The sequence below is a fragment of the Streptomyces sp. NPDC001348 genome (genome assembly GCF_053597535.1).
The window spans coordinates 110,790-165,910 of the sequence record NZ_JBSFIK010000009.1 but is presented as its reverse complement, the minus strand read 5'-3'; the positions used below and the strand labels follow the sequence as shown (position 1 = coordinate 165,910).

Genomic DNA, 55,121 nt, shown 5'->3' with positions numbered 1-55,121 from the left:
CACATGAGTACCCGCAGCCGCGCCATCCTGCTCAGCGCCGTGGCCGCCACGGCGGCCCTGACCCTGTCCGCATGCGGCAACGGCGGCATGTCCGGCGGAGGCGGCAACACCAACTTCGTCACCGGGAAGAACGGCATCGCCACGGTGCCGAAGGGCAAGCGGGTCGCCGCCCCCGATCTGTCCGGCAAGACCGTCGACGGCAAGTCCCTCGATGTCGCCGACTACAAGGGCAAGGTCGTCGTCATCAACGTCTGGGGCTCCTGGTGCCCGCCGTGCCGGGCGGAAGCCGGCTACTTCGCCAAGGTGTCGAAGGAGTACCAGGGCAAGGGCGTGCAGTTCGTCGGACTCAACACCCGGGACTCCACCACCACCCCCGCGGTCGCCTTCGAGAAAAGCCACGGGATCACCTACCCCAGCCTGTACGACCCGACCGGCAAGATGATGCTCCGCTTCAAGAAGGGCACGCTCAACCCGCAGCTGATCCCCTCCACCCTGATCCTCGACCGGGACGGGAAGATCGCCGCTCGGGCGTTGCAGGCCCTCAGCGAGGAGAGCCTGCTGAAGATGCTCAAGCCGGTCCTCGCGGAGAAGTGACGTGAGCGCGCTCGTGACGCTCGCCGCGGAGACGGGTCCGAACCAGACCGTCCTCAACGGCGCCCTGCTGATCGCCCTGCCCATCGCGGTGCTCGCCGGGCTCGTCTCCTTCTTCTCGCCCTGCGTCCTGCCGTTGGTCCCCGGCTACCTCTCCTATGTGACGGGAGTCACCGGAGTCGACCTGGAGGAAGCCCGGCGGGGACGGATGGTGGTGGGCGCGTCCCTGTTCGTGCTCGGCTTCACGGTGGTCTTCGTCTCCGGCGGGGCGATGTTCGGCTTCTTCGGGCAGACGCTGCAGGAGTACAAGGACGTTCTGTCCAGGGTGCTCGGCGTGCTCATGATCCTGATGGGCGTCTTCTTCATGGGACTGATGCCCTGGCTGACCCAGCGCGAGTTCCGCTTCCACAAGCGGCCGGCCACGGGCCTGGCGGGCGCGCCCCTTCTCGGCGCCCTGTTCGGGATCGGCTGGACGCCCTGCATCGGCCCCACCCTCGGCTCCGTCGTCGCCCTGTCGTCCCAGCAGGCGAGCGCCGGCCGCGGCGCCCTGCTGACCGTCGCCTACTGCCTCGGCCTCGGCGTCCCCTTCGTCCTCACCGCGGTCGCCTTCCGCAAGGCCCTCGGTGCGTTCGGCTGGGTCAAGCGCCACTATGTCTGGGTGATGCGCATCGGCGGCACGATGATGATCCTGACCGGTGTGCTCCTGCTGACCGGCGCGTGGGACCGTCTCGTGCAGGAGATGCAGACCTGGTCCAACGGCTTCACTGTGGGGATCTGATCGATGAGCAAGACCACTGCCGACAACGCCCCGGGCGGAGCCGAGGACCAGGGCCTCGGGGCGGCCGGCTCCCAGCTGTCCACCGCCCCGCGGGAGGAGCTCTCCGGTGTGCCCGGTATGGGCGTCATCGGCTGGGCCCGCTGGTTCTGGCGCCAGCTGACCTCCATGCGGGTGGCGCTGCTGCTGCTCCTGCTGCTCTCGCTCGGCGCGATCCCCGGTTCGCTGATCCCGCAGACCGGCATCGACGCCACCAAGGTCGCCGGCTTCCGCAGGTCCCACACGACGCTCGCGCCGGTCTACGACAGGCTCGGGCTCTTCCACGTCTACAGCTCGGTGTGGTTCTCCGCGATCTACATCCTGCTGTTCGTCTCCCTCGTCGGCTGCATCGTCCCGCGCACCTGGCAGTTCGTCGGCCAGCTGCGCGGCCGTCCGCCGGTCGCGCCCAGGCGGCTGACCCGGTTGCCCGCCTACACCACCTGGCGCACGACGGCCGACCCCGAGCAGGTCCGCGAGGCGGCGCTCGCCCTGCTGAAGAGGCGCCGCTTCCGCGCCGACCTCACCGGTGACGCCGTCGCCGCGGAGAAGGGCTACGTCCGCGAGCTCGGCAACCTGGTCTTCCACATCGCGCTGATCGTGCTGCTGATCGCCTTCGCCTCCGGCCAGCTGTACAAGTCGGACGGCACCAAGCTGATGGTGGAGGGCGACCCGGGCTTCTCCAACGTGCTGCCGATGTACGACGACTTCAAGTCCGGCAGCATGTTCACCCCCGACGACCTGGTGCCCTTCAGTTTCGACCTCAAGGACTTCAAGGCGACGTACGAGACCAGCGGCCCCACCAAGGGCACCCCGCGCACCTTCCAGGCGAAGATCGACTACAGCAAGGGCGCGGACGGCAGGGCCAAGTCGACCACCATCAAGGTCAACGAGCCGCTGAAGATCGACGACGCCAAGGTCTACCTCGTCAGCCACGGCTACGCGCCCGTCATCACCGTCCGCGACGGCAAGGGCGACGTCGTCTCCAAGGACGCCGTACCGCTGCTGCCGCTCGACGGCAACGTCACCTCGCAGGGCGTCGTCAAGGTCATGGACGGCTACAAGAACGCCCAGGGTGTCAGCGAGCAGCTCGGTGTCCAGGCCTTCTTCCTGCCGACCTACGGCGGTGGCTCCTCGGTCCTGTCGAGCTTCCCGGCGCTGAACAACCCGGTGCTGAACCTGACGCCGTACTACGGCGACCTCGGCGTCGACGCGGGCATCCCGCAGAGCGTGTACCAGCTCGACAAGACCCATATGAAGGGCTTCAAGGACGCCAAGGGCAAGCAGCTCAGGGGCAACCTGAGGCCCGGGCAGACCATGAAGCTGCCGAACGGCGCCGGCTCGATCACCTTCGAGAAGGGCGTCAAGGAATGGGCGGGCTTCGAGATCGTCCAGGAGCCCGGCAGCGGCTGGGCCCTCGGCGGTGCGCTCGCCGCGATCTTCGGTCTCGCCGCGTCCCTGTTCATCCAGCGCCGCCGCGTCTGGGTGCGGGCCGCGCGCGGCGCCGACGGCGTCACGGTCGTCGAGATGGCCGGCCTCGGCCGCAGCGAGTCCGCCAAGGTGCCGGAGGAACTGGGCGACCTCGCCGGAATCCTCTACGACCAGGCGCCGGGGGCACCCGACGACTCGGAGGCGGAGTCGGACGGTGTGTCCGACTCCGACGCCGCAGTTACTGCCGAAGGGGCTGAGCATTGAATCCTCTCCCTCACAGATCCAGGGAGATTCCTGGCTCACGCCGCCCAGCGGACCAGCGGTCCGCCAGGTCTTCCACGATCAACGCCAGCCGGGTTGAAACCAGCCCGGTAACACGACCGCAAGCTTCCCCGCAGACCTCACCGCCCGACGGCAAATCGCCGGGATATCACCCGAAGGAGTGCTGAGGTGACTCTCGCCGCCGCCACCAATGAACACCTCGCGAGCATGAGCAACACGCTCATCTACTCGTCGATGGCCGTCTACACCCTGGCCTTCTTCGCCTACATCGCCGAATGGCTCTTCGGCAGCCGCAGCAGGGTGGCCCGCACGGCCGCCGCGCTCACGCAGGACGCCGACGCCGCGAAGGGGGGTCCCGCCGTCACGGTGAAGCAGGCCGGCGGGACCGCCGTACTGGAGCGGCCCAAGGTCGTCGTGCGCTCCGCGTCCGGGGCCCGGGACGTGCCGGACGGCCCCGGTGCCCACGGCGGTGACGAGCAGGGCGACCTCTACGGCCGGATCGCGGTCTCCCTCACCGTGCTCGCCTTCTTCGTGGAGCTGGCCGGCGTCGTCTGCCGCGCGGCCTCCGTGGAGCGGGCGCCGTGGGGCAACATGTACGAGTTCAACATCACCTTCTCCACGGTCGCCGTCGCCGTCTACCTCGCGCTGCTGGCCCTGAAGAAGAACGTCCGCTGGATGGGCCTGTTCCTGATCACCACGGTCCTCCTCGACCTGGGCCTCGCGGTCACCGTCCTCTACACCGCGAGCGACCAGCTGGTCCCGGCGCTGCACTCGTACTGGCTGTACATCCACGTCTCCACCGCGATCTTCTGCGGCGCGGTGTTCTACGTCGGCGCGGTCGCCACGATCCTGTACCTCTTCAAGGACTCGTACGAGAACAAGTTGCAGACCGGCGGCAAGCCCGGAGCCTTCGCGACCTCGGTGCTGGAGCGCCTGCCCGCCTCCTCCTCGCTCGACAAGTTCGCCTACCGCGTCAACGCGGCCGTCTTCCCGCTGTGGACGTTCACGATCATCGCGGGCGCGATCTGGGCGGGCGACGCCTGGGGCCGCTACTGGAACTGGGACCCCAAGGAGACCTGGTCCTTCATCACCTGGATCGGCTACGCCTGCTACCTGCACGCCCGTGCCACGGCCGGCTGGAAGGGCCGCAAGGCCGCCTACCTGGCGATGATCGCGTTCGGCTGCTGGCTGTTCAACTACTACGGCGTCAACATCTTCGTGACCGGAAAGCACTCCTACGCGGGCGTCTGAGCCCCAGGGGCCGGCCCGAGGGCCGGCCTGAGGCGTCCGTTCCCGGTCATGTCCACGCTTCGATCAGCACCGGACACCCCTTAGGACGGCGGCAGGCACTCCTTCCCCGGCGGCTTCCCCTCCGGCCAGGCGGTCTTCACGAAGCGGGAGCCGCCCTGCGGAACGAGTTCCACGATCGCCACGGCCTTGTCGTACGGGTTGCCGTGCGCGTCCAGGCAGATCCAGCCGCCGGCACCGCCCAGCCGGAGCGCGCCCTGCACCTGGGGCCACTCGTGGCCCACCGTGTCCAGCGCCGGAGTCGCCGAGCCGCGGTGCGTGGCCATACGGATGCCGCGCACGGCGAGCCGTACGGCGTCGTAGCCGATGATCAGCTGGCCGTCGTCCAGGCCCACCTTGCCGATCGGGCCGACCGGCCCGCGCCCGCCTTCCGCCACCAGCTGCTGGAGGTCCCGCGCGTCCTTGGCCGAGCCGCCGGTGGCCGACGCGGGGGCCGCCTTCCAGGCGTCCGGGTGGGCGAGGGAGGTGTAGCGCACCGAGAGGTTGTGCTCCAGGGCGCCGCGTTCCAGCTTCCTGTCACCGGTCAGGTACGAACCCTCGTCACCGGTGAGGACGGTGAACCTCCGGTCCGCGCAGCCGCGTCCGCCCAGCGCGTTGATGAACTGCCGCAGCTGGGTGTGCCGGCCCGCGAACAGGATCGTGTCGGTCGTCCCGGGCGTGGAGCACAGGATCTGCGTGATCTCCCAGAACGTGTTGGCGGTCGTGCCCTCCTCGCTGCGGTCGGCGGGCGGGTAGAACGGCCGCGGCTCGTACCGCGAGCCCTTCAGCAGCGCCGTGAACGCGCTCTGCAGCGTCCGCGTGTACGGGTCGCCGGGCTTGTCGTACACCAGCAGCGCCCGGCCCGCGCTCACCTTCGCGAAGGAGGCCAGCGCACGGGCCTCGTCGGTGTTGGTCGGTGAGACCCGTGCCAGCCCCGGGAACGGGTCCTTGCCGCCCTGGCCGTTGGCCAGGTCGTCGGCGGTGATGGAGGAGCCGACCACCGGGATCCCGCGCCGGGTCAGCTCCTTCACCGCCTTCTTGTTGTTGTCCGTGCTCTGCCCGATCCCGGCGACCGCCCGCAGCCGGTCCGAGGTCCTCGTCATCCCGTCCAGCTCGTCCACCGTCAGCTGCCAGTGGTCGCCGGCGGCCCCGGGGTTGGCGAGCACCAGCCGGATCGCCGGCGCCTCGCCGTTGGACCGGTGGTTGGCCTGGTACTGGGCCAGGTAGGCGCCCTGGAGCTGGTGCTGGATGTCGGCCAGGTTGGCGGGGGCGGTCGAGGTGAACGGCAGCATCAGGGCCACCGTGACGTACCTGCCGGGCTTCAGCCGCTGGTTCTCCCGCTCGATCGCCCGCACCGCGTCCCGGAACTGCGGCCGTCCGAAGTCGTACGCGCCCGTCGCCACGCCCACGCACTCGTCGCTGCCCTCGGGCCGCACCACCCCGGCCGCACAGGACCGGTCGTCGTGCGCGAGCGTGCGCACCGCGAAGACCAGGCCGACCAGCAGGGCCACCGTGACCAGCAGCGCCAGATAGCGGCGCAACGGGATCTCCCACACGCCCTCGCGCACCCACGTGCCCACGCCCCTGCGCGCCATCACGCCTCCCCGTCCGGTCCGCCGGTGCCGTCGCCGTCTTCCTCGTCGTCCCACGCGTCCAGCGGGCGCCCGGCGAGCACGCTCGCGGGCCAGTCCCGGGAGGCCCGCCACAGCAGCGCGTTGCCCGCGGGCCGCAGATTGGACAGCTGCTCCAGCTCGAAGCGCAGCCGGTCGCACACCTTCGGATCCGGCAGCACCAGCGGGTCGGTCAGCTGCCACACCGCGTGCAGCAACCGCCGCACCCGCAGGTGCAGTACGGCGTCCACGCCCGGCGGCGGTTCCTGCACGGCGTCCGTGCGGCCCAGCGCCACGTCGGCCCGCCGGTCGCCCCGGCCGCCGAAGTCACGGCCGTCGGCGTCGTGCGCGTGGAAGTAGGGCGCGGCGGCGACGAAGCGGAGGGTGCGCAGCCAGCTGCGGGTGTCGGCGGTGGCGAAGGTGTCCCGCAGATGCGCGACCGCGGAGTCCGGGGACCCCAGGGCGAGTTCGTGGTACAGCCGGTAGCCGGCCCGGCCGGGTTCCTCGCCGGCGTCCGGCGCGTAGTGCGCGATCAGTGTCTCGTGCGCCGTCCGCCAGCCGCTGTGGTCGGCGTCGCGCAGATGCAGCCGGAGCAGCAGCAGGGTCCGCACGAAGGGGTCGCCGACGAAGTGCCCGGGCGTGCCCGGCAGTCCCTCCTGGGCGAGCCGGGTCTGCAGGGCCCGTACGTCCGACGGGCCGAAGTCGTCCGGGAGGAGCGCGGTCGCCAGGGCGCAGGCGGAGTCGTGGTCGTGGGCGGCGGCCAGCACGGTGAGTTCGTCCAGCCGGTCGGCGGGCACCAGACGGTCGAGCAGCTCGCGGTAGGCCGGGGCGCCGTCATGGTCCTCGTGCAGCCGCACCTCGGCGGTGAGCAGCTCACCGAGGGAGGTGGCTCCGGGCAGGTGCTGCGCGGCCGACTCGGCGAGCAGGGCTATGCCCAGCGGATTGCCGCCGGTCAGCCGGTGTGTGGCGTGCGGGAGTCGGGGCGGCACCGGGGTGTCGTCGCAGACCGCGCCGACGATGTGCAGGGTGTCGTCGGGGCTGAGCGCGGGCAGCGACACCAGCAGCGCCCGGGAGGACGGCACGGCCGCGTCCGGGGTCCATTCGCTGCGCCGGGCCACCTCGGGCAGGCTGCGGCGGACGGCGTTGCGCAGCGCCTCCCGGCCCTCACCGCGCCGGGCGCCGACGAACACCACCCGGTCGGCGATACCCTCGGCCCGGTCCCGCAGCACGGCGTCGACGAGTCCGGGCCCGGGCGGGGCCTGCGCGTTGTCGATCAGCACCAGCGGCCGGCCCAGCCGCTGCATGCGGGGCAGCACACCCGTGTACGCCTCGGTCAGGTCGGTGAGCAGGGCCCGTACGAGATACCGCTCGGCGTGCTCCCGTGAGGTGCCGCCCGCCCGGAAGTGCCCCGCCAGCAGCATCAGCCCGCGCTGGGCGTGCCCGCCGGCGTTGGGATACGTGCGGTACCACACGGAGGCCTTCTGGTGCCGCCGGTGCGAGAACCCTTCCGCGACGGACTCCAGGGTGGCCTCGATGGCCCCCGACAGCAGTGGACCGGTGCCGGTCGCGGCGGCGACGACCTTCGCCGCGACCTTCCCCGCCCACCGTCCGGCGAAGCCACTGATCCACGACCCGCTCTCGCCCAGCAGCAGGATCCGCTCGACCTCCCGCCGGATCCGCTCGGAGTCGGCGTCGCCCCAGCCGCTCGCGGCCACCGCGACCAGGCCCGACATCAGCCGCGGGAACTGGATCCGCCCGGCACCGGTCACCGGCTCGGCGAGCTGCTCGGCGACCACCAGCAGCGCCTGGGCCACCGGCGACCAGGACTCGGCGGGCCGGTCCGCGGGCGGCCGGGCGAACTGCTCGTCGGCGCAGTCGATCAACGCGACCGGTGTGTGTCCCCGGTACGCCTCCCGTAATTCGCCGAGCACCGCGCTCTTGCCCAGCCCCCGGGCCCCCGTGAACAGGACGAAGGGCAGCTCCTTCGGATGCTCGACCGGATGCGCACGATGCTGGTACGGGCGCAACCCCACCAGCCGCGGAGCGAGCCCGGCCGGATCCGTGTCGAACAGGGCCCCCCGCCCGTGCAGACGTCTGTGCACCGCATCCCCCCTTGACTCAAGTGTAGGAAGAGGTAGCTGCTTCCGACTAGATCGCGTGATGTCCGTTGGGTTACGAAATTGGGCGGAGTGTCGGCATGGAGCGCCGGAGTGCCGGCATGGAGCGCCGGATCGTCGTTGCGGAGTGCCAGAGTGGAGGCATGGATCAGGCACAGGCACGCACCTGGCTCGCCACCGCCGTCGCCGAGGCCCGCGCCGGGCTCGCCGAGGGCGGCATCCCGATCGGCGCCGCGCTCTACGGCCCCGACGGCACCCTCCTCGGCCGCGGCCACAACCGCCGGGTCCAGGACGAGGATCCCTCGGCGCACGCGGAGACCGCGGCGTTCCGCGCGGCGGGACGGCAGCGGACGTACCGCGGGACGACCATGGTGACCACCCTCTCCCCGTGCTGGTACTGCAGCGGGCTGGTCCGGCAGTTCGGCATCCCGCGGGTGGTGGTCGGCGAGGCGGTCACCTTCCACGGCGGGCACGACTGGCTCGCGGAGAACGGCGTCGAGGTGGTCCTCCTCGACGATCCCGAGTGCACGGCACTGATGCGCGGCTTCGTCGCGGAGAACCCGGCGCTGTGGCACGAGGACATTGGTGAGAGCACCGGAGAGGACACCGCGGATGACTGAGCCCTCATCCCCACCGTCGATCTGCGGCCGTGGCGGGACGGCGACCGGGACACCCGTGCCCGCATCGCCCGCACCGTGGACGAGGCCCTGCAGGCCGGCCGGGTTCCTGCTGGTCACCGGGCTGCCCGAGTTGCGGCCCCTGTGCGAGGAGTACCTCGCCCAGGCGGCCGCGCTGGAGAAGGAACTGCTGTCCCTACTCGGGTGATGTCGCTCGTGTACTTCGGGGAGTGCACCCCGGGGACGAGGGTGGAGTCCGTGCCCGCGCCGGTGGGGCGGGTGGCGTACCCGCCCGTCGACTCCCATGCGTATCTGCGGGAGAAGCTGGACTCGATCACCCTCGGGTGAGCGCCGGCGCGGGGCCCGGTGCCGGGCTACGAGCTCAGCAGCCCCAGGATCTTGTTGACGGCCTCGACGACCGGCTGGCCCACCGCCCCGACCGTCGCCGCGATGCCCGCGACCGCCATCAGCGCCCGGTGCCTCTCCTGCGGTGCCGCGTCCGGGTCGGCGGTGATGTCCGGCAGGGAGTCGTCGATGGCCTGGGCGCTGGCGGACGGGACCTGCGCCCGCAACTGCCCCACCAGCACGATCAGTTCTCCGATCGCGGCCTGCAGTTCGGGGGAGGCGGCGGGCGCGGCGGGCGCCGTCTGGTTCTTGACGATGCCCGTGTTGCCCCGCCCGCCGTGCATGGTCACGCTGTCGCCGAAGTAGTAGTTGTCGCCGCTCACGCGTGTGACACCCCCACGTTGCCCGTACCGCCGTACATGTTGACGTTGTCCCCGAAGTAGTAGTTCCGGGGGTTGACCATGAGCCGCTCCACCCGGACCTGGAACTCGGTCTCCGGGTTCTCGATCGCCTGCACGATCGATCCGACCAGGGCGTCGAGCTGGTGCGGGTCGCGGCTCGTCACCATGGCGATGGACGGGCCCGACGTCTCCACGGCCAGCACGTACTGCACCGGCGACGTCAGCACGGTGTACAGCTCGACCAGGCTGAACACCAGCGCGGCCACCGCGCCCAGCCACACGAACGTGACGATCCCGCCGGCCGCGCTCTGGCTCGCGATGCTCGTGATGCCGCCGAGGATCGTCAGGGCGAACGCCACCGACAGGATGATCCCCAGGCGCCTCAGGAAGAGCATCGTGGCTTCCTTGCGCTTCGGCTTCAGCAGGTAGGTGTACACCCGCGTCACGTTCTCCAGCGGGTACGCGCCCCCGCCGACCCAGAGCAGCCGCTTGCCGACCCGCAGATCGATGGCGGTCGCCGACAGCGGCGGAACGGCGGGCGGTGGCGGGATGTCGTAGTGCCCCGGTGGTTCGGGTCTGGCGACCGGCGGCTCGGTGCTGCTCATACGTCCCCCTGAGGTATGGGTGATGACACGACCCATCACTGACTGCTGCTCATTAACCACGCAAGGTGGCCCTGGGTGCAAGTCGTAATCAGCGGGCAACTGTGAGGCGGTTTTGACATCCTCCCCCTCTTAAGAGAGGGGGATTCCAACCCGGGTGGGTTGAGGTTCGCGGGCGCTCGAACGGCTGGCGGCCGCTGTCACCCCTCCGGCACCGGCTGTGTGCCGGGGGCGGGGGATTCCGCCCTGTCCTGCCGCGACGTTGATACTTGCGTTCTCATCGGCGTTGCAGCTGAACCCACAGGACACGCAGACGAAGTCGGCTTGGCTCTTGCGCGACTTCTTCTCGATCCATCCGCAGGCACTGCACCGAAGGGACGTAAAGGGTGCGGGAACGTCCTCCACCCGGCCCGGAGCCTTCTGCTCGGTGCGCCGCCTCAGCATGCCCCAGCCCTGAGCGAGGATGCCCCGGTTCAGCCCGGCTTTCTGCCGGCCGTTCCTGCCAGGCTGCTCGGCTGTTCCCTTCGCCGAGCGCGTCATGTTCTTGATGTCCAGCTTCTCGAACCGCACCAGCCGGTAGGACCTGGCGAGCATCGTGCTGGTCTTCTCGCACCAGTCCTTGCGCCGGTTCGCCTCCCGTGCCTTGAGCTTGGCGGCCTTCGCGTACTCGGCCGTCTTGCGGTCGCTGCCCTTGGGGGCGCGGGCGGCACGCCGCTGGTGCTTGCGGATCTGGGCGCGTTCCTTGACCGTGAGCTGCGGGCAGTTCAGCTTCCGTCCGTCGGACAGGGCGGCCGTGATGGTGACACCCCGGTCGATACCGATGACCTCGCCCGTCGTCGGAGCGTCGACCGGCTCGGGGATCACCGCGAACGCAATGTGCCACTGCCCGTTTCCGAAGGTGACCCGGAACGTCTTCGCGGCGGGCAGTCCGGCATGGGTGAGGCGGAAGCGGACCCAGCCACAGCCGGGCACCTTCACCTGCGCCCACCGCCGGTTCAGCCTCTGCACCACCACTGACCGGCCCATGACCTGCTTGCCCTTGGCATTCAGCTTCGGGCTGCCGTCTGGCTCGAACTCCGGAATTCGGTCGGTGCCGATGACGCGGAAGCCTTCGTGCACGTGCTTCCTGCGCCAGGTCGGCTCACCGAACCCGGAGGTGAAGCGGGCGTTCCTGGCTGCGGCGAAGTCCTTCAGCGCCTGCTGCTGGACGTCCGCGTTCCCCGCGCGCAGCCACTCGTTGTCATGGCGGGCCTCGGTGAGCTGGCGGCACTGCTCCGCAAAGCCGGGCGCGGACCTGCGGCCGGGCTTCCAGTGCGCGTGCTGCTCGACGGCCAGGTTCCAGACGTACCGGGCGTGCGCGCAGTGCAGCAGCATCTGCTGTGCCTGCACGGGCGTCGGGTACAGCCGGAAACGTGACATGCCACGAACCTAGCCACCCCGTTTGCCTCCCGCGCACGCCTTCGACCAACATCATCCGTGAGAGTGACCGACACCCCTGCCTTTCAGGGCGCCCCCCGACCATGGGGCCTTCAACTCGCCGTCATCACAGACTGCTTGAGGTCGTCCTCGGGTTGGTGGATGGAGACGACGAATCGCCCTGACGGCGACTCGTCCATCCCTGCCCCGCTCCGCGGGAACGCGCATTCACCCCGGCCCTGAAGGACCGGGCACCCTGCGCGAAAGACAGGGTGGAGAGTTCAGTTCTTGGGGTCGTCCTTGTCCAGGGACTTCAGGAACTCCGGGTTGTCGTCGGGCGCCACCCAGCGGCCCCCGGCCGCGCCCGGAGCGCCCGCGCGGGCACCGCGGACCTTGCCGGCGATCAGCCAGCCGAGCGGGCCGACCAGCACCTCGCCGAAGAGCAGGATGACGATCACCCAGATCACCTTCGGCATCGCGCGCACCTCCTCCTCGGGGGTGTTCAGGCAGTCCACGAAGGCGTAGATCCACACCGCCAGGACCAGCAGGAACGGCAGATACCTGAGCATGGGCGAGCGATCTCCTCGACAGGTGGCACGGCCCCGGTGACCGGGCCAGGGTAGCGGGTGGCAGATACTGGTACGCATGGCTTACGACGATCTTCGCTCCCTGCTGAGGGCACTGGAGCGCGAGGGGGACCTCAAGCGCATCAAGGCCGAGGTCGACCCGTATCTGGAGGTCGGGGAGATCGTCGACCGGGTGCAGAAGTCCGGCGGTCCCGCCCTGCTCTTCGAGAACGTGAAGGGCTCCGCGATGCCGCTGGCGATGAACGTCTTCGGCACCGACCGCCGGCTGCTGAAGGCGCTCGGCCTGAAGTCGTACGGCGACATCAGCGACAAGATCGGCGGGCTGCTGCGGCCCGAACTGCCGCACGGCTTCGTCGGTGTCCGCGAGGCCTTCGGCAAGCTCGGCGCGATGACGCACGTACCGCCGAAGAAGGTGAAGCCGGACAACGCGCCCGTGCAGGAGGTCGTCCTGCACGGCGACGAGGTGGACCTCGACCGGCTGCCCGCGCTGTTCACCTGGCCCAAGGACGGCGGCTCCTTCTTCAACCTCGGGCTCACCCACACCAAGGACCCGGAGACGGGTGTCCGCAATCTCGGGCTCTATCGCCTCCAGCGCCACGACAAGCGCACCATCGGCATGCACTGGCAGATCCACAAGGACAGCCGAAACCACTACCAGGTGGCGGCCCGGCGGGGTGAGCGGCTGCCCGTCGCCATCGCCTTCGGCTGCCCGCCCGCCGTCACCTACGCCTCCACCGCCCCCCTCCCCGGCGACATCGACGAGTACCTCTTCGCCGGGTTCATCGCGGGCAAGCGGATCGAGATGGTCGACTGCAAGACGGTCCCGCTCCAGGTCCCGGCGCACGCCGAGGTCGTGATCGAGGGCTGGCTGGAGCCCGGTGAGATGCTCCCGGAGGGCCCCTTCGGCGACCACACCGGCTTCTACACCCCGCAGGAGCCCTTCCCCGCGCTGAAGATCGACTGTGTGACGATGCGCCGCCGCCCCCTGCTGCAGTCGATCGTCGTCGGCAGGCCCCCGACGGAGGACGGCCCCCTCGGCCGCGCGACCGAGCGTTTCTTCCTCCCCCTGCTGAAGATCATCGTCCCGGACATCGTGGACTACCACCTGCCCGAGGCCGGCGGCTTCCACAACTGCGCGATCGTCTCCATCGACAAGAAGTACCCCAAGCACGCGCAGAAGGTGATGCACGCCGTCTGGGGCGCGCACATGATGTCGCTGACCAAGCTGATCGTGGTCGTCGACGCCGACTGCGACGTCCACGACCTCCACGAGGTCGCCTGGCGGGCCCTCGGCAACACCGACTACGCCCGCGACCTCACGGTCGTCGAGGGCCCCGTGGACCATCTCGACCACGCCTCCTACCAGCAGTTCTGGGGCGGCAAGGCGGGAATCGACGCGACGCGCAAGTGGCCCGAGGAGGGGTACACGCGGGACGGGGGGTGGCCGGACATGGTGGAGTCCGACCCGGAGACGGCGGCGAAGGTCGACCGCCGCTGGAAGGAGTACGGCCTGTGAGCAGCGCTTCGGCCGCGATCCCGCAGCCCGGACGCACCAAGGCGTTCCTGCGCCTGGTGATGATCGAGCACTCCGTCTTCGCCCTGCCCTTCGCGTACATCGCCTCCCTCACCGCGATGTACCAGTGGGACCGCAACATCCACTGGGGCCGGCTGCTGCTGGTCACCGTCTGCATGGTGGGCCTGCGGACCTTCGCGATGGCGGTCAACCGGATCATCGACCGCGAGATCGACGCGCGGAACCCGCGCACCGCCCACCGCGAGCTGGTGACCGGCGCGATGTCGGTGAAGCACGCCTGGACGGGCGCCCTGATCGCCCTGGTCGTCTTCCTCGGCGCGGCGGCCCTGCTGAACCCGCTGTGCCTGGCCCTGGCCCCCATCGCGGTGATCCCGATGGTGGTCTACCCCTACGGCAAACGCTTCACGAACTTCCCGCAGGCCATCCTGGGGCTCGCCCAGGCGATGGGCCCGGTCGGCGGCTGGCTGGCGATCAGCGGCGCGTGGTCCTGGGACGCGGTGATCCTCGGCCTCGCGGTCGGTGTCTGGATCGGCGGCTTCGACCTGATCTACGCCTGCCAGGACGTCGAGACCGACCGGGAGATCGGCGTCATGTCGGTCCCGGCCCGCTTCGGCATCCCCGCCGCCATCTGGGGCGCGCGGGTCTGCCACGCGATCACGACGGCCCTGTTCGTCTGGTACGCCCTCGCCACCCACGCCGGCCCCTTCTTCTGGCTCGGCCTGGTGATCGTCGCGGGCGCCTTCGGCTACGAGCACCGGATCGTCCGCCCGCACGACCTGTCCCGTCTGAACAGGGCGTTCTTCAGCGTCAACGGGTTCATCGGGATCGCTCTGTTCGTGTGCGCGCTGCTCGATCTGCTGGTGCGCGGCCTCACGGTGTAGTCCGTTCGGGTGAGAGCCGTGCCCCGCCGGGCCCGGCCGACTGTCCCGGAAGGCACCCCACCCGTCCTGAACACCACTCGCCCCGCCGGTACGCTCAAGAGGTGAACGCAGGAGAAACGCAGCGCGTGCCTTGGATCGTGGGGGTGTCCGGAGCATCCGGGACGCCGTACGCGGCAGCGGTGCTGCGGGCACTGCTGGAGGCGGGGGAGCCGGTCGACCTCGTGGTGTCGAGGGCGTCGCGGCTCACGCTGCTGGACGAGACGGGGATCTCGTTCCGGGACGCGCACTGGCGGGACGACCTGCGGGAATGGCTGGCCAGGGGGGCCGACGGCAAGCCGGACACCTTCCAGGCGGACGTCACGGGGGTGCGGTACTGGAGCGCGGGGGACCTGGCCGCCGGACCGTCCTCGGGGTCGTACCCGGTGCGGGGGATGCTCATCGTGCCCGCCTCCACCGCCTGCGTGGCCGGGGTCGCGCTGGGGCTGTCGAAGGACCTGCTGCAGCGGGCCGCGAGCGTCACGCTGAAGGAGCGCCGCAAACTGGTGGTCGCCGTACGGGAGACCCCGCTGAACGGGCAGACGCTGCGTCATCTGGTCGCCCTGGACGACGCGGGCGCGACCGTGGTGCCGACCTCACCGGCCTTCTACGCGGGCGCGACGCACATCCAGGACCTGGTGGACTTCGTCGCCGGACGCGTCCTCGACGCGGCGGGTGTGCGGCACCGGCTCTACCGCCGCTGGCAGGGAGAACTCGGCGGCGGCGAAGCAACCCGTAAGACCTGAGCGCCATCTGAGCAAGTCGCAGTACCTCTCATCTCACCAAGAACATTTCACCGGAAGGCTTCGATCGCATGGACGCGGTGGACAGGCAGCTCATCCAGGCCCTCAGGGAGAACGGCCGGGCCTCCTACGCGGAGCTGGGGCGCCTCGTCGGCCTGTCGGGGCCCAGCGTCACCGACCGCATCAACCGGCTGGAGGCGGCCGGCGTCATCACCGGCTACCGCGCCACCGTGAACTCCGCCTCCCTCGGCCTCGGCGTCACGGCCCTGATCGGCATCTCGCTGTCCGACGCCGCCGACCACGAGGACGTGGCCCGCCGGCTGAAGGACCTGCCGGAGATCGAGGACTGCTGGTTCATCGCCGGCGACGACTCCTTCATGCTCAAGGTGCGCTCCCCGGACGTCGACGAGCTGGAGAAGACCATCCGGCGCCTGAGCGGCACCAAGGGCGTCTCCCGGACCCGCACCACGATCGTGCTGTCCACGAAATGGGAGAACCGGGTCGGGCAGCTGCCCGAGGAGATGTAGGGGTTGGGCGGGGGCGTAACGTTGGGCGAGTTGTCGTAGAAAGGTGTTGGCATGGACGTCGGGCTCAAGCGCGAGCTGGAGGAGAAGGTCCGTTCCGGTGAGCGGCTGACCCGTGAGGACGGCATCGCGCTGTACGAGTCGGACGACCTGGCCTGGCTCGGCGGGCTCGCCCACGAGGTGCGGACGCGGAAGAACGGCGACGTCGTCCACTTCAACGTCAACCGGCACCTCAACATGACGAACGTGTGCACCGCGTCGTGCGCGTACTGCTCGTTCCAGCGCAAGCCGGGCGAGAAGGACGCGTACACGATGCGCATCGAGGAGGCGGTGAAGCTCGCCAAGGCGATGGAGGGGGAGAACCTCACCGAACTGCACATCGTCAACGGCTTGCACCCCAACCTCCCCTGGCGGTACTACCCGCGGTCCCTGCGGGAGCTGAAGGCCGCCCTGCCGAACGTGTCCCTGAAGGCGTTCACGGCCACCGAGATCCACCACTTCGAGACCATCTCGGGCCTCGGCGCGAGCGAGATCCTCGACGAGCTCATCGACGCCGGGCTCGAGTCCCTCACCGGCGGCGGCGCGGAGATCTTCGACTGGGAGGTCCGGCAGCACATCGTCGACCACCGCACCCACTGGGAGGACTGGTCGCGGATCCACCGCCTGGCGCACGAGAAGGGGCTCAAGACCCCCTGCACCATGCTCTACGGCCACATCGAGGAGCCCCGCCACCGCGTCGACCACGTGCTGCGGCTGCGCGAGCTGCAGGACGAGACGAACGGCTTCCAGGTCTTCATCCCGCTGCGCTACCAGCACGACTTCGTGGACATGCAGGACGGCAAGATCCGCAACCGCCTCCAGGCCCGGACCCGGATGGCGACCGGCGCGGAGGCCCTGAAGACCTTCGCGGTGTCCCGCCTCCTCTTCGACAACGTCCCGCACGTCAAGGTCTTCTGGGTGATGCACGGCGTGCAGACCGCCCAGCTGGCCCTGCAGCACGGCGCCGACGACATGGACGGCTCGGTCGTCGAGTACAAGATCACCCACGACGCGGACAACTACGGCACCCCGAACAAGCTGACCCGCGAGGACCTGCTCGACCTGATCCGCGACGCGGGCTTCCGCCCGGTGGAACGCAACACGCGGTACGAGATCATCCGCGAGTACGACGGCCCGGACCCGGCCCGCCGGGAGTCGCCGCAGCCGATGCGGGTGTGACTTGATACGGGCGGGAAGGATGCCCACCTCAGGGGCGCGGGGCTGTATTGACATGCGGCTCCGCCGCGCGGGCGCGACCAGCCCCCACGCGCCCGCGGACGACATGAGGTCCGAGCTCCCACGGCGGGTACTCGGACGCCATGGTGACCACGCGAGCGCCCGAGGACGCTTACACGGCAGAACCCTTCGTACCGGAGGATCGTGCCGTCGACCTGGACGGCCTCCGCGAGGCCGCCGCAGGGTGCAGGGGCTGCCCCCTGCACCGCAACGCGACCCGAACCGTCTTCGGCGAGGGCACCGCTGACGCGCGCGTGATGCTGGTCGGCGAGCAGCCCGGCGACCAGGAGGACCGGCAGGGCAAACCCTTCGTGGGCCCCGCCGGGAAGCTGCTGGACAAGGCGCTCGCCGAGGCGGGGATCGACCCGGGCGAGGCGTACGTCACCAATGCCGTCAAGCACTTCAAGTTCACCCGGGCCGAGCCCCGCAAGCGCCGCATCCACAAGGCGCCCACCCTGCGCGAGACGACCGCGTGCGGCCCCTGGCTCGCGGCCGAGCTCGCGCTGGTGGAGCCGGAGCTGATCGTGGTGCTGGGCGCCACCGCCGGGAAGGCGCTGCTCGGGTCGTCGTTCCGGGTGACCGAGGTGCGGGGCACCGTACTGGAGCGGGAGATCCACGGGCGGCGGGAGCGGCTCGTCCCCACGGTGCACCCGTCCGCGGTGCTGCGCGCCGAGGACCGGGAGGGGGCGTACCGGGGTCTGGTGGCGGATCTGAGGGTGGCTGCACACGCGCTGTCGTAATAAGTACCATCCCTGCATGCCCCTTACCTTCACGCTCGATCCCGCCGTCACGCCCGCCCTCCGCGACGGCATCCTCGACCTGTGGGCCGACGTGTCCAACGCGGGCGGAGCCGTCGGTTTCGTGGCGCCCGTGACCCGGGAGGAGATACGTCCGGAGCTGGTCAGTCACCTGGCCGCGATGGCCGAGGGCCGCCACCGCCTCCTGGTCGGGCTCGACGAGGCGGGCGAGCCGGCGGCCACCGCCTTCTTCGCCTTCAACACCCACCGGCTGAGGACCCACTGGGTGTGGCTGTACACGGTGATGGTCCACCCCCGGCACCAGGGCAAGGGGTACGGCCGCGACCTGCTGGCGGCCGCCGAGGACGCCGCCCGCGGCTTCGACGGTGTCGACGCGATACGGCTCGGCTGCCGGGGCGGGCTCGGACTCGAGCGGTTCTACGCCTCCTGCGGCTACAAGGAGGTCGGCCGGGTGCCCGGCGCGATCAGGGTGGCGCCCGGGGACGACCGGGACGACATCACGATGCTCCTGCCCCTGGGGTGAGGCGGCCGGGGTGATTCGTCCCACCCGCTTCCAGGACGGGCGGCCGGGCGTGCTTCACTGGACGGTGCCCCTTTTCGGAATCGGAAGACTGGATTGAGATGCTCCGCTACACGCTGATGCGCCTCGGTATCTTCGCGGGCTGCCTCGTGGTCGTCTGGGGCGCCGTCTACTCCGGCATCTTCCCGCGCGGCTTCGGCGCCTCGAACTTCCTGTGGGTCCTGCTGCTCGCCATGGTGATCTCCGCGCCGATCAGCTGGGTCGTGCTGCGCAAGGAGCGGGACCGCGCCTCCGTGCAGATCGTCGAGCGGGTCGACCGTGCGAAGGCCAACCTCGACGCCAACCGCAGCCAGGAGGACCTGGCCGACGACACCGCGCGGGCCCAGGACAAGACGTCCTCTTCCTCCTCCTGAGCGCAGGCCCGGGGCCGGGAGCCACGCCCCCAACTACTCTTGCCCCATGGGTGCCGTGAAGACCAAGCGGATGCCGCGCGCGGTGCGGGAGCAGCAGATGCTCGACGCGGCCGTACGGACCTTCGGCGAGCGGGGGTACATGGCCGCGTCGATGGACGAGATCGCCGAACTGGCGGGCGTGTCCAAGCCGTTGGTGTACCTGTACCTGAACTCCAAGGAAGAGCTCTTCACCGCCTGCATCCGCCGTGAGGCGAAGGCGCTCACCGAGGCGGTGCGCGACGGTATCCGGCCGGGGCTGCCTGCCGACCGCCAGCTCTGGGACGGACTCCAGGCGTTCTTCGCGCACACCGCCGAGCATCCGGACGGCTGGTCCGTACTGCACCTGCAGGCCCGCACCCACGGCGAGCCCTTCGCCGCCGAGGTGACGGCGATGCGCGAGGAGCTCGTCGCGTTCGTCACCCGGCTGATCGCCGAGGCCGCCCGGGACGCCCACCGGAACCCGGACCTCCCCGAGCGCGAGGTCGCCGGCCTCGCCGAGGCCCTGGTCGGCGCCGCCGAGTCCCTCGCCGCCTGGGCCAACGCCACCCCGGGTGTCACGGCCCGGCAGGCGGCGGCGACCCTGATGAACTTCGCCTGGGCGGGCCTGGGCGACCTCATGGACGGGCGGCCGTGGTCGCCGCCGGAGCCGTCCGTTCAGCAGGCCGGCGGGTAGACACCCCCGGCCACGTGCACCTTCTCGCCGCCCCGCAGCTCGAACCGCCCGTCGCCGTCCGCCCCGTACACCACCGTGCCCGGCAGCAGCACCGGCGCCCTGAACTCCGCCCGGACCAGCGCGGCCCGGGGCGTGCCGTGGGCGGCGAGGCAGCGGGCGACGGTCCACATGCCGTGGGCGATGGCGCGCGGGAAGCCGAAGAGGCGAGCGGTGAGGGGATGCAGGTGGATGGGGTTGCGGTCGCCGGAGGCAGCCCCGTACCGCCGGCCGACGTCCCCGGCGAGCCGCCACTCGGCGACGGCCGGCAGTACCTCCCGCAGCGGCGGGGGAGCCTCGTCCGGCGCGGCGGTTCCGGTGCTGTGCCGCGCCAGGTAGGTGCTCGTCGACTCCCACACCAGGTCCCCGCCGCTCCCGCCGTCCCGCAGCTCGGTGACGACGGTGGCCTCGGTTCCGCGCCGGTGCGGCGACAGACCGGCGATGTACACGCTGAGCTGGTACTCGCGGTCGGCCGGCAGGGCGGTGCGCCGGGTGATCTCGATCGAGGTGTGGACGAGGCCGAGCAGCGGCAGCGGGAAGTCCCGGTCGCTCATCAGACGCATGGCGAGCGGGAAGCCGAGGACGTGCGGGTAGGTGACCGGGAGCCCGTCGTCGCCGGTGGCGAAGCCGCACACCCGCTCGTACGCGGCCAGCCGGGCCAGGTCGACGCGTACGCCGGGCAGCACCAGCCGGGTGCGCGGGTAGTCGGCGTCCGGGCCGGGCCGTTTGAACGGGGAGCGCAGGGCGCCCCGGGCGAGCAGGGGAGCGAGGGCGGGGGAGCCGGTGAGGACGACGGCGGACACGGCGCCCATCAGGCCCCCAGCAGGCTCTGGCCGCAGACCCGGACGACCTGCCCGTTGACCGCGCCGGAGGCCGGATGGGCCAGCCAGGCGATGGTCTCGGCGACGTCGACGGGCAGCCCGCCCTGGGCGAGGGAGTTCATCCGCCGCCCGGCCTCCCGGATGAACAGGGGGACCGCGGCGGTCATCTTCGTCTCGATGAAGCCGGGCGCGACCGCGTTCACGGTGACCCGGTGCTCGGCCAGCGCCCTGGGCGCCAGGGACCGCACCAGCCCGGCCACCCCCGCCTTGCTCGCCCCGTAGTTCGTCTGCCCCGCGTTCCCGGCCAGCCCCGCGATCGACGCGGTCGCCACGATCCGCCCGCCGGGGCGCAGCGCGCCGCCCGCGAGCAGCGCGTCCGTGGTGCGCAGCACACTGGCGAGGTTGACCTCCAGGACCGCACTCCACCGCTCGGCGGGCATGTTGACCAGCCGCCGGTCCCGGGTGATCCCGGCGTTGTGGATCAGTACGTCGAGCCCGTCGGGCAGTGCGTCCGCGATCCGCTCACCGGCGTCGGCGGCGGTGATGTCGAGGGTGAGGGCGGTGCCGCCGAGCCGTTCGGCGACCCGGCGGGCGTCCGCCTCCGCCGCCGGTACGTCCAGTACGACGACCCGCGCCCCGTCCCTGGCCAGCGTTTCGGCGACCGCCTCCCCGATGCCGCGCGCGGCGCCGGTGACCAGCGCGGTGCGCCCGGCCAGCGGCCGCTCCCAGCCGCCGGGGGCGGTGACCTCACCGTCACCGATGCCGTCACCGACGCCGATGACCTGGCCGCTGACGTACGCCGACTTGGGGGAGAGCAGGAAGCGGAGGGTGGATTCCGCGGCGTCCGCGTCGGTGAGCCGGACCAGGTTGACGGTCCTGCCCCGCCCGATCTCCTTGCCCAGTGACCGGGTGAAGCCCTCGAGGGCCTGCTGGGCGGCGGACTGGTGGTGGTCGGCGGGGTCCAGCGGGGCGCCCAGCACCACCACCCGGCCGCTCGCGGCGACCGACCGCACCACGGGGTGCAGGGCCGAGTGCACCTCGCCCAGCGTCCCGACGTCCCGGACGCCGGTCGCGTCGAGCACGACGGCGGCGGGCTTCTCGGCACCCGAGCGCGCGCCGGATTCCGTGCTCGCGGGGAGCCCCGTGCGGGCGAGGACCGGAGCCAGGTCCAGCTCGGACTTCCCGGCGGTGAGATGGAGCAGTGGGCCGCCCAGTGAGGTCTCCCGCTCCGACCAGCGCTGCAGCGGCGCGGGCTGCGGCAGTCCCAGCCGCCGGGTCAGGAAGCGGCCGGGGGCGGTGCCGGTGAAGCTCAGGTAGCGGTCGGCCATCTGACGACTCCCAGGGGCTCAATTGCTTACTCTGGAGTAAGGTTACCGGAGGTAAGCCTACGTCACGGTGAGGAACAGGTCGAGAATGAGTCCCCTTGAGCCCCCTCGCGCCCGCCGCGTCGCGGTGATCGGCGGCACACGCGTCCCCTTCGCCCGCGCCGACGGCCCGTACGCCACCGCCTCCAACCAGGAGATGCTCACCGCCGCCCTGAACGGCCTGGTCGAGCGGTACGGCCTCCAGGCGCCCGGCGCGGTGGGGGAGCTGGTGGCCGGAGCGGTCCTCAAGCACAGCCGCGACTTCAACCTCACCCGGGAGACGGTCCTCGGCTCGGACCTCGACCCCCGCACCCCGGCCTACGACATCCAGCAGGCCTGCGGCACCGGCCTCCAGGCGATCATCGCCGCCGCCAACAAGATCGCCCTCGGGCAGACCGAGTCGGCGATCGCCGGCGGCGTCGACACCGCGAGCGACGCGCCCCTCGGCGTCAACGACGACCTGCGCCGCATCCTGCTGGAGGCACGCCGGGCGAAGTCCCTCGGCGCCCGGGTGAAGGCCCTCGCCAAGGTCCGTCCCGCCCACCTCGTCCCCGACATCCCCCGCAACGCCGAGCCGCGCACCGGCCTGTCCATGGGTGAGCACGCCGCGGTCACCGCCGGGGTCCGGGGCGTCACGCGGCAGGCCCAGGACGAACTGGCGGCGGCCAGCCACCAGCGGCTGGCCGCGGCGTACGAACGCGGCTTCTTCCAGGACCTGGTGGTGCCCTTCCGGGGACTGGCCCGGGACCAGAACCTCCGCCCCGGCTCGACGGTGGAGAAACTGGCCACGCTGAAGCCGGTGTTCGGCCTGAAGGGCCCGGAACCCACCATGACGGCGGGCAATTCCACCCCGCTCACCGACGGCGCCGCCCTGGTCCTGCTGGCGTCCGAGGAATGGGCGGCCGAACGCGGCCTGGAACCGCTGGCCTACCTCACGGCGTACGAGACGGCGGCCGTGGACTTTCCACACGGCGATGTGGCGGACGGCGAGGGCGGCCTGCTGATGGCTCCCGCGTACGCGGTCCCGCGGATGCTGGAGCGGGCGGGCCTGACGATGGCCGACTTCGACCTGATCGAGATCCACGAGGCCTTCGCCTCCCAGGTGCTGGCCACCCTCGCGGCCTGGGAGAAGCGCGGCCTGGCCCCCGTGGACCGCAGCCGCCTGAACGTGGCGGGCTCCTCCCTCGCCACCGGCCACCCCTTCGCGGCGACCGGCGCCCGGATCGTCGCGACCCTGGCCAAACTGCTGGCCGAACGGGAGGGACCGGCACGCGGACTGATCTCCGTCTGCGCGGCCGGCGGCCAGGGAGTGACGGCCATCCTGGAGCGAACGTGAGCGACCGTCACTTAACCGCCGAGATTGCACATCCCTGGCCCCGGACCATTCCCGAACCCGCACAAGCCCATCACAGGAGCCTCGTACGATCACCTGCCTGAACCGTCGGTAACCCCTCTCCGCAGCGGGCCGTCGGTGAACGCCTCGGTGTGCGAGGCACGTACGTCATGCAGCAAGCAGTTCGCGCTGCACGCCCGAGGAGCCGCCCGTGTCCACCCCGTACCCGACCGCCCCCGTCTCACCCGTCCCCGTCTCCTCCAGCACCACCGCGCACGCCGCCGTCCACGCCACCGACTACGACGGCGTACCGATCCTCGTCGAGCCGGAGACACGCCGCCTCGACGGGGTGGTACGGGAGGCGTCGGTCCCGCCCTTCGCCCCGCCCGTCACCCATGGATCCCTGGCGGACCTGCCGTTCGAGAACGCGGAGAAGGACCCCGACGCGGTGGTCCTCAGCCGCAGGACCGCCGACGGCGACTGGCAGGACGTGACCGCCCTCCAGTTCGCCGAACAGGTACTGGCGGTGGCGAAGGGCCTGATCGCCGAGGGGTTCACCCCCGGCGACCGGATCGCCGTCATGGCCCGCACCAGGTACGAGTGGACCCTGCTGGACTTCGCCGCCTGGGCGGCCGGACTGGTCACCGTCCCCATCTACCCCACCTCCTCCGTCTTCCAGACCCGCTGGATCCTCCACGACTCCGGCGCACTCGCCCTGGTCACGGAAACCGCCGGCCAGGCAGCCGCCATCGGTCCCGAACTCGAACACCTCCCCGACCTCCGCCACGTCTGGGTGATGGACAAGGGTCACGTGGACCGCCTGGCCGAAGTGGGCGCCCAACTGCCCGACGCCGAAGCGGACATACGCCGGGGCATGCTCGTCCCGGACACCCTCGCCACCATCATCTACACCTCCGGCACCACCGGCCGCCCCAAGGGCTGCGCCCTCTCGCACGGCAACTTCTTCGCCGAGGTCGACAACGCCATCGAACTCCTCCACCCCGTCTTCAAGGGGAAGTCGGGCGACGACGTGTCGGTGTTGCTGTTCCTCCCGATGTCCCACGTCTTCGGCCGGATGGTGGCCATCGCGTGCGTCCGGGCGCGGGTACGGCTCGGCCACGCCCCCAGCCTGAAGGCCGAGCACCTGCTCCCGGACCTGGCCGCCTTCCGGCCGACCTGCCTGCTGACCATCCCCTACATGCTGGAGAAGATCTTCAACTCCGCCCGCGCCAAGGCGGAGGCGGGCGGACGCCTGTCCACCTTCGACCGCGCGGCCTCCACCGCCCAGCGCTACGGAGAGGCCGTCGAAGCCCGCCAGACCGGCACCGGCAGCGGTCCCAGCCGCTCCCTGAAAGCCGCTCGCACCTTCTACGACCCCTTGGTCTACCGCCGCATCCGCAACGCGATGGGTGGCAAGGTGCGGCACGTGATCTGCGGTGGCTCCCCCCTCGGCCGCCGCCTCGCCGCCTTCTACGCGGGTGCCGGCATCGAGATCTTCGAGGGCTACGGACTCACCGAGACCACCGGAGCCTCCACGGTCACCCCACCCCTCAAACCGCGCCTGGGCACGGTCGGCTGGCCCATGCCCGGCACCAGGGTCCGCATCGCCGCGGACGGCGAGATCCTGATCGCCGGGGACCACGTGCTGCGCGGCTACTGGGACCCCCAGGCCGGGGGAGTGGTCCCCGCGACCCAGGACGGCTGGCTGGCCACCGGCGACATCGGCGAACTGGACGACGAGGGCTACCTCACCATCACCGGCCGCAAGAAGGAACTCCTCATCACCGCCGGCGGCAAGTCGGTCGCCCCCGCCCCCCTGGAGAACTGGCTCCGCTCCCACCCCCTGATCTCCCAGTGCATGCTGGTCGGCGACGGCCGCCCCTACGTCGGCGCCCTCCTCACCCTCGACCCCGACGGCATCACCCACTGGCGCCTGATGAACGGCAAGCACCCGGTGCCCCCCGAACTCCTGATCGGCGACGAGGAGCTGACCGCCATACTGCAACGGGCCGTGGACGAGGCCAACAAACTGGTCTCCCGCCCCGAGTCCATCCGGCGGTTCGCGGTCCTGCCCGTCGACCTCACCGAGGAGACCGGCCACCTCACCCCGTCGATGAAGCTGCGCCGGGAAGTGATCATGCGGGACTTCGCGGCGCAGGTGGAGGAGCTCTACGGCTGACCGTCACCGGCATTGCGCTTAGCCCACCTGGCCCACGGCATGGGTGCGGATCCCGGGTCCGTGCCCCCTGCCGTGCTTCCATCGCGCCAGGAGGCATATGACATGACTGACGACCGGCAGCAGCACACCACCGACGACGAGCCCCGCACCTGCCCCTTCGACTTCAGCGACGCCCTGGAGTTCGACCCCGAGCTCGCCGACCTCATGGAACGCGGATCCATCAGCCGTATCCGCCTCCCCTACGGCGAGGCCGACGCCTGGCTGGCCACCGACTTCCACTCGGTCCAGCAGGTCACCGTCGACCGCCGCTTCAGCCGCGCCGGGATCATGGGCCACGACTACCCCCGTATGACCCCGGAGCCCATCGTCTCCCCCGAGTCTGTCAACGTCATGGACCCCCCGCAGAGCAGCCGCGTACGAAGCCTGGTCTCCCAGGCCTTCGCCCAGGAACGGGTCGACGGCATGCGCGAACGGATCGTCCGGCTCGCTGACTCACTGCTGGACGGCATGGCGGAGGAAGGCCCACCCGCGGACCTCGTACGCCACCTGTCGGACCCGTTCCCGCAGCACACCATCCTCGAGCTCCTCGGCATTCCCCGGGAGGACTGGGGCCGGATGCGGGACCTGGTCCTGAAGCTGCTCGTCACCGGCCGGGACAACAAGGAGGCCGCGGCCCAGGTCAAGACCGACCTGACCGACTACTTCCGCAAGCTCGTCGAGCAGCGCCGCCACACCCCCGGCAACGACATCATCAGCGGGATGATCGCCGCCCGCGACGGCCAGGACCAGCTCGACGACCAGGAAATGGCCGTCATGACCCTCACCCTGGTCCTCAGTGGCCAGGACACGGCGACGTGCCAGATCAGCAACATCGTGTACCTGCTGCTGACCCGGCCGGAGCTGATGGACCGGGTCCGGCGGAACCCGGAGTCGCTGCCGGCCTTCATCCACGAACTCTTGCGCTACATCCCCTTCCGCAAGGGCGTCGGCATCCCCCGGGTGGCCCTGGAGGACGTCGAGCTGGACGGCGTGAAGATCCGGGCGGGCGAGTTCGTCCACGTTTCATATTTGACCGCGAACCGAGACCCCGCTCGCTACCCGGACCCCCACACCATCGACCCCGACCGCCCCCACGCCCCCCACATGACCTTCGGCTGGGGCGGCCACCGGTGCATCGGCGTGCCCTTGGCTCTGGCGGAGCTGGAGGTTGCGGTGGGGCGGCTGCTGGAGCGCTTCCCGGGGCTGCGGTTGGCGGTGCCGCCGGGGGAATTGCGGTGGGACGCGAAGACTATTCGGCGGTTCCCTGTGGAGTTGCCGGTGACCTGGTAGGGCTGAGGTGGGGGAGGCTTGGGAGGAAGGCCAGCCAGGTGGTGGGGGAGAGGGTCAGGTGAGGGGCGGTGGGGGTTTTGGAGTCGCGGATGTGGATGGAGTAGGGGTGGAGGGCGACTTCTAGGCACTGGCCGCCCTCACCGCTGCTGTAGCTCGACTTGAACCAGCTCATCTGCTCTATGGTCATCGTCCGTCCAGCATCTTCTCGATCAGGTCCAGGGACTCGTACGGGTTGAGCGCCTGCGCCCGGATGATCCCATAGCGCGCGGCGAGAACGCGTACCTCTTCGCGGTCGGTGATCAACCGTGGGTATCCCTGGCTCTCCATGTACGCGACCTGCTCCTTCCCTTTCGGGGTCAGCAAGGTGAACGAGTTATCCAAGCAGGGGTGTTCATGACGTGCCGTCGGCATCACCTGGAGTTGGACGTTCCTCATACGCCCGATCCTCAGCAACTGCCGAAGCTGCTCGGCGTGCACCCGGGGACCGCCGATCGGCCGCTGCAGCACCGCTTCTTCCATCACGAAGCTGAACTCGGGCGGCGGCCACTGCTCGAAGATCTGCTGCCGTGAAAGGCGGTCCGCCACTCGCCTCTCGATGGTCTCCTCATCCAGGGGCGGGTGCCGTTGCGTGAAGACCGCCCGCGCGTACTCCTCGGTCTGCAGCAGTCCCAGGACGCCCATCGTGCTGTAGTCGTACAACGACACGGCCTGCGCCTCCAGCGCCGCATAGCCCCGGTACCACTCGGGGTGTCGCGTACGGGCCTTCTTGATGGCCTCCTTCACGTCGGGAATGGCAGCCCGCAGGATGCCCCCGGCGTCGAGCAGCTCATCCACCTTCTCCAACAGCTCGGGCTGAGTGACCCGCACCCCCCGCTCCATGGCGGAGATGGCATCCGGCCCGTAGGCGACGAGCTGGCCCAACTCCTTCTGCGTGAGCCCCTTCCGCTCACGAAGCACCTTGAGCTGCTTGCCCAGGGTCGTGAACAACCCGGTCGTCCCGTCGGCCTCCGAAGGCGTCTCCGGCCTTCGCTCGCCGCCCTCTTCCGTCACCTCACGCACCCCGTCTCTCAGGTCACGCCCGACACCCCGTACGTCCAACCCACCGCACCCGTACGGCTACGCACAGTCGCCAGGTCACTCCTGGTCAGGGTAGGAAGAAACCACCACCCTCTGTCACGTGAACTCACAAATCTCCACCCCCACCACTCTCCCCACGACCATCACCGAACTGGCCGTCCGTCTGAGCTCGACCCCGAGAGGCGCACGCCTGGCCCGGCACCTGACGGCGAACCAGTTGGCGAGCTGGGGCCATCCCCACGGCGGAGACGTGAACGACGCCGCCCAACACCTGGTCGCGGAACTCGCCGCGAACGCGGTCACGCACGGGCGCGTACCCGGAAGGGACTTCGAACTGCGCCTGCTGCTCCGCCCCGAGGGCACCCTCCGCATCGAGGTGACAGACACAAGGGGGGAGAAGAAGCTCAGGTTCGCCACGGTGGACGCCGAGGACGACGAGGGCGGCCGAGGCCTGATCCTCGTATCGCTGCTGTCGCAGGCCTGGGGAGTCACGGAGCGCGCCGTGGGCAAGACGGTGTGGGTGGAAATGCCCCTCAGCGGCCCCGCACCCGGCACTCCACGACCGTGTCGGCGAAGGCCCGGGCCGGCGGGCTGAGCGCGTCCCAGCGGCGCACGGCCCACCCGACGGGAAGGGGTCGCAGGCCGGGGACGGGCACGAGCCGGAGGTCTCCCTCCCCGGGAACGGGAAGTCCCGGCACGGCAGGCACGACGGCCCGCCCGACCCCCAGTTCGGCGAGCAGCAGGGCGGTGTCCCAGTCGGCGACACTCGGCTCGTAGGCGAAGCGCACGCCCAGGTCCTCGCAGGCGGTGTCGAGATGGGCGGCGGAGGCGGAGTTGGGCGGCAGCCGGATCAGCCGTACGTCGCGCAGATCGCCGGCGTCGAGGTGGGTCCGCCGGGCGAGCGGGTCGTCGGCCCGTACGGCAAGCACCCAGGGGAGTTCGACCACGGCCCGCTGCTCGATCCCGCGCACGGGAGGGCCGAGGGTGATCCAGGCGAGGTCGAGCGTGCCGTCGGTGAGCGCGTCGAAGCTGCCGCGTCCCGAACTGACGGTCCTGAACTCGAGGTTGACGTGCGGATACCGCCGCCGGAACCGGACGACGGCGTCGGACATGAAGTGCCGCACGGTGGTGGCCCCGGTGGCGACCCGAACGTACCCGCTGCGCCCGTCGACGAGGTCCCGCAACTCCCGCACGGCGAGATCGAGTCCCGCGATCCCTTCCGCGGCGGCGGCCTCCAGCACCCGCCCCGCCTGCGTGGGCACGACCCCGCGAGGCTGTCGCTCCAGCAGCGCCACCCCCGTCTCCCGCTCCAGCCGCTTGACGTGCTGGCTCACGGCCGACTGCGTGCACCCCAGCTCCCGAGCCACCGCACTGAGACTCCCGCCCCGGCACACGGCCACGAACACACGTAGATCATCGAGTGTCACGACCCCCAAGCTAACACTTGGTGATGCGGCCAAATCCCCAGGATTGACTGGGCGGTTGACCCGTACGACGATCTATCCGGGCCCAGGCGGCAACCCGCTCCCAGGGCCCGGGAGCGGGTGCCGACCACAAGCACCGAAGGGACAGTGACGGCGGTGGAGGCCGACTGACGGCACGCCCCTTGAGAGGTGACCGTAGGGGCCGCTCGCTTCTTCGTGAGTGTCGTGCTTCCGCGACCCGAGTAAAGGGCGCTGCGCGTCGCCTTCGGCGATCGGCCTGCGGCCGACCCTTGACTCGGGTCGCTCCAGCACGGGGAAGAAGCGAGCGAGCGGCCCGGAAAGCCGGTGGCCGGGGCGTGCGGCCCCTTCGCCGGACTGGCCTGCCGGCCGGGGTTCGGGGTGCGCGGTCGCGCCCCGCCTGCACGCCGGGTGGGTTCGGCGGCGATCGGTGCGTGGGGGTGGGGGCGGGGGCGGGGGGCGCGCGTGGGGTGGCCGGCGAGCCACATCGGTCTCACCGGTCGCGGCCGCTCGAGGATTGGCAGGAATGGGCCGGGGGGGGAGGGGGAAAGTCCCGGTCGGGCAGGAAGGGCGTGGCCCGTTCCTGCCAATCACTGCCTTGGCGCGTGAGGTTGCTACCGGGATCGGCTCTCGATGAGGTGGGTGAGGCCGTCCAGGATGCGCTGCAGTCCGAAGTCGAAGGCGTGGTCAGGGTCGTACGTGCTCCGATGGGTCTCGCCCGCGGCGCTTCCGACGCGGGCGGCGAGGGGGAACCGGGCCGGGTCGAAGACTCTGGCCAGAAGCGGCGCGTTGACGGCCCACCACTGCTCGTCGGACATGGCGCTGTCGCGGGCGGCGGCTTGGGTGTCGAAGTCGGCGCGGGCGACGGACTGGACGAAGCCGAGCAGGAAGGTGAGGGCCGCGTCCATCTCGACGTCGTCGAGCCCGAGGCCGTCGAAGGCGGTCAGTTCGTGTTCGTACTTGGCCATGAGTCCGGGCCCGAGCGGCGGGCGCGTGGTGGGCAGGGTCGCCACCCAGGGATGGCGCCGGTAGAGGTCGCGGTTCTCGCGTGCGACGGCCTCCACCCTCGTACGCCACGGGGCGGCCGTCTGGTCGGTACGCGGCATCTGCAGATAGACGGCGTCCAGCATGAGGTCGAGCAACTCCGCCTTGCCCGGGACGTACGTGTAGAGCGTCATCGGCGTGACACCCAGCCGCTGGGCGACGCTGCGCATGGTCAGGGCTTCCAGTCCGCCGACGTCGGCGAGCTCGATGGCGGCCTGGACGACGGCGTCGACCGTCAAGCCCTGCCTGGGGCCGCGCCGGGGGCCGCCATGTCCGGGCTCGCGCCACAGCAGTTCCAGGGTGCGGGCCGGGTCGCCCGCTCCGCTTCGTTCCTTGGCCATGCGCCCCATCTTCTCCACAAGGAGCGATGGCTCCACACCCGCATACGCTGTACGCTGTATAAAGTACAACGTACAGAGTTGATGCCAGGTCTCCAGGAGGAACCATGAACATCGCTTCCACGGCCGTCTCCCTGACCGTCGACGACGTCCCCGCCTCCGCCGCATTCCTGACCCGGCACTTCGGCTTCCAGGAGGCCATGGCCGCCGAGGGCTTCGCCTCCCTGGCCCGGGAGGGCGCCCCTGACGTGATCTTTCTGCGGCGCGGCACCGAGGTCCTGCCTGAGGGGTTCAGGGATCAGCACGCCGCCGGCGTGATCATCGCGTTCACGGTGACCGACCTGGACGCCGAATACGAGCGACTGCGGAGCGAAGGCGCCCCCATCACCATGCCGCTGCGTGAAGAGCCGTGGGGCGAGCGCCTCTTCCAGGTCACCGACCCGAACGGGGTAACCCTCCAGCTCGTCGCCTGGACCACGCCCGACAGCCACCAGTGACAACCGGCGTCCACGTCGCCCGTGCTCACCCGCGTGAGGCCTCGGCCCCGTCGCCCGTGGCGCCGCCGTCGACCGCCGCGAAGCCTTCGCGGCGTACCCGCTCTGTCCCCCAGGCGCCGAGCGGCCGAAGCGCTCGATTCAGCGTGCGCCCGTGCTCGGTCAGGGAGTACTCCACCCGTGGCGGCACCTCGGCATGGACCTCTCGGTGCACGAGACCGTCCTCCTCCATCTCGCGGAGGTGCTGCGTCAGCATCTTCTCGCTCACGCCCGGCAGGCCTCGACGGAGCTCGGCGAAGCGGCGTACGCGATGGGTGTCCAGCTCCCAGAGGATCAGCCCCTTCCACTTGCCGCTCACCACGTCGAGCGCAGCGTCGATGCCGCAGATGTAAGGCCCGCGTCTCGGCGCCTTGGCCATCCCTGACCCCCCTTGGCCATCACTGATCCGCTTACAAATTAGTAAGTAGCGCAGAAAATAGTAGGTACTTCCGAGAGGGGAGGCACTCTCCGAGCATGGAGGGGTGAACGAACAACGGAGCCACACCACCAGGCAAGACAGCCCTGTGACCGTGATCGGACTGGGCCCGATGGGCCGGGCGATGACCCGTACCCTTCTCGCCGCCGGCCACCCGGTCACCGTCTGGAACCGCACCGCGAGTCGTGCCGACGGTGTCGTCGCCGCCGGAGCAACGCTCGCGGCGACACCCGGCGCAGCGGTCGAGGCGAGTGACCTCGTGATCCTCAGCCTCACCGACTACCAGGCGATGTACGACATCCTCGACGGCGCCACCGCATCGCTCGCCGGGCGGACGCTGGTCAATCTGAGCTCTGACACTCCCGACCGCTCACGCGAGGCGGCAACCTGGGCAGCGGGTCACGACGCCACCTTCCTCACCGGAGGCGTCATGGTGCCCGCGCCGATGGTCGGCACGGAGGCAGCCCACGTCTACTACAGCGGCCGTGACCCCGTGCTGGAGCGCCACATGGCGGCGTTGGCACTGCTGGGCACACCGAAGCATCTGGGCGAAGACCCGGGCCTCGCACAGCTGATGTACCAAGCCCAACTCGCGGTGTTCCTCACCACTCTGTCCGGGCTGATGCACGCCACCGCCATGCTGGGTACGGCAGGGATGAAGGCCGGGGAAGCGCTGCCGGAGCTGCTCTCCTCCGCTGACACGATCGGTGACATCCTCAGGGCCGGGGAAGAGCACCCCGGTGCCGCGCTCGACGCCGGAGAGCATCCCGGCGACCTCAGCACGGTCACCATGATGGGCGCGACGTCCGACCACATCGTCGAGACCAGCACGTCACTCGGCCTCGACCTCGCGCTCCCCCTGGCCGTGCAGGCCCACTACCGGCGCGCGATCGAAAACGGACACGGCAGCGACAACTGGACCCGCATCATCGACAGCATCCGAGGACCGCGCTGACCGACTGGGAGACCGGTGAACACAAGGCGGACGCCCGCCGACCGCATACCAGCCGGCGTCCGCGTCACTCGACCCCCGCCGCCCGCAACACCCCCGTCACCACAGCCGCCCCCAGCACCACCACCACGAACGGCGCCCTCCGCCACGCGAGTACGCCCGCCGTCAGTACCCCGGCCGGTCGTGCCCAGCCCGCGAAGCCGCCGCTCTCCGTCAGCGCGCCCGTCGCCAGCAGGGCGACCAGCAGGACGACCGCCCCCGCCGACGCCAGTTCCTGCACCCGGGCCGGTATCTCCACGCGCCCGTGCAGTACCGGGCCCACCAGCCGGAAGGCGTACGTGCCCACGGCCAGAGCCAGGATCACCGTGGCCGTCGCGTTCACCGGGCCGTCACCTCCCCGCGCGCCGGGCGGTGCAGCACCAACCCGCACAACGCCACCAGCACCGGCACCCCCGCCGGGACCGCCGGTGTCACCGCCAGGGCCAGGGCGGCGCCCAGCAGGGCGGAACGGCGTACCGCGCGGTCCGTGCGCAGGGCGGGCAGGACCAGGGCCACGAGGACGGCGGGGAAGGCGGCGTCCAGGCCGTAGCGGGTGGTGTCGCCGAGGGCGCTCCCGGCGAACGCGCCGGCCAGGACCCCGGCGTTCCATGCGACGAAGAGGCCGAGCCCGGAGATCCAGAACGCCGCCCGGCGGCGGTCGGGGTCCCGCTGGGCCAGGGCGAAGGCCACGGTCTCGTCGGTCACGAGGTGGGCGCCGACCAGGCGGGCCAGGCGTCCCCGGCCGAGGATGTCGGCGACCGCGAGACTGAAGGCGGCCGTACGGGTGTTGAGGAGCAGGCCGGTGGCCGCCGCGGCCAGCGGACCGCCCCCGGCGAGCAGCACGCCGACCGCGCTGAACTGGGCCGACCCGGCGTACACCACCACCGACATCAGCACCGGCACCCACAGTGGCAGACCGCCGGCGACGGACACCGCGCCGAAGGAGACGCCGACGATGCCGCTGGCCAGCCAGACGAGAGAGCTGTCACGGACCAGGGTGGGCACGGCAAGAGAGGCTCCGTGTGTTCGTTGTGGCGAACGCATGTTTTCTACAATGAACAGCAGCGCCCGTGTTCGTCAAGGCGAACGATCGTACCGATGGAGCGAACGCCCATGCCTGACACCGTCCCTTCCCGCCTCCCCCTCGACTGGATCGCCGCCGCCCTCCGCCGTGAACGCACCCGCGCCGGCCTGTCCCTGTCCGAGCTGGCCAAGCGGGCCGGGGTCGCGAAGTCCACGCTGTCGCAGCTGGAGGGGGCGGGCGGCAATCCGAGCATGGAGACGATCTGGGCGCTCGCGGTGGCGCTCGGGGTGCCGTTCAGCGTGCTGGTGGAGCCGCCCGCGCCCGCCGTTCAGGTGATCCGGGCGGGGGAGGGGCCCACCGTGCACTCGGAGCAGTCCAGCTATCTCGCCACGCTGCTTTCCGCGAGCCCGCCGGGCGCTCGGCGGGATATTTACTACGTGTGGCTGGAACCCGGCACCGTCAGGGATTCCGAGCCGCACATTCCCGGGACCGTCGAGCACATCGTGGTCGGGGAGGGCGGCGTGAAGGCGGGTCCCCGCGGGGAGGCGGTCGAGCTCGGTGCGGGCGACTACATGTCGTACCGGGGGGACGTGCCGCACACGTACGAGGCACTCGCGGCCGGAACGAAATTCGTACTGATCATGCAGCACGTGTGAACGGGAAATGAACGCACGCCGCCGCTGACGGAAGGCGACGGGAAGCCGACGGAAAAGGCAGGAGCCCCGTCGCCGGATGGCGTGGGGCTCCTTGGGTACTGCGAATCAGACTGCGATCAGGCAGTGTCGATCAGACAGCGCTGATCGGAACCCTCCGACTGGAATCGGAAGGTCCCGACGGGCACCTGTGATCAGACGGGGGTGACGTTCTCCGCCTGCGGACCCTTCGGTCCCTGCGTGACGTCGAAGCTCACCTGCTGGTTCTCCTCGAGGGAGCGGAAGCCGGAGGCGTTGATCGCGGAGTAGTGAACGAAGACGTCGGGGCCGCCGCCTTCCTGGGCGATGAAGCCAAAGCCCTTTTCGGCGTTGAACCACTTCACGGTTCCGGTAGCCATAAGCCCTCCTTGGGCCCAAAGGGTCGCCCTGCTCCAGAACCCTGCAAGCGTGAAAGCAAGTGCCGCACAACTGCATACGTCTGAAAACGACTAGAGCCCGCGGTTACATGCTCCGCAGGCTCTGTACTGCAAGGGAAACCAAACTGCAACTTGCGGCGAGCCTAGCACGTGACCAGCCGAAAGCAATAGAGGCCAAGATCACTTCACCCCAACGTTTGACAACCGTTGGGCCAGTTGACGGAGGGGTCGGGAGCGGCGCCGTATCCCGAGGGGGCTAGTCTCGCGATGTGGACAATTCTCGCACCCGGCCGCGTGTCGGCCACATCCAGTTCCTGAACTGCCTGCCCCTGTACTGGGGGCTCGCGAGAACCGGCACCCTCCTCGACTTCGAGCTGACCAAGGACACTCCCGAGAAGCTGAGCGAGCAGCTGGTGCGGGGGGACCTCGACATCGGGCCCATCACCCTGGTGGAGTTCCTGCGCAACGCCGACGACCTCGTCGCCTTCCCCGACATCGCCGTCGGCTGCGACGGCCCGGTGATGTCCTGCGTGATCGTCTCGCAGGTCCCCCTCGACCGGCTGGACGGCGCCCGGGTCGCCCTCGGTTCGACCTCCCGCACCTCCGTCCGCCTCGCCCAGCTGCTGCTCGCCGAGCGCTACGGCGTCCAGCCCGACTACTACACCTGCCCGCCCGACCTCAGCCTGATGATGCAGGAGGCCGAGGCCGCCGTACTGATCGGGGACGCGGCCCTGCGGGCCAACCTGCACGACGGCCCGCGCTACGGGCTCGACGTGCACGACCTGGGCGCGCTGTGGAAGGAGTGGACGGGGCTGCCGTTCGTCTTCGCGGTGTGGGCCGCCCGGCGGGAGTACGCCGAGCGTGAGCCCGACATCACCCGCCAGGTGCACGAGGCGTTCCTCGCCTCCCGCAACCTCTCCCTGCAGGAGGTCGGCAAGGTCGCCGAGCAGGCGGCCCGCTGGGAGTCCTTCGACGAGCGGACCCTGGAGGAGTACTTCACCACCCTCGACTTCAGCTTCGGCGGACCGCAGCTGAACGCGGTCACCGAGTTCGCGCGGCGGGTGGGACCGACGACCGGCTTCCCGGCCGACGTGAAGGTGGAACTGCTCCAGCCGTAGCGGGGCGTTCCGCACTAATCTGCTGGAGTGCCCGAACGGGGGACCACGGGGCCTACGGGGGATGGGGTGGACGCCATGCAGCCGCTCGCGGCCGACGAACCTGCCGTGATCGGGCCCTACCGGCTGCTCGGCCGGCTCGGCGCGGGCGGGATGGGACGGGTGTACCTCGGGCGCAGCGCGGGCGGCCGGACCGTCGCGGTGAAGATCGTGCACCCGCACCTGGCACTGGACGACGAGTTCCGTGCGCGATTCCGGCGCGAGATCGCGGCCGCCCGGCGGGTCGGCGGCGCCTGGACGGCCCCCGTCCTGGACGCCGACCCCGACGCCCCCGTGCCCTGGGCCGCCACGGCCTACGCGGCCGGCCCGACCGTCGCCGCCGCGGTGGACGCCGACGGCCCGCTGCCCGCGCACTCGGTACGGGCCCTGGGCGCGGGCCTCGCCGAGGCGCTGGCGGCCGTGCACGAACTCGGACTGGTGCACCGGGACGTGAAACCGTCCAACGTGCTGGTCACCCTCGACGGCCCCCTGCTGATCGACTTCGGTATCGCCCGCGCCACCGACGGCACCGCCTCCCTGACCTCCTCCGGCGTCTCCGTCGGCTCGCCCGGCTACATGTCCCCGGAACAGATTCTCGGCAAGGACGTCACCGGCGCGGCGGACGTCTTCTCCCTCGGCGCGGTCCTGGCGTACGCGGCCACCGGCGAGCCGCCCTTCCCCGGGAACTCCTCGGCGGCGCTGCTGTACAAGGTCGTCCACGAGGAGCCGGAACTCGGCGCGCTGAGCGGTGAGCTGCGGGAGGTGGCCGCGGCGTGCCTGGCGAAGGACCCCGGCCAGCGGCCCCTGCCCGGGGAGGTCGCCCGGCGGCTGGCCCCCGGCGGCGCGGCCCGGCTGGTCGCGGATGGCTGGCTGCCGGGGGCCCTGGTCGAACAGGTCAGCCGCAGCGCCGTACGGCTGCTGAACCTGGAGGCCGCGGAGGCGGTGCCGTCCGGGCCGGTCGGGTTCAGCAGCCCGTCCGTGGGCGGGGCGTCGGGCGTGGTGGGCGGCGAGTTCGGGCCGGCGCCGGTGATTCCGGAGGCCGGACCGGTCGTCATGCCCGGGCCCCGGGACGCGCCGCCGTCCGCGGAGCAGCCTCCGGGCAAGGTCTCCGTCACCATGGCGGCCTCCTCCACCCCGGGTGAGGGCGGCCGGGGACGCCGGGTGAGCTGCACGCTGGCGCTCGCCGTCGCCGGGGCGCTCGTCGGGGCGGTCGTGGGGCTCGGGTTCCTCGTCCGGCCGCTGATCGGCGGCGCGCACGACGAGAGCTCCGGGGGCAGCGCCCAAGCGCCGGTGCCCGGGCCCGCCTCCAGCGGCGTCGACCGCAGTGCCGATCCCCCCGGCAAGACCGTCGGCACCGTTCCCTCCCGCTACCTGGGCACCTGGGAGGGCCAGGCCACCGCCCTCGGCGGGACCCTGCCCGCCGGCACCTTCCGGCTCACCGTCCACCGTGCGGGCGTGGGCGAGGAGTTGGGCCGGCTCGTCCAGACCGACCAGCTCGGCGGCGTCTGCACCGACGTGCTGACGCTGAAGAGGGTGACGACGACCCGGCTGGTCGTCACCTCCGTGGGCGCCAAGGGCAACCACGCGGGCTGCGACCCCGCCCCGCACGATGTGCAGCTGACGCCGGTGGGTGACGACCTGAAGTACACCTCGGACAGCGCGGCGGAGGGGAACCCGGTCTCCCGGATGTCGAAGGTCGAGTAGCGGGCAGGTCTGCCGACCTGCCGTGCCACTAGTCTCCGTTGCTGTGCAGAGGGCGGTCACAAGGGCCGACGGGGAGGAAGACCATCATGCGGAGGCCCGGATGAGCGACGCCCTGCTGATCGTGGTCGCCGCGCTGTGGGGCGCGGCGGCGGGCGCGCTGCTGCCCCGGGCCGCCTACCGCTTCTCCGTCCCCCCGGAGGAGCGGTGGCGGGAGAGCTGCCCGGGCGGGCATCCGGTCGCGGGGTGGGCCGGGCGGGCGCGGTGTGCGCGATGCCCCTGGCCCCAGTCGTCGTACGGCCCGAGCGGCCTTCTGCTCGGTACCGTCACCGCCCTGGTCTGCGCCGCCCTCGCCGCCGCCACCGGCACCCGGCCCGAGCTCGGGGTCTGGCTGCTGCTCGCGCCGCTCGCGGTGCTGCTGGCGGTGGTGGACCTGCGGGTGCAGCGGCTGCCCGACGTGGTGACGCTGCCGCTCGCGGGGGCCGCGCTCGGGCTGCTCGCGCTGGTGGCCCTCGTCCCCGAGCACGCCGGCAACTGGCTCACCGCCCTGCTGGGCGCTCTCGCCCTCGGCGCCGGTTACTTCGTGCTGTGGCTGATCAACCCCGGCGCCATGGGCTTCGGCGATGTGAAACTGGCGCTCGGGGCGGGGGCCGCGCTCGGCTGGTACGGCTGGCCGACGGTGCTGCTCGGCACCTTCGCCGGGTTCCTGTTCGGGGCGCTGTACGGCGGCGCGCTCGTCGTGGCCCGGCGGGCGGGCCGCAAGACGATGATCCCGTTCGGGCCGTTCCTGATCGCGGGGGCCTTCGCGGGGCTGCTGATCGGCGCGTACACCGCCTGACGTCGGCCGGGCGAACAGCCTGACGTAGGCTGGTTCGGTTCGTCCACAACCCCCATTGTGAACCTTGCGAAAGGGACGCCGGTGACCGAGAAGGCCGACCTTCAGTCCGTGCTCGACCGTGCCGCCGCCGGTGGGCGGATCAGCCCCGAGGAGGCGCTCGTCCTCTACCGCGACGCCCCGCTGCACGCGCTGGGCGCCGCCGCCGACGCGGTACGGCGCCGCAACTACGCCGGCATCGAGCACATCGCCACGTACATCATCGAGCGGAACATCAACTACACGAACGTGTGCGTCACGGCGTGCAGGTTCTGCGCCTTCTACGCGGCCCCGAAGGACACCGAGAAGGGCTGGACCCGCGACCTCGACGACATCCTGCGCCGCTGCGCGGAGACCGTCGAACTCGGCGGCACCCAGATCATGTTCCAGGGCGGGCACCACCCGGACTACGGCGTCGAGTACTACGAGAAGCACTTCGCCGCCATCAAGAAGGAGTTCCCCCAGCTGGTCATCCACTCGCTGGGCGCCTCCGAGGTCGAGCACATGGCCCGGATCAGCGGCGTCTCGGTCGAGGAGGCCATCACCCGCATCCACGAGGCCGGCCTGGACTCCTTCGCGGGCGCCGGCGCCGAACTCCTGCCGGAGCGGCCCCGCAAGGCCATCGCCCCGCTGAAGGAGAGCGGTGAGCGCTGGCTGGAGATCATGGAGACCGCGCACCGGCTGGGCGTGGAGTCGACCTCCACCATGCTGATGGGCACCGGGGAGACGAACGCCGAGCGCATCGAGCACCTGCGGATGATCCGGGACGTGCAGGACCGCACGGGCGGCTTCCGGGCGTTCATCCCGTACACCTACCAGCCCGAGAACAACCACCTGAAGGGCCGCACCCAGGCCACGCTCTTCGAGTACCTGCGGATGATCGCGATCGCCCGCCTCTTCCTCGACAACGTCCGGCACATCCAGGGCTCCTGGCTGACCACCGGCAAGGAGGTCGGCCAACTGTCGCTGCACTACGGCGCGGACGACCTCGGCTCGATCATGCTGGAGGAGAACGTCGTGTCCTCCGCCGGCGCCAAGCACCGCTCCAACCGCCTCGAGATCATCGACCTCATCAGGAAGGCGGGCCGGGTCCCGGCGCAGCGGGCGACGACGTACGAGCACCTCGTCGTCCACGACGACCCGGCGAACGACCCCGTCGACGAGCGGGTCATGTCGCACATCTCCTCGACGGCGATCTCGGGCGGGACGGCACATCCCGAGCTGAAGCTGCTCGCGTCCAACTAGCGCCGTCTTGTTGACGATTCACGCCGACTCCAGGGGCCACGCCTTCGCCGTCCAGGGTGAGTGGATCGCCGCCGTCGGGCCCCTGGAGGAGCTGGCCGCCGCGTATCCACGCGCACGCGTGCGCAGTTGGCCGGGCATCCTCACGCCCGGGTTCGTCAACCTCTACGGCAACGAGCTGCTGGAGCGCACGTACCACCCGGACCCACGGGAGGCCGACGACCTCGGCACCGAACCGCTGACCGGCGACGCGCTGAGCATGCTCGTCCTCGACGACGCCCGCTGGGGTGCCAGCGCACGCCGCGGGATCCAGCGCATGCTGGCGCGGGGCACGGTCGCCGTGGCCTGTGAACCGTTCCGCAACCGCGCGGTGAAGGACGCCGTACGGCGCAGTGGGATCGGCGTCGTCGGCCGGCTGGGCAGTCCCGGCGACGTGCCCTCCCTCGACCCGTTCGGCTCCGTTCGGGCGCCCATGACGGCGACCGAACGGCAGCAGGGCTCCGCCGCCCGCTTCGCCGTTTTCGACGTCCGTGACGAGGCCGAGCTGGCCGAGCGCGGAGCGGACACCTGCGTGGCCACGGTCGTGGGCGGACGTCTGGTGTTCCGGCGGCGCTAGGACCTGTCCGGCGGATCATGCCGCAGACGCGGGGTTTGGCACGCCCTCCCCCACTCTCGGCTTCGCTCGAGCGGGTGGTGCCCCCACCGGCGTTGTCGTCGGTTGTCGACTCCCCCACTCTCGGCTGCGCTCGAGCGGGGGGACCCCCATCGCGTCGACGCCCTCCTCCGCCTTGCAGTTGGACGCACCAAACCCCGCTCACCAGCGCCGATGAGGTACCGCCCGTTTCCTGCGACCTGATCCGCCGGACAGGCCCTGGCCGGGTCCCCCGATCGCGGTGTTCGTCCCGCTGCGCGGCTGGGTGGAGGACGTCGCGGCGGGGAGGAGGCCGAGGCCGCTGTCGTGACCGGCGCCCCGAGGGTGCTGCGCCGGTGTCGCGGACCCTGCTGCCACAATGGGCCCGTGACCCGCGCATCCCTGGACAAGCAGCCGCACGAAGTCGCCTCGATGTTCGACAACGTGGCGGAACGGTACGACCTGACCAACGACGTGCTGTCCCTCGGGCAGGACCGGCGCTGGCGCAAGGAGGTGGCGAAGGCGGTCGACGCGCGGCCCGCGCAGAAGGTCCTGGACCTGGCGGCCGGGACGGCCACCTCGTCACTGCCCTTCGCGCGGACGGGTGCCTACGTCGTTCCCTGCGACTTCTCCCTGGGCATGCTCCAGGTCGGCAAGCGGCGCACCGCGTGGCTCCCCTTCACGGCCGGGGACGCGACACGGCTGCCCTTCAAGGACGACACCTTCGACGCCGTCACCATCTCCTTCGGGCTGCGCAACGTGCAGGACACGGACGCCGCGTTGCGCGAGATGTACCGGGTGACCCGGCCCGGCGGGCGGGTGGTCATCTGCGAGTTCTCGCACCCGACGTGGGCGCCCTTCCGCACCGTCTACACCGAGTACCTGATGCGCGCGCTGCCGCCGGTCGCGCGCGCGGTCTCCTCCAGCCCCGACGCCTACGTCTACCTCGCCGAGTCCATCCGCGCCTGGCCCGACCAGCCCGCGCTGGCCGAACGGCTGCGCAAGGCGGGCTGGTCGCGGGTGGCGTGGCGGAACCTGACGGGCGGCGTGGTGGCCCTGCACCGGGGCTTCAAGGAGAGCTGAACCCGGCCACGGCGAACGGGTCGCCCGGCTCGTCCAGCTCGCGCTGCATTCCTCCGCCGGGCGGTCTCGGGACGCGCGGCTCGCGCACACCTCCGCCGCCCTCTCCCTCACCGAAGTCGAACCACACGTACACCAGTGAGTCCCGCGGCACCTCGGCACCGGCCTGCGGGTACTGGCGTACGACGTAGTCGACGACGGTGTGGCGGAAGTCCGGCCGGTCCGGGGCGCTGAGGAACAGCCCCCACGCCTGGGCGGTCTCGCGCGCGTCGACGGCCATCAGGCCGACGAGACGGGGTACGCGCACTTCGGGTGTTTTGGGTGTTATACGCACAGATGTCACCCCCAGCGGTACAGGAAGGGTAACTCCGTGCGGACGACACCCGGAAGCATTCGCTGTCTTTCTGTGACAATCGACTACTTCGAGTGACGGAACCGGAGTGCGGACCTCTAGGTCAGGCTGAGCCGGTAGCAGTGCACCGGCGCGTCGAACCTCGGGTGGTTGTAGGACTCGGCGGGTTCCATGCCGAGGCGCCGGGCCACGGCGACGGAACGCTCGTTGCCGGGCCGGATCATGGCCATCACGTCCGGTACGCCCGCCGCGCGCACCCGGTCGACCGTCTCCCGCGCCGCCACGGTGGCGTACCCCTTGCCCCAGTGGGCCCGCCCGAGCCGCCAGCCGATCTCGATCTCGCCCTTCGGGCCCCACTCGTGCGGCCACGGCTGGGCGCCCGCGAAACCGATGACCTCGTCCGCCTCGCCCAGCAGCGACCACAGGCAGAAGCCTCGCTCGGCGTCGTGCCGGCGCTGGCGTGCGGTGAGTTCCTCGTAGAACGACAGCGCCGCGCCCCCGCCGCCGAGGAACTCCATGACCTCGGGGTCGTCGAAGGCCCGGTGCCAGGTGAAGGCGTCCTCGTGGGTGGGGACGCGCAGTCGTACCGCGGGGAGAGGTCGGTTCACGGAGGCAGCCCTTCAGCCGGGTGATCAATGCTGCTGAATAGACTGCCCATGTCCAGTGCCGGTCGGCACGCACATTACGAACCTTGGGGAGATCCCGCCGTGACCGAGCCCCTCTCCGACAACTCCGCCGACGTGATCGTCGTGGGGGCGGGGCCAGCCGGCTCCACCACCGCCTACCACCTCGCCAGGGCCGGACTCGACGTACTCCTGCTGGAGAAGACCGAGTTCCCACGGGAGAAGGTCTGCGGCGACGGCCTCACCCCGCGCGCCGTGAAGCAGCTCGTGGCGATGGGCATCGACATCTCCGAGGAGGCCGGCTGGCTGCGCAACAAGGGCCTGAGGATCATCGGCGGCGGTGTCCGCCTCCAGCTGGACTGGCCCGATCTCGCCTCCTTCCCGGACTACGGTCTGGTCCGCAAGCGCGACGACTTCGACGAGCAACTCGCCCGGCAGGCGCAGAAGGCCGGCGCGCGGCTGTACGAACGCTGCAACGTCTCCGGCCCCGTCGTCGACGACCGCACCGGCCGCATCACCGGCGTCACCGCCAAGCTGGGTGAGGAGAAGCGCGCGGTCACCTTCCACGCGCCGCTGGTCGTCGCCGCCGACGGCAACTCCACCCGGCTGTCCCTGGCGATGGGCCTGCACCGCCGCGAGGACCGCCCGATGGGTGTCGCGGTCCGCACCTACTTCACCTCCCCGCGCCACGAGGACGACTACCTGGAGTCCTGGCTGGAGCTCTGGGACCGCCGCGGCCCCCAGGACCGCCTCCTGCCCGGCTACGGCTGGATCTTCGGCATGGGCGACGGGACGAGCAACGTCGGCCTGGGCGTGCTCAACACCTCCGACTCCTTCAAGGAACTGGACTGGCGCGAGGTCCTGAAGGCCTGGTGCGCCTCCATGCCCGAGGACTGGGGCTACACGCCGGACAACATGACCGGCCCGATCCGCGGCGCCGCCCTCCCGATGGCCTTCAACCGCCAGCCGCACTACACCAAGGGCCTGCTGCTGGTCGGCGACGCCGGCGGCCTGGTGAACCCCTTCAACGGCGAGGGCATCGCCTACGCCATGGAGTCCGGCCAGCTCGCCGCCGACGTCATCGTCCAGGCCCACGCGCGGGCCACGCCCAGCGGCCGCGAGCTGGCCCTGCAGCGCTACCCGCGCGTCCTCAAGGACACCTACGGCGGCTACTACACGCTGGGCCGCGCCTTCGTGAAGCTCATCGGCAACCCGAAGGTCATGCAGATCGCCGCCCAGCGCGGTCTGACCCACCCCATGCTGATGAAGTTCACCCTGAAGCTCCTGGCCAACCTCACCGACCCGACGGGCGGCGACGCGATGGACCGGATCATCAACGGGCTGAGCAGGGTGGCGCCGAAGGCGTGAGTGTCCTCCAGGCCTGGCTCCAGGCTCGGCTCTAAGCCTGGCTCCAGGCTCGGCTCTAAGCCTGGCTCCAGGCTCGGCTCTAAGCCTGGCTCCAGGCCCGGCTCAGGGCCTCCGCGTTGGCGGACCGGCGGGCGAACACGTCCTCCCGCCGGTCCGCCACCTGACGCAGGGCTTCCTTCCGCTCCCGCTTGGAGAGCCGGTCCAGGTACACGTACCCGTTGGTGTGGTCGGTCTCGTGGGCGAGGCAGCGCGCGAAGTACCCCGTGCCCTCGACGGCGAGGGGTGCGCCGTCCTTGTCCTGCCCGCGCACCACCGCCCGGTCCGGCCGCGGTACGTCCATGACGGCACCCGGCACCGACAGGCACCCCTCGCCCTCGACGAGCAGCCGTCGGCCGGCCGGGTCCAGGGGCTCCAGTACCGGATTGACGATGTGTCCGACATGTCGGACACCGTCGTCGTCGGGGCAGTCGTACACGAACAGTCGCAGACCTACCCCTACTTGGTTCGCCGCGAGGCCCGCGCCGTCCGCGGCGTACATGGTGAGGAACATGTCGTCGATGAGCGCGGCGAGGTCCGGCCCGAACTCGGTGACGTCCCGGCAGGGCCTGTGCAGTACCTCTTCACCCGTCTCGGTGATCCGGCGCACCCTGCCGCGCCGGGCCTCGGGTGCGAGCGGGGGGTAGGACAGGACGGATCGCCCCTGTACGAACACACTTGGCATGATTCGGTCTCCTTCGTCGCGTTGACGGGCCGGAGACGGTCCGGCCCGCCGACGAGCATGTCAGGAGACCCTTGAGGGCCGCTGCCCCCGAGCGGCAGCGGCCCTTCACAAGTCCGGGTGGGGTGCGGTCAGAGCACCCGCACGGCGCCGGTCGGCGGGTCGTAGTCGAGCGGGTGCTCGCCTACGCCGCTGGAGGGGTTCTGCGCGCCGACGAACATGCCGTCGCCCACGTACACCGCGACGTGGTAGGCGCTGCCCGCGCTGCCCCAGTAGAGGATGTCGCCCGGCTGCAGGTTGCTCAGCGAGACCTGGGTACCCGCGGTCGACTGGTCCTGCGAGACACGCGGCAGGCTGATGCCCACCTGCTTGAACGCGGTCTGCACCAGGCCGGAGCAGTCGTAGGCGGACGGGCCGGTGGCGCCGGAGACGTAGGCCTTGCCGATCTGCGCCTTGACGAAGTTGACGACCGCCGCGGCCGAACCGGTCGCCGTGGACGTGCTCGTGGAGGTGCCGGCGTTCACCGTGGCGGAGAGGGTGGTCCGCTCGGAGCTGCGCGAGGCGCGGGCGTTGGCGGCGGCCTCCTTGCGGGCGGCCTCCTGGGCGGCCTTCTTCTTGGCCTCCGCCTTCTTCTTGGCGTCGGCGAGGTCCGCCTTGGCCTGCTTCGCGGCGTTCGCGGCGGCCGCGTCACGCTCGGCCTGCAGCTGGTAGTTCGCGGCGGCCTGCTGCGTGGCGTCCGCGGACTGGGCGACCTGAGCGGCCACATCGGCCGTCAGGGTGGGCAGTTCCAGGGTCTGCGTCACCGGCTCGGCGGCGTTCGCCGCGCCGGACGCACCGGCCACTGCCAGGGTGCTGAGAACACCACCGGCAACTCCAGCCCGCATCGCGATTTTCGACGCGCTGCGGCGGGGTTTCCGGTGGCTGCGTATGTGAGCGGTGTGGGACATGGGAACAAGCGGTACCAGGGGCTCCTTCATATCTTCAAGAAACGTGTGCTGCGCCACAGTTGCTCAATCGCGGCTCCGAATACCGTGCGCGTCACTCTTTATTGACGCCGTAACGGACATTACGGGCGCAAGCGATCATGGCGTTGATCATGGGTTTTCATGATTACGTCCGAATTGCCCTCCGCCTACCATCGGGCGGGCTCGTTGGCCAAGCCCGGTTCTTATGGACCTCTCATGGGTGTGGCGGAGGTCACGGAACAGTCACCGTCGGCGCTGCGTCCCGCGCGCGGATCACGACCGTGTCACGACCGGGTCACGCGACGGACTTCGTGAACGCGCGCACGCGTCCACGCCTCGCCCCGCCCCTCCCTCCGATGTGTGAACGAGCGCCTCTATCAAGACCCGATCTCCCGCGCGAATTTGCATGCAAGGGAACTCTCTTGATATGGAGACGCGCCGTCCGGCCTGCGGTGACGAGCGAAAATGTCACGTCTGGTGATCACTCGAACGCTTCCGGTGTGAAGATCACTGCTCATCCGACTTCATGATCCTTCGTCAGGTGGCAGAGATCACAAAGCTTGGGTAATACGCCGTGTCGCAGATCACAGAGCGACAGGCATAAGATGCGAGGCAGTCGGGCTTGTGACCTGCTTCACATGTTCTCGATCTTCGCCCGGGACGAGCGGGGTTCGTGGGACCGGTGAGGCGGATGGTCCGACGCAACCGCCAGCAGTCAGTGCCGACTGAGAGGAGCGAGGAGCGGTGAACGCCTATGCGCCCATCCTCGTACTGGGAGCCCTCGGGGCAGGCTTTGCGATCTTCTCCGTGGTCATGGCCACGCTGATCGGTCCGAAGCGGTACAACCGCGCCAAGCTCGAGGCCTACGAGTGCGGTATCGAGCCGACCCCCACGCCGGCCGGCGGCGGGCGGTTCCCCATCAAGTACTACCTGACGGCGATGCTCTTCATCGTCTTCGACATCGAGATCGTCTTCCTCTACCCCTGGGCCGTCACCTTCGACGCCCTGGGCGTTTTCGGGCTCGTGGAGATGCTGCTCTTCGTGCTCACCGTCTTCGTCGCCTACGCGTACGTGTGGCGGCGCGGCGGCCTGGAATGGGACTGAGGGGCCTAACGACATGGGACTCGAAGAAAAGCTGCCGAGCGGTTTCCTGCTCACCACCGTCGAGCAGGCCGCGGGCTGGGTGCGCAAGGCGTCCGTCTTCCCGGCCACGTTCGGCCTCGCCTGCTGCGCCATCGAGATGATGACCACCGGAGCCGGCCGCTACGACCTGGCGCGCTTCGGCATGGAGGTCTTCCGCGGCTCACCGCGCCAGGCGGACCTGATGATCGTCGCGGGACGGGTCAGCCAGAAGATGGCGCCGGTGCTCAGGCAGGTCTACGACCAGATGCCCAACCCGAAATGGGTGATCTCCATGGGCGTCTGCGCCTCCTCGGGCGGCATGTTCAACAACTACGCGATCGTCCAGGGCGTCGACCACATCGTCCCGGTCGACATCTACCTGCCCGGCTGCCCGCCGCGCCCCGAGATGCTGATGGACGCGATCCTCAAGCTCCACCAGAAGATCCAGTCCTCCAAGCTCGGCGTGAACGCCGAGGAAGCCGCCCGTGAGGCGGAGGAGGCGGCGCTCAAGGCCCTGCCCACGATCGAGATGAAGGGGCTGCTGCGGTGAGCGACGCGAACGGCACCGGCGGCGTGAACGGGTCCGCGAACGGGGTGAACCCCGAGAAGGACCTCGCCGCCTCCAACCTCCCCGGCCGACGCGGCGAGGGCGGCGAGGAGATCCGCGTCCAGCGCGGCATGTTCGGCGCCAACAACGGCGGCGACACCTCCGGCTACGGCGGCCTGGTCCGCTCGGTGCGGCTCCCCGGACCGGCGACCCGGCCCTACGGAGGATGGTTCGACGAGGTCGCCGACGAACTCGAGGGCGCCCTGGAGGAACAGGGCCTGCTCCCCGACAACGCGATCGAGAAGACGGTCGTCGACCGCGGCGAGCTCACCTTCCACATCGAACGGGAGCACCTGCTGCGCGTCGCCCGGACCCTGCGCGACGACCCGGCCCTGCGCTTCGAGCTGTGCACCGGGGTCAGCGGCGTCCACTACCCGCACGACAAGGGCCGCGAGCTGCACGCCGTCTACCACCTGCGCTCGATCACCCACAACCGGCTGCTCCGCCTCGAGGTCAGCGCCCCCGACGGCGACCCGCACATCCCGTCGCTGGTCTCCGTCTACCCGACCAACGACTGGCACGAGCGCGAGACGTACGACTTCTTCGGGATCGTCTTCGACGGCCACCCGGCCCTGACCCGGATCATGATGCCGGACGACTGGCAGGGCCACCCGCAGCGCAAGGACTACCCCCTCGGCGGCATCCCCGTCGAGTACAAGGGCGCCCAGATTCCGGCTCCGGACCAGCGGAGGTCGTACTCGTGAGCACGCAGTCAGCAGCCGCGTCCGCCGCGTCGGCACGTGAGACCACCGAGGGCACCGTCTACACGGTGACCGGTGGCGACTGGGACGAGGTCGTCCAGTCCGCGTCCCGTGCCGACGACGAGCGCATCGTCGTCAACATGGGCCCCCAGCATCCGTCCACCCACGGGGTGCTCCGCCTCATCCTGGAGATCGAAGGGGAGACGGTCACCGAGGCCCGCTGCGGCATCGGCTACCTCCACACCGGCATCGAGAAGAACCTCGAGTACCGGACCTGGACGCAGGGCACCACGTTCGTGACGCGCATGGACTACCTGACGTCCTTCTTCAACGAGACCGCCTACTGCCTCGCCGTCGAGAAGCTCCTCGGCATCGAGGACCAGATCACCGAGCGGGCCAAGATCATCCGGGTGCTCCTGATGGAGCTGAACCGGCTCTCCTCCCACCTGGTGTGCATCGCCACCGGCGGCATGGAACTCGGCGCCACCACGATCATGATCTACGGATTCCGGGATCGTGAAATGATTCTCGACATCTACGAGCTCATCACGGGCCTCAGGATGAACCACGCGTACATCCGCCCCGGCGGACTCGCACAGGACCTGCCGCCCGGCGCGGTGGACCACATCCGCGAGTGCGTGAAGAAGATGAAGAAGAACCTCCCGGAGTACGACAAGCTCGCCACCGGGAACCCCATCTTCAAGGCCCGTATGCAGGACGTCGGCTACCTGGACCTGGCCGGCTGCATGGCCCTCGGCGCCACCGGCCCGATCCTGCGCTCCACCGGCCTCCCGCACGACCTGCGCAAGGCACAGCCGTACTGCGACTACGAGACGTACGACTTCGAGGTGCCGACCGCGGACTCCTGCGACTCCTACGGCCGCTTCCTGATCCGCCTGGAGGAGATGCGCCAGTCGCTCGGGATCGTCGAGCAGTGCCTTGACCGGCTGCAGCCCGGGCCGGTCATGGTCGCCGACAGGAAGATCGCCTGGCCCGCCCAGCTCGCCCTCGGACCGGACGGTCTCGGCAACTCCCTCGACCACATCAAGAAGATCATGGGCACCTCCATGGAGGCCCTGATCCACCACTTCAAGCTGGTCACGGAGGGCTTCCGCGTCCCGCCCGGACAGGCGTACGCGGCTGTCGAGTCGCCCAAGGGAGAACTCGGCGTCCACGCCGTGTCCGACGGCGGCACCCGCCCCTACCGGGTCCACTTCCGCGACCCGTCGTTCACCAACCTGCAGGCCATGGCGGCGATGTGCGAGGGCGGCCAGGTCGCCGACGTCATCGTCGCCGTCGCGTCCATCGACCCCGTGATGGGAGGCGTCGACCGGTGACCACCTCTTCTTCGGAGCGGGGCGTCAGCCTGGGCATGCCCGGACTGCCCGCGCCCGCGTACCCGGACGACGTCCGAGCCCGGCTGGAGACGGACGCGCGCGAGATCATCGCCCGCTACCCCGACTCCCGATCCGCCCTGCTGCCGCTGCTGCACCTGGTGCAGTCGGAGGAGGGCCATGTCACGCGCACCGGAATGCAGTTCTGCGCGGACATGCTGGACCTGACCACCGCCGAGGTGACCGCCGTCGCCACCTTCTACACCATGTACCGGCGCAAGGCCTCCGGCGACTACCAGGTCGGGGTCTGCACCAACACCCTGTGCGCCGTGATGGGCGGCGACGCGATCTTCGAGGAGCTCCAGGAGCACCTCGGTGTCGGAAACGGCGAGACCACCGGCGACGGCAAGGTCACCCTGGAACACATCGAGTGCAACGCGGCCTGCGACTACGCGCCGGTCGTGATGGTGAACTGGGAGTTCTTCGACAACCAGACCCCGGCCAGCGCCCGGCGCCTGGTCGACGACCTGCGCGCGGGACGTCCCGTCCAGCCCACGCGCGGGGCACGCCTGTGCACCTTCAAGGAGACCGCCCGGATCCTGGCGGGCTTCCCCGACGAGCGGCCAGGGGCCGTCGAGGAGAGCGGCGGAGCGGGACCCGCTTCGCTGGTGGGTCTTCGCCTGGCGAGGGGAGAGACCGCACCCGCGCGGGTGGTGCATCCGCGGGACGGCGGACCGCAGGACGAACCGCAGGACCGGGCGGTGCACGAGCCGTCGCCGGCCGAACACCTCAGTTCACATGACGCGCCGCAGGACACATCGGCCTCGGACCCGTCCCACCCGGCAGGGCCTGCCGCCGAGGAGGGGGAGTGATGAGCGTGGCCGCCGAACTCAAGGACACCAGCCCCGAGAAGCTGCTCGCACCCGTGCTGTCGGCCTTCTGGGACGAGGACAGGTCCTGGACGCTGGACGTCTACCGGAGGCACGAGGGGTACGAGGGGCTCCGCAAGGCGCTCGCCATGTCACCCGACGACCTGATCGCATACGTCAAGGAGTCCGGTCTGCGCGGGCGGGGCGGCGCGGGGTTCCCGACGGGAATGAAGTGGCAGTTCATTCCGCAGGGTGATGGAAAACCGCACTATCTAGTTGTCAACGCCGACGAGTCGGAGCCCGGGACGTGCAAGGACATCCCGCTCCTCTTCGCGAACCCGCACAGCCTCATCGAGGGCATCGTCATCGCCTGCTATGCCATCAGGTCTTCGCATGCCTTCATCTATCTGCGTGGTGAAGTCGTCCCCGTTCTGCGGCGGTTGCACGAGGCCGTGCGCGAGGCCTACGCGGCGGGCTACCTCGGCGAGAACATCCTGGGCAGCGGACTCGACCTCCAACTCACCGTGCACGCCGGCGCCGGCGCGTACATCTGCGGTGAGGAGACCGCACTGCTCGACTCGCTCGAAGGCCGCCGTGGTCAACCGCGGCTCCGTCCCCCCTTCCCTGCCGTCGAGGGCCTCTACGCGTGCCCGACTGTTGTGAACAACGTCGAGTCGATCGCGTCGGTTCCCGCCATCCTGAAAAACGGGAAAGAGTGGTTCAGGGCGATGGGCAGTGAGAAGTCCCCGGGCTTCACGCTGTACTCGCTCAGCGGCCACGTCGCCAGCCCCGGCCAGTACGAGGCCCCGCTCGGCATCACACTCCGCCAGCTCCTCGACATGAGCGGTGGGATGCGCCCCGGGCACCGGCTGAAGTTCTGGACACCGGGCGGCTCCTCGACCCCGATGTTCACCGACGAACACCTCGACGTCCCCCTCGACTACGAAGGAGTGGGGGCCGCGGGCTCCATGCTCGGAACGAAAGCACTGCAGTGCTTCGACGAGACCACGTGCGTGGTGCGGGCCGTCACCCGCTGGACCGAGTTCTACGCCCACGAGTCCTGCGGCAAGTGCACACCCTGCCGCGAAGGGACGTACTGGCTGGTGCAGTTGCTGCGGGACATCGAGGCCGGCAAGGGCGTCACGTCCGACCTCGACAAGCTCGCCGACATCGCCGACAACATCAACGGCAAGTCCTTCTGCGCCCTGGGCGACGGCGCCGCCTCGCCGATCTTCTCCTCGCTCAAGTACTTCCGCGAGGAGTACGAGCAGCACATCACGGGCCGGGGCTGCCCCTTCGACCCGGCCAAGTCGACGGCCTGGGCGGACCGCCCGGAGGTGAACGCATGACCGTGACCACCAGTGCTCCCACGGGTGGGGGGCAGGCGGCGGTCCCGCCGGAGGACCTCGTCACGCTGACGATCGACGGCGTCGAGATCAGCGTGCCCAAGGGCACCCTGGTCATCCGGGCCGCCGAACAGCTCGGCATCGAGATCCCCCGCTTCTGCGACCACCCCCTGCTCGACCCGGCCGGCGCCTGCCGCCAGTGCATCGTCGAGGTCGAGGGCCAGCGCAAACCCATGGCGTCCTGCACGATCACGTGCACGGACGGGATGGTGGTGAAGACCCACCTCACCTCGCCGGCCGCCGAGAAGGCCCAGCACGGTGTGATGGAACTGCTGCTCATCAACCACCCGCTGGACTGCCCGGTCTGCGACAAGGGCGGCGAGTGCCCGCTGCAGAACCAGGCCATGTCGCACGGCAACGCCGAGTCCCGCTTCGGAGGGAAGAAGCGGACGTACGAGAAGCCGGTCCCGATCTCCACACAGGTCCTGCTCGACCGCGAGCGGTGCGTGCTGTGCGCCCGCTGCACCCGGTTCTCCAACCAGATCGCCGGCGACCCGATGATCGAACTGCTCGAGCGGGGCGCGCTCCAGCAGGTCGGCACAGGTGAGGGCGACCCCTTCGAGTCGTACTTCTCCGGGAACACCATCCAGATCTGCCCGGTCGGCGCCCTGACCTCGGCGGCCTACCGCTTCCGTTCCCGTCCCTTCGACCTGATCTCGTCGCCGTCGGTCTGCGAGCACTGCTCGGGCGGCTGTGCGACCCGCACCGACCACCGGCGCGGGAAGATCATGCGGCGCCTCGCCGCCGAGGACCGCGAGGTCAACGAGGAGTGGATCTGCGACAAGGGCCGCTTCGCGTTCCGGTATTCGCAGCAGAAGGACCGGCTCGAAACGCCGCTGGTCCGCAACGCCGAGGGCGAGCTCGAACCGGCCTCCTGGCCGGAGGCGCTCCAGATCGCGGCCCAGGGTCTGCTGGCCTCCCGCGGCCGGACCGGTGTCCTCACCGGCGGCCGGCTCACCGTCGAGGACGCCTACGCGTACAGCAAGTTCGCGCGCGTGGCCCTCGACACCAACGACATCGACTTCCGCGCGCGCGTGCACAGCGGCGAGGAGGCCGATTTCCTGGCGTCCCAGGTGGCGGGACGCGGGCGCGACCTGGACGGTACCGGCGTCACCTACACCTCTCTCGAGAAGGCGCCGGCGGTCCTGCTGGTCGGGTTCGAGTCGGAGGAGGAGGCGCCCGGCGTCTTCCTGCGGCTGCGCAAGGCCTGGCGCAAGCGCAAGCAGCGGGTGTTCTCGCTGGCCACGCACGCCACTCGCGGCCTGGAGAAGGCGGGCGGCACGCTGCTGCCGGCCGCTCCCGGGACCGAGACCGAGTGGCTGGACGCGCTCGCGAGCGGCGTCGGCCTGGAGGACGCCGGGGCGCTGGCCGCCGAGGGGCTGCGGGCCGAGGGCGCGGTGATCGTCGTCGGTGAGCGGCTGGCCTCGATCGCCGGTGGCCTCACCGCTGCCGTACGGGCCGCCTCCGCGACCGGTGCGGGCCTGGTGTGGATCCCCCGGCGGGCCGGGGAGCGCGGCGCGGTCGAGGCCGGCGCGCTGCCGTCGCTGCTGCCGGGCGGCCGCCCGGCGACCGACCCCCGCGCGCGTGAGGAGGTGGCCGCGGCCTGGGGCCTGGCCGAACTCCCGCACCGCTACGGCCGCGACACCGGCCAGATCATCGAGGCCGCCGCGAGCGGCGAGCTCCAGGCCCTGCTGGTCGCGGGCGTCGAGGTCGCCGACCTGCCGGATCCGGCACGTGCGCGTGAGGCACTGCGGGAGGCCGGGTTCGTGGTGTCGCTGGAGCTGCGGCCCAGCGAGGTCACCGAGCACGCCGCCGTCGTCCTCCCGGTCGCGGCGGTCGCCGAGAAGGCGGGCACCTTCCTCAACTGGGAGGGCCGCGGCCGTCCCTTCGAGGCCGCGCTCAAACCCGACCAGATGACCCGCCGCCTGGCGCCGTCCGACGGGCGGGTGCTGCAGATGCTGGCCGACGCCATGGACGTACACCTGGGCCTGCCGGATCTGCGGACCACGCGCGCCGAGCTGGACCGGCTGGGCGCCTGGGACGGGCCGCGGGCCTCCGGGCCCCTGGAGACGGCGGGTGTGCTGCCGCGTCCGGCGGCCGGGGAGGCGGTGCTCGCCGGGCACCGGCTGCTCCTCGACCAGGGCGTGCTCCAGGAGGGCGACGAAGCCCTCGCCGGGACCCGGCACGCGGCACGCGCGCGCGTGTCGGCCGCGACGGCCGCCGAGGCAGGTGTCGAGGACGGCGGCGTCCTCGCCGTGACCGGCCCCGCCGGGGTGGTGGAAATCCCGCTGCAGATCACCGAGATGCCCGACCGGGTGGTCTGGCTCCCGCTGAACTCCGTCGGCGGCGGCGTCGCCTCCGACACCGGGGCGCAGCCCGGCTCCCTCGTCCGCATCGGCCCGGCGGCGCTCGCCGGTGAGGCCCCCAAGGAGGTGGAGGCATGAGCCCGTACCTTGCCGCTGAAGACCTCTCGATGTTCGGCCGCGACCCCTGGTGGCTGGTCGTCGTCAAGGCGGTGTTCTGCTTCGCCTTCCTGATGGTGACCGTGCTGTTCTCCATCGTGTGGGAACGCAAGGTCGTCGCCTGGATGCAGTTGCGCATCGGCCCCAACCGGCACGGCCCCTGGGGCATGCTCCAGTCGCTCGCCGACGGCATCAAGCTGATGCTGAAGGAAGACGTCATCGTCAAACGCGCGGACAAGGTGGTGTACGTCCTCGCACCGATCGTCGCGGCCATCCCGGCGTTCATGGCGATCGCGGTGATCCCCTTCGGCCCGGCCGACAACGAGATCTCGATCTTCGGCCAGCGCACCACGATGCAGCTCACCGACCTGCCGATCGCGATGCTCTACATCCTCGCTGTCGCCTCGGTCGGCATCTACGGCATCGTGCTGGCCGGCTGGAGTTCCGGGTCCACCTACCCGCTGCTGGGCGGCCTGCGCTCCTGCGCGCAGATGATCTCGTACGAGATCGCCATGGGCGCCGCGTTCGCCTCCGTGTTCCTCTACTCGGGTTCCATGTCGACGTCGACGATCGTCGAGCAGCAGCAGGACCGCTGGTACATCCTGCTGCTGCCGGTCTCCTTCATCCTGTACATCGTCACGATGGTGGGCGAGACCAACCGCGCCCCCTTCGACATGCCGGAGTCCGAGGGCGACCTGGTCGGTGGCTTCAACACCGAGTACTCGTCGATCAAGTTCGCGATGTTCATGCTCGCCGAGTACGTCAACATGGTGACCGTCTCGGCCGTGTCGACCACCCTCTTCCTGGGTGGCTGGCGTGCCCCATGGCCGATCAGCACCTTCTGGGAGGGCGCGAACCACGGCTGGTGGCCGATGCTGTGGTTCGTCATCAAGGTCCAGCTGCTGCTGTTCTTCTTCATCTGGCTGCGCGGCACACTCCCGCGCGTGCGCTACGACCAGCTGATGAAGCTGGGCTGGAAGGTCCTCATCCCGGTCTCCGTGACGTGGCTGATGCTCGTCGCGACCGTACGGACCCTCAAGAACGAGAACTACGACTTCGCCGACATCGCCCTCTACGTCGGCGGTGGTGTCCTGGTCCTGCTTCTGCTGTCCTTCGTCGCCGACATGTTCCGTGACAAGGGCGGGAAGGCCGAGCAGCCCGCCGCCCAGCCTGCCGGGTTCGACCCGATGGCCGGTGGTTTCCCGGTGCCGCCGCTGCCCGGACAGGAGCTTCCGCCGGTGCCCAGGCGCCGCTCGCGCAACGACCGCGAGCTGATTGTCAGTGGCGCACCGGACACTGTCAGTGACGGATCTTCGGATGGAAAGGAGGCGTCCGATGGCTGAGGAGCCTCAGGAGACCGGGCAGTCCAAGCCCGGCTTCCAGAACCCCGTGGCCGGCTTCGG

The 55,121-nt window shown here is 70.5% G+C and carries 59 protein-coding genes (1 of these 59 only partly in view); 39 read left to right on the top strand and 20 right to left on the bottom strand.

Annotation, left to right across the window (positions count from 1 at the left end; translation table 11 throughout):
- Nucleotides 1-3: 3 nt before the first annotated feature.
- From ACWC21_RS12765 to ccsB, 4 genes are all read left to right on the top strand, one after another.
- Nucleotides 4-594, top strand: a complete 591-nt coding sequence (locus ACWC21_RS12765) for a TlpA family protein disulfide reductase (protein ID WP_450880945.1) — start codon at nucleotides 4-6, stop codon at nucleotides 592-594.
- Nucleotide 595: 1 nt separating this feature from the next.
- Nucleotides 596-1,369, top strand: a complete 774-nt coding sequence (locus tag ACWC21_RS12760) for a cytochrome c biogenesis CcdA family protein (RefSeq protein ID WP_450880943.1) — start codon at nucleotides 596-598, stop codon at nucleotides 1,367-1,369.
- A gap of 3 nt (nucleotides 1,370-1,372) precedes the next feature.
- Entirely contained in the window at nucleotides 1,373-3,097 is a 1,725-nt protein-coding gene (gene resB / locus ACWC21_RS12755; protein WP_450880941.1) for a cytochrome c biogenesis protein ResB, read from the top strand.
- Nucleotides 3,098-3,322: 225 nt separating this feature from the next.
- Nucleotides 3,323-4,366 (top strand): c-type cytochrome biogenesis protein CcsB, encoded by a 1,044-nt coding sequence (gene ccsB / locus ACWC21_RS12750; protein WP_450881078.1) that lies wholly within the window; start codon nucleotides 3,323-3,325, stop codon nucleotides 4,364-4,366.
- Between the two features lie 80 nt (nucleotides 4,367-4,446).
- Here ccsB and ACWC21_RS12745 read toward each other — a convergent pair whose 3' ends face one another.
- Together ACWC21_RS12745 and ACWC21_RS12740 are read right to left on the bottom strand one after the other, a co-directional pair.
- Nucleotides 4,447-5,997, bottom strand: coding sequence for a hypothetical protein (locus ACWC21_RS12745; protein WP_450880939.1), 1,551 nt, complete (start codon nucleotides 5,995-5,997; stop codon nucleotides 4,447-4,449).
- The gene (locus ACWC21_RS12740) at nucleotides 5,997-8,114 is read right to left on the bottom strand and encodes a hypothetical protein (RefSeq protein WP_450880937.1); all 2,118 of its coding nucleotides are present in this window, start codon (nucleotides 8,112-8,114) and stop codon (nucleotides 5,997-5,999) included. Before ACWC21_RS12740 ends, ACWC21_RS12745 begins: the two co-directional genes overlap by 1 nt.
- A gap of 158 nt (nucleotides 8,115-8,272) precedes the next feature.
- On the opposite strand from ACWC21_RS12740, the gene ACWC21_RS12735 reads away from it, so the two are divergent.
- From ACWC21_RS12735 to ACWC21_RS12725, 3 genes are read left to right on the top strand one after another with little or no spacing between them, the layout of a single operon-like run.
- Nucleotides 8,273-8,749: a nucleoside deaminase gene (locus ACWC21_RS12735; protein ID WP_450880935.1), complete on the top strand. Its 477-nt coding sequence runs from the start codon at nucleotides 8,273-8,275 to the stop codon at nucleotides 8,747-8,749.
- Nucleotides 8,742-8,954, top strand: coding sequence for a hypothetical protein (locus tag ACWC21_RS12730; protein ID WP_450880933.1), 213 nt, complete (start codon nucleotides 8,742-8,744; stop codon nucleotides 8,952-8,954). Before ACWC21_RS12735 ends, ACWC21_RS12730 begins: the two co-directional genes overlap by 8 nt.
- A complete protein-coding gene (locus tag ACWC21_RS12725) occupies nucleotides 8,954-9,094 on the top strand; it encodes a hypothetical protein (protein WP_450880931.1) in 141 nt (46 codons plus the stop codon). The genes ACWC21_RS12730 and ACWC21_RS12725 overlap by 1 nt, the downstream gene beginning before the upstream one ends.
- A gap of 26 nt (nucleotides 9,095-9,120) precedes the next feature.
- Here the strand turns inward: ACWC21_RS12725 and ACWC21_RS12720 are convergent, their stop codons facing one another.
- From ACWC21_RS12720 to ACWC21_RS12705, 4 genes are all read right to left on the bottom strand, one after another.
- Nucleotides 9,121-9,474 (bottom strand): hypothetical protein, encoded by a 354-nt coding sequence (locus tag ACWC21_RS12720; protein WP_450880929.1) that lies wholly within the window; start codon nucleotides 9,472-9,474, stop codon nucleotides 9,121-9,123.
- Nucleotides 9,471-10,097, bottom strand: a complete 627-nt coding sequence (locus ACWC21_RS12715) for a DUF6232 family protein (protein ID WP_450880927.1) — start codon at nucleotides 10,095-10,097, stop codon at nucleotides 9,471-9,473. The genes ACWC21_RS12720 and ACWC21_RS12715 overlap by 4 nt, the downstream gene beginning before the upstream one ends.
- 129 nt (nucleotides 10,098-10,226) lie before the next feature.
- Nucleotides 10,227-11,513 carry an RNA-guided endonuclease InsQ/TnpB family protein gene (locus ACWC21_RS12710; protein ID WP_450880925.1) on the bottom strand — a complete coding sequence of 429 codons (1,287 nt, stop codon included), beginning with the start codon at nucleotides 11,511-11,513 and terminating at the stop codon, nucleotides 10,227-10,229.
- Between the two features lie 278 nt (nucleotides 11,514-11,791).
- Nucleotides 11,792-12,079 (bottom strand): PLDc N-terminal domain-containing protein, encoded by a 288-nt coding sequence (locus ACWC21_RS12705; protein ID WP_450880923.1) that lies wholly within the window; start codon nucleotides 12,077-12,079, stop codon nucleotides 11,792-11,794.
- Nucleotides 12,080-12,155: 76 nt separating this feature from the next.
- On the opposite strand from ACWC21_RS12705, the gene ACWC21_RS12700 reads away from it, so the two are divergent.
- From ACWC21_RS12700 to ACWC21_RS12660, 9 genes are all read left to right on the top strand, one after another.
- Nucleotides 12,156-13,613, top strand: coding sequence for a menaquinone biosynthesis decarboxylase (locus tag ACWC21_RS12700; protein WP_450880921.1), 1,458 nt, complete (start codon nucleotides 12,156-12,158; stop codon nucleotides 13,611-13,613).
- Nucleotides 13,610-14,512: a menaquinone biosynthesis prenyltransferase MqnP gene (gene mqnP, locus ACWC21_RS12695; protein WP_450880919.1), complete on the top strand. Its 903-nt coding sequence runs from the start codon at nucleotides 13,610-13,612 to the stop codon at nucleotides 14,510-14,512. Before ACWC21_RS12700 ends, mqnP begins: the two co-directional genes overlap by 4 nt.
- Nucleotides 14,513-14,637: 125 nt before the next feature.
- A complete protein-coding gene (locus ACWC21_RS12690; protein ID WP_450880917.1) occupies nucleotides 14,638-15,294 on the top strand; it encodes a UbiX family flavin prenyltransferase in 657 nt (218 codons plus the stop codon).
- A gap of 68 nt (nucleotides 15,295-15,362) precedes the next feature.
- A complete protein-coding gene (locus ACWC21_RS12685) occupies nucleotides 15,363-15,818 on the top strand; it encodes an Lrp/AsnC family transcriptional regulator (protein ID WP_450880915.1) in 456 nt (151 codons plus the stop codon).
- A 51-nt stretch (nucleotides 15,819-15,869) separates the two neighbouring features.
- The gene (gene mqnE / locus ACWC21_RS12680; protein ID WP_450880913.1) at nucleotides 15,870-17,033 is read left to right on the top strand and encodes an aminofutalosine synthase MqnE; all 1,164 of its coding nucleotides are present in this window, start codon (nucleotides 15,870-15,872) and stop codon (nucleotides 17,031-17,033) included.
- Nucleotides 17,034-17,173: 140 nt separating this feature from the next.
- The gene (locus ACWC21_RS12675) at nucleotides 17,174-17,830 is read left to right on the top strand and encodes a UdgX family uracil-DNA binding protein (RefSeq protein ID WP_450880911.1); all 657 of its coding nucleotides are present in this window, start codon (nucleotides 17,174-17,176) and stop codon (nucleotides 17,828-17,830) included.
- A gap of 16 nt (nucleotides 17,831-17,846) precedes the next feature.
- A complete protein-coding gene (locus ACWC21_RS12670; RefSeq protein ID WP_450880909.1) occupies nucleotides 17,847-18,371 on the top strand; it encodes an N-acetyltransferase family protein in 525 nt (174 codons plus the stop codon).
- Nucleotides 18,372-18,469: 98 nt separating this feature from the next.
- Nucleotides 18,470-18,781 carry a DUF4229 domain-containing protein gene (locus ACWC21_RS12665; protein ID WP_450880907.1) on the top strand — a complete coding sequence of 104 codons (312 nt, stop codon included), beginning with the start codon at nucleotides 18,470-18,472 and terminating at the stop codon, nucleotides 18,779-18,781.
- A gap of 46 nt (nucleotides 18,782-18,827) precedes the next feature.
- Nucleotides 18,828-19,493 (top strand): TetR/AcrR family transcriptional regulator, encoded by a 666-nt coding sequence (locus ACWC21_RS12660; RefSeq protein WP_450880905.1) that lies wholly within the window; start codon nucleotides 18,828-18,830, stop codon nucleotides 19,491-19,493.
- Here ACWC21_RS12660 and ACWC21_RS12655 read toward each other — a convergent pair.
- Together ACWC21_RS12655 and ACWC21_RS12650 are read right to left on the bottom strand one after the other, a co-directional pair.
- Complete coding sequence (locus ACWC21_RS12655; RefSeq protein WP_450880903.1) at nucleotides 19,475-20,341, bottom strand: MaoC family dehydratase; 867 nt, start codon at nucleotides 20,339-20,341, stop codon at nucleotides 19,475-19,477. The genes ACWC21_RS12660 and ACWC21_RS12655 overlap by 19 nt on opposite strands.
- On the bottom strand, nucleotides 20,341-21,678 hold the full coding sequence (locus ACWC21_RS12650) for a 3-oxoacyl-ACP reductase (protein WP_450880901.1): 1,338 nt from the start codon (nucleotides 21,676-21,678) through the stop codon (nucleotides 20,341-20,343). The genes ACWC21_RS12655 and ACWC21_RS12650 overlap by 1 nt, the downstream gene beginning before the upstream one ends.
- 85 nt (nucleotides 21,679-21,763) lie before the next feature.
- On the opposite strand from ACWC21_RS12650, the gene ACWC21_RS12645 reads away from it, so the two are divergent.
- The 3 genes from ACWC21_RS12645 (at nucleotide 21,764) to ACWC21_RS12635 (ending at nucleotide 26,555) form a co-directional block, all read left to right on the top strand.
- Nucleotides 21,764-23,050, top strand: a complete 1,287-nt coding sequence (locus ACWC21_RS12645; protein WP_450880899.1) for an acetyl-CoA C-acetyltransferase — start codon at nucleotides 21,764-21,766, stop codon at nucleotides 23,048-23,050.
- A 208-nt stretch (nucleotides 23,051-23,258) separates the two neighbouring features.
- The gene (locus ACWC21_RS12640; RefSeq protein ID WP_450880897.1) at nucleotides 23,259-25,226 is read left to right on the top strand and encodes an AMP-dependent synthetase/ligase; all 1,968 of its coding nucleotides are present in this window, start codon (nucleotides 23,259-23,261) and stop codon (nucleotides 25,224-25,226) included.
- Between the two features lie 102 nt (nucleotides 25,227-25,328).
- On the top strand, nucleotides 25,329-26,555 hold the full coding sequence (locus ACWC21_RS12635; protein ID WP_450880895.1) for a cytochrome P450: 1,227 nt from the start codon (nucleotides 25,329-25,331) through the stop codon (nucleotides 26,553-26,555).
- Here the strand turns inward: ACWC21_RS12635 and ACWC21_RS12630 are convergent.
- Entirely contained in the window at nucleotides 26,515-26,727 is a 213-nt protein-coding gene (locus ACWC21_RS12630; RefSeq protein ID WP_450881076.1) for a DUF397 domain-containing protein, read from the bottom strand. The genes ACWC21_RS12635 and ACWC21_RS12630 overlap by 41 nt on opposite strands.
- Before the next feature lie 11 nt (nucleotides 26,728-26,738).
- The gene (locus ACWC21_RS12625; RefSeq protein WP_450880893.1) at nucleotides 26,739-27,605 is read right to left on the bottom strand and encodes a helix-turn-helix domain-containing protein; all 867 of its coding nucleotides are present in this window, start codon (nucleotides 27,603-27,605) and stop codon (nucleotides 26,739-26,741) included.
- Nucleotides 27,606-27,732: 127 nt separating this feature from the next.
- Here ACWC21_RS12625 and ACWC21_RS12620 point away from each other — a divergent pair, with 127 nt between their 5' ends.
- Nucleotides 27,733-28,227: an ATP-binding protein gene (locus tag ACWC21_RS12620; protein WP_450880891.1), complete on the top strand. Its 495-nt coding sequence runs from the start codon at nucleotides 27,733-27,735 to the stop codon at nucleotides 28,225-28,227.
- Here the strand turns inward: ACWC21_RS12620 and ACWC21_RS12615 are convergent.
- The gene (locus ACWC21_RS12615; protein WP_450880889.1) at nucleotides 28,166-29,059 is read right to left on the bottom strand and encodes a LysR family transcriptional regulator; all 894 of its coding nucleotides are present in this window, start codon (nucleotides 29,057-29,059) and stop codon (nucleotides 28,166-28,168) included. The two genes, ACWC21_RS12620 and ACWC21_RS12615, sit on opposite strands and share 62 nt — an antisense overlap.
- A 629-nt stretch (nucleotides 29,060-29,688) precedes the next feature.
- A complete protein-coding gene (locus tag ACWC21_RS12610) occupies nucleotides 29,689-30,459 on the bottom strand; it encodes a TetR/AcrR family transcriptional regulator (RefSeq protein WP_450880887.1) in 771 nt (256 codons plus the stop codon).
- 104 nt (nucleotides 30,460-30,563) lie between these two features.
- Between ACWC21_RS12610 and ACWC21_RS12605 the strand changes: the two genes are divergently transcribed.
- Nucleotides 30,564-30,953 carry a VOC family protein gene (locus ACWC21_RS12605; RefSeq protein ID WP_450880885.1) on the top strand — a complete coding sequence of 130 codons (390 nt, stop codon included), beginning with the start codon at nucleotides 30,564-30,566 and terminating at the stop codon, nucleotides 30,951-30,953.
- Between the two features lie 25 nt (nucleotides 30,954-30,978).
- Here the strand turns inward: ACWC21_RS12605 and ACWC21_RS12600 are convergent, their stop codons facing one another.
- Complete coding sequence (locus ACWC21_RS12600; protein WP_450880883.1) at nucleotides 30,979-31,368, bottom strand: winged helix-turn-helix transcriptional regulator; 390 nt, start codon at nucleotides 31,366-31,368, stop codon at nucleotides 30,979-30,981.
- Between the two features lie 103 nt (nucleotides 31,369-31,471).
- Here ACWC21_RS12600 and ACWC21_RS12595 point away from each other — a divergent pair, with 103 nt between their 5' ends.
- Nucleotides 31,472-32,380 carry an NAD(P)-dependent oxidoreductase gene (locus ACWC21_RS12595; protein ID WP_450880881.1) on the top strand — a complete coding sequence of 303 codons (909 nt, stop codon included), beginning with the start codon at nucleotides 31,472-31,474 and terminating at the stop codon, nucleotides 32,378-32,380.
- A gap of 64 nt (nucleotides 32,381-32,444) precedes the next feature.
- On the opposite strand, the gene ACWC21_RS12590 is transcribed toward ACWC21_RS12595, so the two are convergent.
- Nucleotides 32,445-32,759 (bottom strand): AzlD domain-containing protein, encoded by a 315-nt coding sequence (locus ACWC21_RS12590; RefSeq protein WP_450880879.1) that lies wholly within the window; start codon nucleotides 32,757-32,759, stop codon nucleotides 32,445-32,447.
- A complete protein-coding gene (locus ACWC21_RS12585; RefSeq protein ID WP_450880877.1) occupies nucleotides 32,756-33,460 on the bottom strand; it encodes an AzlC family ABC transporter permease in 705 nt (234 codons plus the stop codon). The genes ACWC21_RS12590 and ACWC21_RS12585 overlap by 4 nt, the downstream gene beginning before the upstream one ends.
- A gap of 69 nt (nucleotides 33,461-33,529) precedes the next feature.
- On the opposite strand from ACWC21_RS12585, the gene ACWC21_RS12580 reads away from it, so the two are divergent.
- Nucleotides 33,530-34,096, top strand: coding sequence for a helix-turn-helix domain-containing protein (locus ACWC21_RS12580; protein ID WP_450880875.1), 567 nt, complete (start codon nucleotides 33,530-33,532; stop codon nucleotides 34,094-34,096).
- A 191-nt stretch (nucleotides 34,097-34,287) separates the two neighbouring features.
- On the opposite strand, the gene ACWC21_RS12575 is transcribed toward ACWC21_RS12580, so the two are convergent.
- The gene (locus ACWC21_RS12575; RefSeq protein ID WP_003992177.1) at nucleotides 34,288-34,491 is read right to left on the bottom strand and encodes a cold-shock protein; all 204 of its coding nucleotides are present in this window, start codon (nucleotides 34,489-34,491) and stop codon (nucleotides 34,288-34,290) included.
- Between the two features lie 287 nt (nucleotides 34,492-34,778).
- Here ACWC21_RS12575 and ACWC21_RS12570 point away from each other — a divergent pair, with 287 nt between their 5' ends.
- The 6 genes from ACWC21_RS12570 (at nucleotide 34,779) to ACWC21_RS12545 (ending at nucleotide 41,194) form a co-directional block, all read left to right on the top strand.
- Nucleotides 34,779-35,627: a menaquinone biosynthetic enzyme MqnA/MqnD family protein gene (locus tag ACWC21_RS12570; RefSeq protein ID WP_450880873.1), complete on the top strand. Its 849-nt coding sequence runs from the start codon at nucleotides 34,779-34,781 to the stop codon at nucleotides 35,625-35,627.
- Nucleotides 35,628-35,702: 75 nt separating this feature from the next.
- The gene (locus ACWC21_RS12565) at nucleotides 35,703-37,367 is read left to right on the top strand and encodes a serine/threonine-protein kinase (protein WP_450880871.1); all 1,665 of its coding nucleotides are present in this window, start codon (nucleotides 35,703-35,705) and stop codon (nucleotides 37,365-37,367) included.
- 100 nt (nucleotides 37,368-37,467) lie between these two features.
- Nucleotides 37,468-38,202 carry a prepilin peptidase gene (locus ACWC21_RS12560; RefSeq protein WP_450880869.1) on the top strand — a complete coding sequence of 245 codons (735 nt, stop codon included), beginning with the start codon at nucleotides 37,468-37,470 and terminating at the stop codon, nucleotides 38,200-38,202.
- 81 nt (nucleotides 38,203-38,283) lie between these two features.
- Nucleotides 38,284-39,483: a cyclic dehypoxanthinyl futalosine synthase gene (gene mqnC / locus ACWC21_RS12555; RefSeq protein ID WP_450880867.1), complete on the top strand. Its 1,200-nt coding sequence runs from the start codon at nucleotides 38,284-38,286 to the stop codon at nucleotides 39,481-39,483.
- Nucleotides 39,484-39,490: 7 nt separating this feature from the next.
- Entirely contained in the window at nucleotides 39,491-40,096 is a 606-nt protein-coding gene (locus ACWC21_RS12550; RefSeq protein WP_450880865.1) for an imidazolonepropionase-like domain-containing protein, read from the top strand.
- Nucleotides 40,097-40,498: 402 nt separating this feature from the next.
- The gene (locus tag ACWC21_RS12545) at nucleotides 40,499-41,194 is read left to right on the top strand and encodes a demethylmenaquinone methyltransferase (RefSeq protein ID WP_388798261.1); all 696 of its coding nucleotides are present in this window, start codon (nucleotides 40,499-40,501) and stop codon (nucleotides 41,192-41,194) included.
- On the opposite strand, the gene ACWC21_RS12540 is transcribed toward ACWC21_RS12545, so the two are convergent.
- Both ACWC21_RS12540 and ACWC21_RS12535 read right to left on the bottom strand, forming a co-directional pair.
- Entirely contained in the window at nucleotides 41,181-41,498 is a 318-nt protein-coding gene (locus ACWC21_RS12540) for a PASTA domain-containing protein (protein WP_450880862.1), read from the bottom strand. The two genes, ACWC21_RS12545 and ACWC21_RS12540, sit on opposite strands and share 14 nt — an antisense overlap.
- Nucleotides 41,499-41,641: 143 nt before the next feature.
- Nucleotides 41,642-42,151, bottom strand: coding sequence for a GNAT family N-acetyltransferase (locus ACWC21_RS12535; RefSeq protein WP_450880860.1), 510 nt, complete (start codon nucleotides 42,149-42,151; stop codon nucleotides 41,642-41,644).
- A 48-nt stretch (nucleotides 42,152-42,199) separates the two neighbouring features.
- On the opposite strand from ACWC21_RS12535, the gene ACWC21_RS12530 reads away from it, so the two are divergent.
- Entirely contained in the window at nucleotides 42,200-43,534 is a 1,335-nt protein-coding gene (locus ACWC21_RS12530) for a geranylgeranyl reductase family protein (protein ID WP_450880859.1), read from the top strand.
- Nucleotides 43,535-43,613: 79 nt separating this feature from the next.
- Here ACWC21_RS12530 and def read toward each other — a convergent pair whose 3' ends face one another.
- Together def and ACWC21_RS12520 are read right to left on the bottom strand one after the other, a co-directional pair.
- Nucleotides 43,614-44,255, bottom strand: a complete 642-nt coding sequence (gene def, locus ACWC21_RS12525; RefSeq protein ID WP_450880857.1) for a peptide deformylase — start codon at nucleotides 44,253-44,255, stop codon at nucleotides 43,614-43,616.
- 128 nt (nucleotides 44,256-44,383) lie between these two features.
- On the bottom strand, nucleotides 44,384-45,199 hold the full coding sequence (locus ACWC21_RS12520; protein ID WP_450880855.1) for a C40 family peptidase: 816 nt from the start codon (nucleotides 45,197-45,199) through the stop codon (nucleotides 44,384-44,386).
- A 762-nt stretch (nucleotides 45,200-45,961) separates the two neighbouring features.
- Here ACWC21_RS12520 and ACWC21_RS12515 point away from each other — a divergent pair.
- The 9 genes in view from ACWC21_RS12515 to nuoI are tightly spaced (at most 13 nt apart) and all read left to right on the top strand, a layout consistent with a single transcriptional unit that may run on beyond the window.
- On the top strand, nucleotides 45,962-46,321 hold the full coding sequence (locus ACWC21_RS12515) for an NADH-quinone oxidoreductase subunit A (RefSeq protein WP_007383963.1): 360 nt from the start codon (nucleotides 45,962-45,964) through the stop codon (nucleotides 46,319-46,321).
- A gap of 13 nt (nucleotides 46,322-46,334) precedes the next feature.
- A complete protein-coding gene (locus tag ACWC21_RS12510) occupies nucleotides 46,335-46,889 on the top strand; it encodes a NuoB/complex I 20 kDa subunit family protein (protein WP_007383964.1) in 555 nt (184 codons plus the stop codon).
- Nucleotides 46,886-47,650 carry an NADH-quinone oxidoreductase subunit C gene (locus ACWC21_RS12505; RefSeq protein WP_450880853.1) on the top strand — a complete coding sequence of 255 codons (765 nt, stop codon included), beginning with the start codon at nucleotides 46,886-46,888 and terminating at the stop codon, nucleotides 47,648-47,650. Before ACWC21_RS12510 ends, ACWC21_RS12505 begins: the two co-directional genes overlap by 4 nt.
- Nucleotides 47,647-48,984 (top strand): NADH-quinone oxidoreductase subunit D, encoded by a 1,338-nt coding sequence (locus ACWC21_RS12500; protein ID WP_450880851.1) that lies wholly within the window; start codon nucleotides 47,647-47,649, stop codon nucleotides 48,982-48,984. The genes ACWC21_RS12505 and ACWC21_RS12500 overlap by 4 nt, the downstream gene beginning before the upstream one ends.
- Nucleotides 48,981-49,853, top strand: a complete 873-nt coding sequence (gene nuoE / locus ACWC21_RS12495; RefSeq protein WP_450880849.1) for an NADH-quinone oxidoreductase subunit NuoE — start codon at nucleotides 48,981-48,983, stop codon at nucleotides 49,851-49,853. The genes ACWC21_RS12500 and nuoE overlap by 4 nt, the downstream gene beginning before the upstream one ends.
- Nucleotides 49,850-51,199, top strand: coding sequence for an NADH-quinone oxidoreductase subunit NuoF (nuoF, locus tag ACWC21_RS12490; RefSeq protein WP_450880847.1), 1,350 nt, complete (start codon nucleotides 49,850-49,852; stop codon nucleotides 51,197-51,199). Before nuoE ends, nuoF begins: the two co-directional genes overlap by 4 nt.
- The gene (locus ACWC21_RS12485; protein WP_450880845.1) at nucleotides 51,196-53,700 is read left to right on the top strand and encodes an NADH-quinone oxidoreductase subunit G; all 2,505 of its coding nucleotides are present in this window, start codon (nucleotides 51,196-51,198) and stop codon (nucleotides 53,698-53,700) included. Before nuoF ends, ACWC21_RS12485 begins: the two co-directional genes overlap by 4 nt.
- Nucleotides 53,697-55,061, top strand: coding sequence for an NADH-quinone oxidoreductase subunit NuoH (nuoH, locus tag ACWC21_RS12480; protein WP_450880843.1), 1,365 nt, complete (start codon nucleotides 53,697-53,699; stop codon nucleotides 55,059-55,061). The genes ACWC21_RS12485 and nuoH overlap by 4 nt, the downstream gene beginning before the upstream one ends.
- Nucleotides 55,054-55,121, top strand: partial view of an NADH-quinone oxidoreductase subunit NuoI gene (gene nuoI, locus ACWC21_RS12475; RefSeq protein WP_450880841.1) — the start only. 583 nt of this gene lie beyond the right edge of the window; the window shows 68 of its 651 coding nt (coding positions 1-68); its start codon is at nucleotides 55,054-55,056; the stop codon falls past the right edge of the window. The genes nuoH and nuoI overlap by 8 nt, the downstream gene beginning before the upstream one ends.

Coding starts and splice junctions, on each gene's coding strand:
- ACWC21_RS12765 (WP_450880945.1), top strand. CDS start 4: ATGAGTACCCGCAGCCGCGCCATCCTGCTCAGCGCCGTGGCCGCCACG.
- resB (WP_450880941.1), top strand. CDS start 1,373: ATGAGCAAGACCACTGCCGACAACGCCCCGGGCGGAGCCGAGGACCAG.
- ccsB (WP_450881078.1), top strand. CDS start 3,323: ATGAGCAACACGCTCATCTACTCGTCGATGGCCGTCTACACCCTGGCC.
- ACWC21_RS12745 (WP_450880939.1), bottom strand. CDS start 5,997: ATGGCGCGCAGGGGCGTGGGCACGTGGGTGCGCGAGGGCGTGTGGGAG.
- ACWC21_RS12735 (WP_450880935.1), top strand. CDS start 8,273: ATGGATCAGGCACAGGCACGCACCTGGCTCGCCACCGCCGTCGCCGAG.
- ACWC21_RS12730 (WP_450880933.1), top strand. CDS start 8,742: ATGACTGAGCCCTCATCCCCACCGTCGATCTGCGGCCGTGGCGGGACG.
- ACWC21_RS12725 (WP_450880931.1), top strand. CDS start 8,954: ATGTCGCTCGTGTACTTCGGGGAGTGCACCCCGGGGACGAGGGTGGAG.
- ACWC21_RS12715 (WP_450880927.1), bottom strand. CDS start 10,097: ATGAGCAGCACCGAGCCGCCGGTCGCCAGACCCGAACCACCGGGGCAC.
- ACWC21_RS12710 (WP_450880925.1), bottom strand. CDS start 11,513: ATGTCACGTTTCCGGCTGTACCCGACGCCCGTGCAGGCACAGCAGATG.
- ACWC21_RS12705 (WP_450880923.1), bottom strand. CDS start 12,079: ATGCTCAGGTATCTGCCGTTCCTGCTGGTCCTGGCGGTGTGGATCTAC.
- ACWC21_RS12700 (WP_450880921.1), top strand. CDS start 12,156: ATGGCTTACGACGATCTTCGCTCCCTGCTGAGGGCACTGGAGCGCGAG.
- ACWC21_RS12685 (WP_450880915.1), top strand. CDS start 15,363: ATGGACGCGGTGGACAGGCAGCTCATCCAGGCCCTCAGGGAGAACGGC.
- mqnE (WP_450880913.1), top strand. CDS start 15,870: ATGGACGTCGGGCTCAAGCGCGAGCTGGAGGAGAAGGTCCGTTCCGGT.
- ACWC21_RS12675 (WP_450880911.1), top strand. CDS start 17,174: ATGGTGACCACGCGAGCGCCCGAGGACGCTTACACGGCAGAACCCTTC.
- ACWC21_RS12670 (WP_450880909.1), top strand. CDS start 17,847: ATGCCCCTTACCTTCACGCTCGATCCCGCCGTCACGCCCGCCCTCCGC.
- ACWC21_RS12665 (WP_450880907.1), top strand. CDS start 18,470: ATGCTCCGCTACACGCTGATGCGCCTCGGTATCTTCGCGGGCTGCCTC.
- ACWC21_RS12660 (WP_450880905.1), top strand. CDS start 18,828: ATGGGTGCCGTGAAGACCAAGCGGATGCCGCGCGCGGTGCGGGAGCAG.
- ACWC21_RS12655 (WP_450880903.1), bottom strand. CDS start 20,341: ATGGGCGCCGTGTCCGCCGTCGTCCTCACCGGCTCCCCCGCCCTCGCT.
- ACWC21_RS12650 (WP_450880901.1), bottom strand. CDS start 21,678: ATGGCCGACCGCTACCTGAGCTTCACCGGCACCGCCCCCGGCCGCTTC.
- ACWC21_RS12645 (WP_450880899.1), top strand. CDS start 21,764: ATGAGTCCCCTTGAGCCCCCTCGCGCCCGCCGCGTCGCGGTGATCGGC.
- ACWC21_RS12635 (WP_450880895.1), top strand. CDS start 25,329: ATGACTGACGACCGGCAGCAGCACACCACCGACGACGAGCCCCGCACC.
- ACWC21_RS12630 (WP_450881076.1), bottom strand. CDS start 26,727: ATGAGCTGGTTCAAGTCGAGCTACAGCAGCGGTGAGGGCGGCCAGTGC.
- ACWC21_RS12610 (WP_450880887.1), bottom strand. CDS start 30,459: ATGGCCAAGGAACGAAGCGGAGCGGGCGACCCGGCCCGCACCCTGGAA.
- ACWC21_RS12605 (WP_450880885.1), top strand. CDS start 30,564: ATGAACATCGCTTCCACGGCCGTCTCCCTGACCGTCGACGACGTCCCC.
- ACWC21_RS12600 (WP_450880883.1), bottom strand. CDS start 31,368: ATGGCCAAGGCGCCGAGACGCGGGCCTTACATCTGCGGCATCGACGCT.
- ACWC21_RS12585 (WP_450880877.1), bottom strand. CDS start 33,460: ATGCGTTCGCCACAACGAACACACGGAGCCTCTCTTGCCGTGCCCACC.
- ACWC21_RS12580 (WP_450880875.1), top strand. CDS start 33,530: ATGCCTGACACCGTCCCTTCCCGCCTCCCCCTCGACTGGATCGCCGCC.
- ACWC21_RS12575 (WP_003992177.1), bottom strand. CDS start 34,491: ATGGCTACCGGAACCGTGAAGTGGTTCAACGCCGAAAAGGGCTTTGGC.
- ACWC21_RS12565 (WP_450880871.1), top strand. CDS start 35,703: ATGCAGCCGCTCGCGGCCGACGAACCTGCCGTGATCGGGCCCTACCGG.
- ACWC21_RS12560 (WP_450880869.1), top strand. CDS start 37,468: ATGAGCGACGCCCTGCTGATCGTGGTCGCCGCGCTGTGGGGCGCGGCG.
- ACWC21_RS12530 (WP_450880859.1), top strand. CDS start 42,200: ATGTCCAGTGCCGGTCGGCACGCACATTACGAACCTTGGGGAGATCCC.
- def (WP_450880857.1), bottom strand. CDS start 44,255: ATGCCAAGTGTGTTCGTACAGGGGCGATCCGTCCTGTCCTACCCCCCG.
- ACWC21_RS12520 (WP_450880855.1), bottom strand. CDS start 45,199: ATGTCCCACACCGCTCACATACGCAGCCACCGGAAACCCCGCCGCAGC.
- ACWC21_RS12510 (WP_007383964.1), top strand. CDS start 46,335: ATGGGACTCGAAGAAAAGCTGCCGAGCGGTTTCCTGCTCACCACCGTC.
- ACWC21_RS12485 (WP_450880845.1), top strand. CDS start 51,196: ATGACCGTGACCACCAGTGCTCCCACGGGTGGGGGGCAGGCGGCGGTC.
- nuoH (WP_450880843.1), top strand. CDS start 53,697: ATGAGCCCGTACCTTGCCGCTGAAGACCTCTCGATGTTCGGCCGCGAC.